The sequence below is a fragment of the Mesorhizobium sp. ESP-6-4 genome, assembly GCF_020164735.1.
In the GTDB taxonomy this organism is placed as follows: Bacteria; Pseudomonadota; Alphaproteobacteria; order Rhizobiales; family Rhizobiaceae; genus Mesorhizobium.
The window spans coordinates 1-55,761 of sequence record NZ_JAIUGS010000018.1 but is presented as its reverse complement, the minus strand read 5'-3'; the positions used below and the strand labels follow the sequence as shown (position 1 = coordinate 55,761).

The window sequence follows — 55,761 nt, the reverse complement described above, 5'->3', positions numbered from 1 at the left end:
GTATTCGACGATTGTGACCTTGGCGTCGTCCTTGCCGAGCTGCTTGTCGGGCAGCGCGCCGGGCTTCAGCAGCTCCGCCATGTCGACGGTGCCCTGCGCCTCGGGCACCTGGGCCGCCGCCGGCGTCGCGGCCGGCTTGGCAGGCGTCGACGGGTTGGCCGGCTTCAAATCGGCGGCCTTGGCCTCCTCGCCGGAGTCGCTGCATGCTGCAAGCAGCGCCACCGCAGGAACAGCAGCCAGCGTGGTCAGAAGGTTTCTGCGAGACAGACTTTTGCCAAACGGGGCACGGTTCATGCGAATCACCTGATATCGGTTGGATTTTGCAATGCAAGGGCTAGAAAAGGCGAGAGTTGGCGCGAATTAAGGCATCGCGATCCCCAATCCAATCGGGAAACTTGATCACAAGCATCACGAATGCGCGAGATCGGTAACGCATTCATGACGCTTCTTACGACCCTTTGGGCTTCCTTTCACCCATAATTGTAGCGCCGAGCCGCTCCAGCGAACCGCGCAGGCCGTCGTCCTCGATCTTGCCGACCATGCGCGAAAGCTTCGATTTCTCGGCCTCGCTCAAAGGCCGCGGCGCCGGCTTTGGGCGCGCCTTTTGCGAAAGCACCGGTTTTTGCAGAATCTTGATGCGGCCGACCGCGTTGAAACCCAGGAAGGCGTTGACGCGGTTGATCACCTCGCCGGCCTCGTGCTGCAGATGCAGCGCGGCCATGCCCTCGCAGGCGATGATCAACGTCGCCGGCTCGAACGGATCGTCTTCGTGCAGGCGGCGCGGCCACTGGATCTTCTCCGGCCGCGAATGGCTGGCGAGCCGAGGCCCGGCGATTTCTTCCCAGGACTGCACCAGCCCGATCGAGATGCCGGCGCGCTTCTTCAGCACCGGATCGAGGATCTCGGTCGCGAGATCGCTGACCGGAACGGGATTGCCGAAGGGCCTTTTCCCTGCCATGTGCGTTCTCCAGTCCCCAGTTCATCCGATCAATGGCACCACTAAACCAGACCCGCAAGGCATCACAGCAGGCCGCATCCGGCGACGCGGGATCCAGAGATGCCAGCAAAGCTGGATCCCGGGATATCGGGGCCTGCCTGCTTGCCTGGTATGATGCGCATCATCGCGACTTGCCCTGGCGCGTGACGCCCGGCGCGTTTGCGCGCGGCGAAAGGCCCGACCCCTATCGCGTTTGGTTGTCCGAGGTGATGCTGCAACAGACCACGGTCGAGGCGGTAAAAGCCTATTTCCGCAAGTTCGTCGAGAAATGGCCGACGGTCCAGGCGCTGGCGGCGGCGCCCGCCGAGGACGTGATGAAGGCCTGGGCCGGGCTCGGCTATTACTCAAGAGCGCGCAACCTGAAGGCCTGCGCCGACCTCGTGGCGCTGCGAGGCGGCCGCTTTCCCGACACCGAGGCGGGCCTGCGCGAATTGCCCGGCATTGGTGCCTACACAGCGGCGGCGATCGCGGCGATCGCCTTCGACCGGCCGGCGGCAGTCGTTGACGGCAATGTCGAGCGGGTCGTGGCCCGGCTCTATTCGATCGAGACGCCGCTTAGCGAAGCCAAACCGCAAATCCGCGCCCTGGTGGAAAAGCTGGTCCCGCAAACGCGGCCCGGCGATTTCGCCCAGGCGATGATGGATCTCGGCGCGACGATCTGCACGCCGAAGCGGCCGCGCTGCATGCTGTGCCCGGTGCGCGAGGATTGCAGCGCCATTCTCAGCGGCGATCCGGAACGCTTTCCGGTCCGCCTGCCGAAAGACGACAAGCCGCTGCGCAAGGGTGCCGCCTTCGTCGCCGAGCGCGACGACGGCGCCATCCTCTTACGCAAGCGGCCCGACAAGGGCCTGCTCGGCGGCATGACGGAGGTGCCGACCACCGCCTGGACCGCCAGGGTGGATGGCGCGACGACGGCGGATGCCGCGCCTTTTCCCGCCGATTGGCGGCGCGCCGGGCAGATCGGCCACGTCTTCACACATTTCGCGCTCGAGCTCGACATCTTTCATGCCCATGTCAAGCGCGATGCGCCCGACGGGTATTTCTGGTCGCTGGCCCATGAAATTTCCGGGGAAGCGCTGCCCACCGTCATGAAAAAGGTAATCGAGACGGCCATACCGGGCGCGACCAAAAAGCAGCACCCGCATTGAAAGGACCGCAATGACCGAAATCCGCCATATCGTCTTCGACATCGGCAAGGTGCTTATCCATTACGATCGGGACATTCCATTCAGCCGCCTGATCCCCGATGCCGAGGAGCGGCGGTGGTTCTTCGACAATGTCTGCACAAGCGCCTGGAACATCGAGCAGGACCGTGGCCGGACCTGGGAAGAGGCCGAGTCGTTGCTGATCGCCGAGCATCCCGCCCATGCCGAGAACATCCGCAACTTCCGCCGCCACTGGCACGATATGGTGCCGCATGCCTATGACGACAGCGTCGCGCTGCTCGAGGGCCTGATCGATGACGGCCGCGACGTGACCCTGCTCACCAACTGGGCGTCGGACACATTCCGCGAGGCTCGCGCCCGTTTTCCGTTCCTTGAAAAGCCGCGCGGCATCACGGTCTCCGGCGACATCGGCCTGATCAAGCCGGACCGCGCCATCTACGACCATCACGTCGCTTCGTTCGGGCTCGATCCGGCGGCTTCGCTATTCATCGACGACAGCCAGAAGAATGTCGACGGCGCCAAGGCCGCCGGCTGGCAGGCGGTGCTGTTCACCGACGCCGAGACGCTTAAAGCAGACCTTGAGCGGCTGGGGATTGCTGCCTGATCTGAATCGCTTGCGGCGATCCGTTGATGTTTTGGTTCAGCTTCAGGCGAATCAGCCCCCTGCCCGCTCCATGCCGAGGCGGGCGATGCGGCGCAGCTCGTCGATCGGGGTCAAGCCGCCGCTGCGCTCATAGTGCCAGAAGGTCCAGCCATTGCAGGCATCCAGCCCCTGCACCTCGGCGCCGATCTTGTGGATGGAGCCGGCGCTGTCGCCGATGGCCAGCGTGCCGTCGGCGCGCACTTTGGCCGCCCAGCGCTTCTTGGCGTCGTAGAGCGTGGCGCCCGGGGCCACCAGGCCATTGTCGAGCAGGCTGATGAAGGCGACGCGCGGTTCGGCGCGCTTGCCGGACAGCACGGTGAGATCGGCGCTTTCCAGGGGCCGTACCGCGGCGATGCGCTCATTGGCGGCATCGATATAGGCTTGCTCGCGCTCGATGCCGACAAAGTGGCGGCCCAGGCGCTTGGCGACGGCGCCGGTGGTGCCGGAACCGAAGAAGGGATCGAGCACGACGTCGCCCGGCTTGGTCGAGGCCATCATGATGCGGGCAAGCAAAGCCTCCGGCTTCTGCGTCGGATGCAGCTTGTTGCCATTCTCGTCCTTGAGCCGCTCGCCGCCGGTGCAGATCGGGAACAGCCAGTCGGAGCGCATCTGCAGGTCGTCGTTCGAGGCCTTCAGCGCTTCGTAGTTGAAAGTATAGCCCTTGGCCTTCTGGTCTCGCGAGGCCCAGATCATCGTCTCATGCGCGTTCTGGAAGCGCCGGCCACGGAAATTCGGCATCGGGTTGGTCTTGCGCCAGACGATGTCGTTCAGGATCCAGAAGCCGAGATCCTGCATGCGGGCGCCGACGCGGAAGATGTTGTGATAGGAGCCGATGACCCAGATGGTGCCGCTGGGCTTCAGCACGCGCCGCGCCGCGAGCAGCCAGGCACGGGTAAAGGCGTCATAAGCCTCGAAACTCTCGAATTGATCCCAGTCGTCGTCGACGGCGTCGACCTTGGACTGGTCGGGCCGGTGCAGGTCGCCGTCGAGCTGCAGATTATAGGGCGGGTCGGCGAAGATGATGTCGATCGACTTTTCCGGCAGGCGGTCAAGCGCGGCGACGCAATCGCCTTTCAGGATGGTATCCAGCCATTCGGACCGCTGGGGAGCGTGGGAAAGCTCGTCGAGAAGACGCATGGCAGACATCAAAACACCCAAAGCACGCGTTACGGTTTACTGACCGTTATGGTTACCGATCAGCGTAAACATTCAGTGAAGGCTGCAGACGCTTGCTCGGTTTGCGAAGAGCGGCCCGTTGGTGTATGCCGCACCGCTTGGGCCAGCCATGCCACGCTCCCCTTCTCAACTTCCGGATTGCCATGCCCCAGCCAGACCTTGTCATCTTCGATTGCGACGGCGTGCTCGTCGATTCCGAAATCATCGCCGCGCGCGTCGATGCCGAGCTTCTGACGTCGGCCGGATTCGAGATTTCGGCCGAGGAGCTTGCCGAGACCTATGCCGGCCTGACCTTCAAGGACATCATGCTGCGGGTCGAGGAGAAGTCGCGGATCCCATTCCAGGCCTCGCTGATCGACCGCGAGGAGGAACTCGTCGACCGCAAGCTGCGCGCAGACGTTCGCATCATCGACGGCGCTCGCGAGGCGGTGGCGGCCGTAACCGCGCCGCGCGCCGTCTGCTCCAATTCACGCACTGAGCGGGTCGAATTCATGCTGGAGAAGGTGCGGCTGCTGCCGTTCTTCGCCGGCCGCATCTTTTCGGGCCTCGATATTCCCAGCAAGAAGACCAAGCCGGCGCCGGACGTGTTTCTCTACGCCGCCGAAAAGCTCGGCGCCAACCCGAAGAACACTTTCGTGATCGAGGATTCCGTGCACGGCATCGCCGGCGCCAGGGCCGCCGGCATGCGCGTCATCGGCTTCACCGGCGCCGGGCACAGCTATCCGGGCCATGCCGATGCGCTGACCGAGGCCGGCGCCGAAACGGTCATCCGGCGCTGGGCGGAGCTCAACAGCACGATCGCGGCGCTGTCGGAGTGGTCGGAAGACGCTTGAGGATCGTTCGAATCCTGGCCCTTGCTCAGTTCGTCGCCGGAGCGCGCTTCTTCCTCTTGCCTTTCGGCTTGTCCGCCGAGGCGACCGGCGTGTTCTCGTCATAGCCGGCATAGGCCTGGTAGTCGCGCGCGGTCGGCTCCGGCACCACGACGTTGTTGTCGACGAAGACGAATTGGGTAGCGGCCGATGGGTCGGTAACCTGCACCTGGTACGGATGCAGCTGCGAATAAAGCACCTCCTCGCCATGCTGAACCGCGATGCGGATCGGCATGGTGACGGTGCCGGGCGCGAACATCGGCCCCGGCACGATCTTGCCGGCGACGGCTATCTTCATTGACATCTGGCCGTTGGCATGGGTGCAATCGCGCGTCACGTCGGTGATCGACGCCTGGTAGATAATCTTCGACGGATCGTGAGCGGGATCGATCGGCTGGCCGTTGGGTCCGGTCTGCGCGGCCGCGGCGGCTGCCTCGGCCTCGGCGTCGGCCGCGGCGTCAACCTTCTTTTTCTTGGGCTTCGCCGTCGTGCCCTTGGCATAGGTGTTGAAATAGGCAGTGCCGTCGCGCAGCGTCACCTTCGGACAATAGGCTCGCAACTGGCTGGCGAGGATCTTGGGATCCTGCGGCGGCGGCGGCGCGACGGGATCCTTCTTGGTTAGACCAAAGTTAAGAATACCATTGTCGCTCGATTGGCAGCCGGCGGCGGCAAGCATAAAGCCGGTGAGCGCCAGACCCGCGACAAAACGACGGTTGACCGAATAAAACGCCATGAAACTGCACTTCCCTCTCACAAAGCCGGTGACGTATAGCAACCGCGCGGCAAAAATGCGACTGAGCGGGCTCGGAAAATTAACCAATTGCCGTGGATGACGCGACCGGCAGCAATAGGCCTTTGACGATGCAATATGTGAGTACCCGCGGGGATGCGCCCGCGCTTGGATTTTCCGACGCTGTGCTGGCCGGCCTGGCGCGCGACGGCGGGCTCTACGTGCCGCGCGAGTGGCCACAGTTTTCGGCCGCCGACATCCGCGCCATGCGCGGCCTTGCCTATCCGGACCTTGCCATCCGCGTGCTGACGCCGTTCCTCGGCGGCGAGATCGCGGCGCCCGTCTTCAAGCGGCTGGTGCGCGAGGCCTATGCTACTTTCCGGCACGAGGCCGTCTGCCCGCTGGTGCAGACCGGGAAAAACACCTTCATCCTCGAGCTGTTCCACGGCCCGACGCTGGCCTTCAAGGACGTGGCGATGCAGTTGCTGGCGCGACTGATGGATCATGTGCTTTCGGAACGGGGCAAACGCGCCACCATCGTCGGCGCGACCTCGGGCGACACAGGGGGTGCCGCGATCGATGCGTTCGCCGGCCGCGACCGCACCGACATCTTCATCCTGTTCCCGAACGGCAAGGTATCGCCGGTGCAGCAGCGCCAGATGACGACGTCGAGCGCGGCAAACGTCCATGCGCTGTCGGTCGAAGGCAATTTCGACGACTGCCAGGGCCTGGTTAAGGACATGTTCAACGACCACGCCTTTCGCGACAGGGTGTCGCTGTCGGGTGTGAATTCGATCAACTGGGCCCGCATCATGGCCCAGATCGTCTATTATTTCTCGTCGGCCCTGTCGCTCGGCGCGCCCGACAGGCCAGTCTCCTTCACCGTGCCGACGGGCAATTTCGGCGATATTTTCGCCGGCTACGCCGCCAAGCGCATGGGCCTGCCGATCGAGCGGCTGATTATCGCCACCAACGACAACGACATCCTGGCACGCACACTGGCGAGCGGCGAATACCGCACCAAGGGCGTGTTCGCCACGACCTCGCCGTCGATGGACATCCAGGTGTCGTCTAATTTCGAGCGGCTGCTGTTCGAGGCCGCAGGCCGCAATGCCGAGACCGTGCGGCGCTATATGAACGGCCTGAAGCAGTCGGGCGCCTTCACCATCGAGGAGGGCGAGCTCAAGCGCATCCGCGCCGAATTCGACGCCGGCCGCGCTAGCGTCGACGAGATCGCCGCCACCATCCGCGCGACACTCGAGGCGAGCAACTACCTGCTCGATCCGCATACGGCCGCAGCCGTCCGTGTCGCCGCCACCCAGGACTCCGGCGCGGTGCCCATGGTGGTGCTCGGCACCGCGCATCCGGCGAAATTCCCGGCGGCGGTCGAGGCCGCGAGCGGCATCACCCCTGCCCTGCCCGCATGGCTAGGCGGCTTGATGACAGCCGACGAAAAATACACGATACTTCCATCCGACTTGAAAATGGTGGAAGATTACGTGGACCGCCACTCGCGGGCGGCGCGTTAGGGAGTACTTGCCATATGGGTGTTGAGGTAAGCCGTCTGTCGAACGGCCTGACAGTCGCCACCGAAACCCTTCCAAGCATCGAATCGGTTGCCCTTGGTGTCTGGGTCAAGTCAGGCGCCCGCAACGAGCGCGACGAAGAGCATGGCATGGCCCATCTGCTCGAGCACATGGCGTTCAAGGGCACGAAGCGCCGCAGCGCCTTCGAGATCGCCTCGGAAATCGAGAATGTCGGCGGCGAGATCAACGCCGCCACCAGCGTCGAGACGACCTCCTACTACGCCAGGGTGCTTTCCGACGACGTGCCGCTGGCGGTCGATATCCTGGCCGACATCCTGCAGGAGTCCGAATTCGATCCGGACGAGCTGGAGCGCGAGCAGCATGTGATCCTGCAGGAGATCGGCGCCGCGCACGACACGCCCGACGACATCGTCTTCGACCGCTTCACCGAAACGGCTTTCCGTCATCAGACCATCGGCCGCTCGATCCTCGGCACGCCGGAGACGGTCAAATCCTTCACCTCCAAACAGCTGCACAGCTTCATCGAGCGCCAATATGACGCGGAGCGGATGGTCGTCGTGGCCGCCGGCGACGTCAAGCACGACAATTTCGTGCACGAGGTCGAGAAGCGGCTTGGCGGCTTCCGCGCCAAGGCGGCGGGCAATATCCCGCAATATGCGCAATATGTCGGCGGCGACTTCCGCGAGGACCGCGACCTGATGGATGCGCAGATCGTGCTCGGCTTCGAGGGCCGCGCCTACCATGTGCGCGATTTCTACGCCTCGCAGGTGCTGTCGATGATCCTGGGCGGCGGCATGTCGTCGCGGCTGTTCCAGGAGGTGCGCGAGAAGCGTGGCCTCTGCTACTCGGTCTATGCCTTCCACTGGGGTTTTTCCGACACCGGCATCTTCGGCGTGCATGCCGCCACCGGGCAGAGCGACATCGCCAAGCTGGTGCCGGTGATCATCGGCGAATTGCAGAAGGCCGGCGAGAGCATCCAGCAGGACGAGCTCGACCGGGCGCGGGCGCAATATCGCGCCGGCCTGATCATGTCGGCCGAAAGCCCAGCGAGCCGCGCCTCGCAGATTGCCCGGCAACTGCTGTTGTTCGGGCGGCCGATTGCCAAAGAGGAATTGATGGAGCGGCTTTCGGCGCTGACCGTCGAGCGGCTGACCGATCTCTCCTCGCGGCTGTTCTCGACCAAGCCGACGGTTACCGCGGTCGGTCCCGTGGGCACGCTTGCGCCCTACGAGGCGATCCTCGAATCGCTTGCGGGCCCGCAGACGACGGCCCGCCGGCTCGCCGTCTGATCTTCGACCAAAACCGTGTTCGCGCTCCCTTTCTTTCGCCGCGACCTGCCGGCACTGAAGGGCGACAAGGTCACGCTGCGCGTGCCCTTGACCAACGACTATCGCGAATGGTCGGCGGTGCGCGGCGAAAGCCGCGCCTTCCTCGAACCCTGGGAGCCGCGCTGGCAGCCGGACGAGCTCGACCGCAATGCCTGGCGCCTGCGCATCAGCCGCTATCGCGAGGATTATGCCCAGGGCACGGCTATCGCCTTCTTCATCTTCGAAAAATCGAGCGGCAAGCTCGCCGGCGGCATCACGCTCGGCAACATCCGCCACGGCGTCGCGCAGAGCGGCCATATCGGCTACTGGATCGGTGAACGCTTCGGCGGCCGCGGCATGATGACCGAGGCGGTCAAGCTGGTGTCGCGCTTCGCCTTCGATACGCTGCGGTTGCACCGGATCGAAGCTGCCTGTATTCCCGAAAATGCCCGGTCGATCCGTGTGCTTGAAAAAGCCGGATTCCGGCGCGAAGGACTTCTGCGATCCTATCTCAGGATCAACGGCATCTGGCAGGATCACTACCTCTACGCCCGGATCGCGGACGATCCGCCGGGCGATGGAACGAAGGGCTGATTGTGACGAATTTTCCGCGATTAGCGTCGCTATTCGCCCTCATCATGACGGTCGTCGTCACGCTTTTTTCGGCCATGCCGGCTTTTGCCGTCGAGCCGATCAAGATCGCGCGCGACGACAAGGCGCTGGACCTATCGCGCGCCGTGGAAATCTACCGGAACCAGGGTGAGAATTTCCAGGTCTCGACGGCGCCCGGCCCCGACGGCATCGTGCGGCGCATCGAAGTGGAAGCCAATGATGCTCGCTCGAGCGGCGACTGGGCCGTCTTCGCGCTCGCCAACACCACCGACCAGCAGCTCGACCGGCTGATCGTCGCGCCGCATTTCCGGCTGGTGAATTCCGGCATCTTCTGGCCGGATCTCGGCTCCACGCGCATCGCCGCCATCACGCCCAGCGAGGGCTTCGCGCTCGACCGCCAGACAAGCCCCGACGCCGACGTGTTCCGGGTGACGCTGAACCCCGGAACGGTGGTGACCTTCATCGCCGAGCTCGCCTCGCCGAAACTGCCGCAGGTCTATCTCTGGGAGCCGGATTCCTACAAGGACTCGGTCAACTCCTACACGCTGTTTCGCGGCATCGTCATCGGCATTTCGGGGCTTCTTGCGCTGTTCCTGACGATCCTGTTCGTGGTCAAGGGAACCTCGATGTTCCCGGCGACCGCGGCGCTCGCCTGGGCGGTACTGGCCTATATCTGCGTCGACTTCGGCTTCCTCAACAAGATCATCGAGATATCGCCCGGCAACGAGCAGATCTGGCGGGCCGGCACGGAGGTGGCCTTGGCCGGAACCTTCGTGGTGTTCCTGTTCGCCTATCTCAACCTCAACCGGTGGCATGGTCATTTCAGCTACGGCGCGCTGGTTTGGATCCTCGGGCTGCTGTTGATCGCGGGGGTCGCCATCGTCGATCCGGCGGTCGCCGCCGGCGTTGCCCGCATCTCGTTCGCCGCCACCGCGCTCACGGGTCTCGGCCTGATCATCTTCCTCGGCATCCGCGGCTATGACCGCGCGATCATGCTGGTGCCGAGCTGGGTGATGGTGTTGCTATGGCTATGCGGATCGTGGATGGCGATCACCGGCATGCTGGACAACGACATCGCCCAGCCGGCGCTGGGCGGCGGGCTGATCCTGATCATCCTCTTGATCGGCTTCACGGTCATGCAGCACGCCTTTGCCGGCGGCGCGCTGCATCAGGGCCTGTTCTCCGACCTGGAGCGGCAGGCGCTCGCCGTCGCCGGCTCGGGCGACATCGTCTGGGATTGGGACGTGCTGCGCGACCGCGTGGTGACCAAGCCCGACATCAGCCTGCAGCTCGGCCTTGCGCCCAACAGCCTTGGGGGTGCGGCCCGCAACTGGCTGCCGGTGCTGCATGCCGACGACCGCGACACGTTCCGCACCACGCTCGACGTGGTGCTGGAGCATAGGCGCGGCAAGGTAGCGCAGAACTTCCGCCTGCGCGGCGCCGACGGCCATTACCACTGGTTCTCGCTGCGCGCCCGCCCGGTGATCGGCTCCGACGGCGAGGTGATCCGCTGCGTCGGCACCATGATCGACGTCACCGAGCAGAAGAAATCCGAGGAAAGGCTGCTGCACGACGCCGTGCATGACAATTTGACCGGCCTGCCGAACCGCGAATTGTTCATGAACCGACTGGAAGCGATCATCTCGATCGCCCGCACCGAGGAGAAGGTGCGCCCGACGGTCTTCATCATCGACATCGATCGCTTCAAGCAGGTCAATGACGGCCTTGGCATCTCCGCCGGCGACACCATTCTGCTCACCGTCGCGCGCCGGCTGCACCGGCTGCTCAAGCCGAAGGATTCGCTGTCGCGCTTTGCCGGCGACCAGTTCGCGCTGATGCTGCTTTCGGAACAGGACCCGGCCCGCATCGCTGCCATGGCGGACGCCATCAAGCACGCGATCAACAATCCGATCACCTTCGCCAAGCGAGAAATCGTGCTCACCGCATCGATCGGCCTGATCACCTGGACGACGGCGCAGACTTCGGCCGAGGACATGGTCAAGGACGCCGAGCTTGCCATGCACCAGGCCAAGCGTTTTGGCGGCGACAGAATCGAGCCCTTCCGTCCCGCCTTCCGCACCGTCGGCACCGACCGGCTGCAGTTCGAATCCGACCTTCGCCGCGCCATCGAGCGGCGCGAGTTCACGCTTGCCTATCAGCCGATCGTGCGGCTGGAGGATGGCAGCGTCGCCGGCTTCGAGGCGCTGCTGCGCTGGGACCATCCGCGCCGCGGCATGATCCCGCCGGGGGACTTCATTCCGGTCGCCGAGAATTGCGGGCTGATCGTGCAGCTCGGCCTGTTCGCCATGCAGCAGGCGGCCGAGGACCTCGCGACCTGGCAGAAGCAGATCGGCGACGCGCCGCTGTCGGTGTCGGTCAACCTGTCCAGCCGCCAGCTCATCCGCCGCGACCTGGTCAGCGACGTCCGCTCGGTCATAGCGCGCGCCAATCTGAAACCGCGCTGCTTCCGGCTGGAGCTCACCGAGTCCCTGGTGATGGACAATCCCGAGCAGACCGCGCATGTGCTGACCAAGCTGAAGCAGCTCGGCATCGGATTGTCGCTCGACGATTTCGGCACCGGCTATTCCTCGCTCTCCTACCTGACGCGCTTCCCCTTCGACACCATCAAGATCGACAAGAGCTTCGTCGACGACGCCACGCCGAAGCGTGCCGTGCTGCTCAAATCGATGGTCAACATGGCGCATGAGCTGGGGCTTTCGGTCGTGGCGGAAGGCATTTCGGATGAAAGCGACGCGCTGGAGCTGCGCCAGATGGGCTGCGAATATGTGCAGAGCTTCATGTTCGGCGCGCCGATGCCCGGCGACCAGGTGCTGAAGACGCTGAGGGAGCAGTATCCGCTGACCCAGGCTTAGGTTGGGGGGCCTGATGCGGCCGGTCGTTCTAATGGAGTAGCGAGACACTCTGCGATTGGCCGTTACGTCCATCACATCGTCATTCTCGGGCTTGACCGAGAATCCATTCCGTGACGTTAACGCATTGAAAAGCGTTGCAGAGTTCTGCACCGCTGCAACCTATGCTCGATGTAACGGCATGGATCCTAGGGTCTGCGCGCGTCGTTCGCTCCTTGCTCCGCCCTAGGATGACGAACGTGCTAAGCGTGTCCGGCGGCGGCGCTCAGATGGGCGAGGTCGATGCCGATCGAGGCAAGGATACGGTCGTATTTGCGCTCGATATCGGTGTCGAAGAGAAGCTCGGGCGTTGCCGGACAGGTGAGCCAGCCATTCTCGGAGATCTCCGTTTCGAGCTGGCCGGCGCCCCAGCCGGAATAGCCGAGCGCCATGAGGGCATGGCGCGGGCCGCGGCCGGTCGAGATGGCCCGCAGGATATCGACGGTTGCCGTCAGGCAGATATCGTCGGAGACGTTGAGCGAGGATTCCACGCGATAGTCGCCCGAATGCAGCACGAAGCCGCGGCTGCGATCGACGGGCCCGCCGTTGCGCACGACGAAATCGCGCGTATGCGCCGGCAGGCGGATCGCTTCCTGCTCGTTCATGATGCCGAGTTGCACAAGCAGGTCCGGAAACAGCATCTGCTGCGTCTGATTGATGATCAGGCCCATCGCGCCCTCGTCGCTATGGGCGCAGATGTAGATGACGGAGCGCGCGAAACGGTCGTCCTTCATGCCAGGCATGGCAATCAGGAACTGATCGTCGAGGAAACCGCGTCCGGCGGCCGACTTCTTGTGGCGCAGCAAGTCCATGGCCTCAGCGTAACGCGTTTCGGCAGCGCCGAAAAGATGGTGCCAGTCCCCGATGTCACGCAAATATGATACCGGGAGAGCGATGAAGTCATTGCGCGGCCAAGAACGGACGGTCAAATCACCGCATGCGATACATGAAATTACTGGTTCTCGGCGTCGTTTTCGGGTGGGCTACAAGCCTACCGGCTGAGGCCTCCTCCTCTAACTGGTACAACAGTGAAGGCGGCAAGGTTCGGCTGGTGACCACCGGCAAGCCCGACCAGGCCGGCAAGATCCACGGCGTGCTCGACATCGCGTTGAAGCCCGGCTGGAAAACCTATTGGCGCGATCCAGGCGACGCCGGCGTGCCGCCGCAACTCGACATATCGGGCAGCACCAATGTCGTCGACGCGCAATTGTCGTTCCCGCCGCCGCAGCGGCATGACGACGGCTACGGCAAATGGGCCGGCTACGATCGTCCGGTGTCGCTGCCGGTGACGTTCACGCTGTCTTCGCCCGACCAGCCGGCGACCATCGATGCCAACATCTTCCTCGGCATCTGCGAGACGATCTGCATTCCAGTGCAGACCCGGCTCAGCGTCGATCCCGGGTCCGACCCCGATAACGCGACCGACGCGGCCCTGGTGAAAACCGCACTTGCGACGCTGCCCTCCCCGGCCCGGTCCGATTTTGGCATCAGCGTGCTGTCCAGCGACCATGAGACCCTTGTCGTCCAGGCGCAGTCGCCCGGCGATCCGCAATCCGTCGATCTCTTCATCGCCGGCGAGCGCGACTACATGTTCGGCGCGCCGATGCGCAGTCAGAAGGATGGCAAGCTCGTCTTCACCGTGCCGATCCTCGACCGGCCGTCGGCGGCGCCGACCGATGGCGGGCTGTATTACACGCTGACCAGTGCCGAGGGTTCGGTGGACGGGCTGCTGCCTTTCCCTTGATCCAGGGTCTTTCTGAGCCGCAATTCCGGACGGAAAACCGCTGCACACTTTCCCTGGAATTGCTCTGAAGAGTTGCCGGAGCCCGCGCAGTCCGATATCGAAGGCATCGATCCTTCCCATCCCCCAAGCGAGGCACCCCATGACCATTGCGGTTGGCGAAAAACTGCCCGAAGCGACCTTCAAGACGATGACCGCGGACGGCGCAAAGTCGATCACCGGCGATGAGATCTTCGCCGGCAAGAAAGTCGTGCTGTTCGGCGTTCCCGGCGCCTTCACGCCGACCTGCAGCAACAACCACCTGCCTGGCTATCTGGAGAATCATGACGCCATCCTGGCCCGCGGCGTCGACACGATCGCCGTCGTCTCGGTCAACGACGTGCATGTCATGGGCGCCTGGGCGCGGTTCACCGGCGGCGAAGGCAAGATCCTCTATCTCGCCGACGGCAGCGGCGATTTCGCCAGGTCGGTGGGACTAGACAACGATCTGTCCGGGGCCGGCATGGGCCTGCGCTCGAAGCGCTTCTCAATGATCGTCGACGACGGCAAGGTCGTGGCGCTCAATGTCGAGACCAAGCCGGGCGTCGACGAGAGCGGCGCGGCAAAAATCCTCGAGCAGCTCTAGATCAGGTCAGGTTTCGTTGACCCCATGATCTTGTCCGAAAACCAGTTCCACTTTTTGCGTTCGCTGACCTTCGGTTCAGGATCATGTTCTGATGTTTGACACCGTCTGGCGCGCAGTGGCGATCGGCATCGGCGCCACAGTATTCATGGATGTCTGGGCGATCGTCCTCAACAAGGCGTTCGGCCTGCCATTGCCCAGCTGGGGCATGGTCGGACGCTGGGTGCGGCATCTGCCGAAGAGGGTTTTTCACGACGATATCGGCAAGGCGGCACCTTATGCGCATGAAAAGGCGCTCGGCTGGGCATTCCACTACCTCGTCGGCATTCTCTACGGCGTGATCCTTGTCGTGCTCGCCGGCGCGGGCTGGCTGGCGGCACCGACATTCCTGCCGGCCTTCATCCTCGGCATCGTCACGGTTGGGGCCGGCTGGTTCCTCCTGGCGCCGGGCATGGGCGCCGGCTGGGCGGCGTCCAAGCTTCCCAATCCGATGAAGGTGCGCGCGCTCAACCTCCTGGCGCACACTGTGTTCGCGCTCGGCATGTTCTCGACGGCGCTGCTGATCCGCTGACGATCAAATGCCGCTATGCGGCGCCAGTTCGTCGATGGGGCGCCAGCCGTGCAGGATGCGGCGAGCCTCAATGTCATAGGCGAAGTAATTGCCGCCGCCCGCCGGCTGATCCGCGATACGGCTGATCTCGCGGCCATCGAGCGAAAGCAGCAGAAGTGTTCCCACGCCTCCGTGGCCAATGAAAGCCACGTTGCCGGTGAGGCCGGTACCAAGCACGGCGTCGACTTCGCCCATGATGCGCTGCTGCGCGTCTATCGCCCTTTCCCATCCGCGGATGCTGTCATGCGGCCTGGCGAAGAACTCGTCGGCAACCGCTTCGAACTCCGGCGGCGGCAGGAAGCCCGTCGCCGACCGGTCGTTCTCGTGCATCCGCTCCCGCACCTCGACCTCAAGATGGAGGTGCTTCGCCAGGATTTCCGCAGTTTCGACCGCCTTGCGTTCAGCGGACGACACGATGCGCCCAATCGAGCCGATCCAGGGCTGATCGAGCATCGCAACAGCCCTTGCCCGGCCGATGTCAGACAGCCCCCATTCCGGCACCGGAATGTTGGCGTCGATCCGAACCTGCGGATGGGTAATGTAATAGGCGATCGGCAAGGCAAACTTTCTCCGATCAGATGCGGGCTCGATGGCCGATCAGTAGCTCTGGGTCGAGCGTCGCGCCTTCGCAACCGCCGGCCGCTTCGGCTGCGCTGCGGGCTGCGCCGCCAAAACAGGCTTCACCGGGCCCTTCTTGAACGGTGCCATGCCCTGCCGGGCCAGTTCGTCAGCGCGCTCGTTCTCCGGGTGGCCGGCATGGCCCTTAACCCAGTGCCAGACGACCTTGTGACGCCGGTTGGCCTCATCGAGCGCCTGCCAGAGCTCGCCATTCTTGACCGGCTTCCTGTCGCCGGTCTTCCAGCCGTTCTTCTTCCAGCCGTGGATCCATTTGGAGATGCCGTCCATGACGTATTTGCTGTCGGTGTAGAGGTCGACCGCGCAAGGCTCCTTCAGCGCGTTGAGCGCGGTGATGGCGGCCAGCAGCTCCATGCGGTTGTTGGTGGTCTCGGCCTCGCCGCCGGACAGCTCCTTGGTGACGCCGTTGTAGCGAAGCACTGCGCCCCAGCCGCCCGGCCCGGGATTGCCCGAGCAGGCGCCGTCGGTGAAGATCTCGATCTGCTTGTTCATGTCAGCCCGTATTCGGATGGCGACTTGATGGCGCGGTGGAAGCGCATGCGGCGGATATATTCGGTCGGATCGCGCTTCATCACCAGCCCGCCATCCGGAATGGTCAGCCAGTCATAGAGGCGGGTCAGCATGAAGCGCAGCGCCGAGCCGCGCGCCAGCATCGGCAGCGCCGCCTTCTCGTCGTCCTGAAGCGGCCGCACCGACTGGTAGCCGGCCAGCAGCGCCGTCCCCTTGGTCAGGTTGAAGGAAAAATCCTTCTCGAAGCACCAGGCGTTGAGGCAGGTGGCGACATCATAGGCGTAGAGGTCGTCGCAGGCGAAATAGAAGTCGATCAGCCCGGACAGTTTCTCGCCGAGGAAGAAGACATTGTCCGGGAACAGATCGGCATGGATGATGCCCTTCGGCAGGCCGGTGGGCCAGTTGCGCTCGAAATCGGCGAAATCGGCATCGACCTCTGCCGCCAAGCCGGGCTCGACCTCGTCGGCGCGCTCGCGCGAGGCCGCCCAGAGCTTGCGCCAGCCGTCGATCGCCAGAGCGTTCGGCCGCCTCATCTGAAAATCCTGGCCGGCAAGATGCAGGCCGGCGAGCGCCTTGCCGACCTCGCCACAATGCGCGGCCGTCGGCCGCCTGAGCGACAGGCCTTCGAGGAAGGTGATGATGACGGCGGGCCGGCCGGCCAGCGTGCCGATGACGGTGCCGTCATGCGCGGTGACCGGCAGCGGGCAGGAAATGCCTTTCCTGGCGAGATGGCCCATCAGGCCGAGAAAGAACGGCAGATCGGCCTTGTCGACCCGCTTCTCGTAGAGCGTCAGGATGTAGGAGCCGGTCGAGGCGTGGACCAGGAAATTGGAATTCTCGGTGCCTTCGGCGATGCCCTTATAGGAGAGCAGCTCACCCACCGGATAGGCCTTGAGGAATGCGGTCAGCTCGCCTTCGTTGACGTCGGTGTAGACGGCCATCCGGTTTCACGCCGCTCCGTTGACGAAGGCCATGTCGGCCGCCGTCAGTTCGACATCGCGCAACACCCGCATCACCGGAAAATCCTCCGTTTCCGTGGCCGTGACGGCCAGATCGATGGTGACGTCGAAGCGTTGCCGGAACGCGTCGATGATCTCGTCGACGATGATTTCCGGCGCCGAGGCGCCGGCCGACAGGCCGAGCGTCCTGATCCCAGCGATCTCATCCCACGGAATTTCGGCGGCGCGCTGCACGAGAAGCGACATTGTCGCGCCGGCGCGCTCCGCCACTTCGACAAGGCGACGCGAATTGGACGAATTGGGAGCGCCGACGATAAGGAAAAGATCGGCGCCGGCCGCTGTCTCCTTCACCGCTTCCTGGCGGTTGGTGGTGGCGTAGCAGATCGATTCGGCCGCGGCCGCATGCAGTTCGGGAAACCGCTCCTGGAGCGCCCGGATGATGCCGGCGGTGTCCTCGACCGACAAGGTCGTCTGGGTGACGAAGCCCAGCGCCGAAGCGTCGACGGGGACGAAACGCGCGGCGTCAGCCTCGGTCTCGATCAGTGTCACCGCGCCTTCCGGCAATTGTCCCATCGTGCCGATCACCTCCGGGTGACCGGCATGGCCGATCAGGAGTACGTGGCGACCGAGACGCTGGTGGCGCATCGCCTGCTTGTGCACCTTGGAGACGAGCGGGCACGTGGCGTCGAGGTAAAAGAGATTGCGCGCCTGCGCGTCCGCCGGCACCGATTTCGGCACGCCATGCGCGGAAAAGACCACGGGCGACTGGCGATGCTCCGGCGGAATCTCGGACAGTTCCTCGATGAAGACGGCGCCCAGGCTCTGCAGCCCTTCGACGACGTAGCGGTTGTGCACGATCTCGTGGCGGACATAGACCGGCGCACCGTATTTCTTCAGCGCCAGCACGACGATCTGGATGGCGCGGTCGACACCGGCGCAGAAGCCGCGCGGCTGGCAGAGCCTGATCGTCAGCGGTGGCTTTTTCTGGGTCATGAATGCAAGGCCGATTCAGTCGGAACCAAGAACATGATGCCGAAAGGTGTGAAGCGGTTTTCGGACGACATCATGCTCTATCTGTTTGATTAGGCGAAATGATGTGCGCACCCCTGCCCTGTCAAGAGCGAGGACGCTCACTGCTCCTTCGCCGGGCGGCGCAACCTCAGGATCAGCACGGCTGCAAGGGCGGCGGCCAGCCCGTACCACGTGACGGCATATTGCAAATGGTTGTTCGGCAGGTCGATGATGGTGACGCCACCGACCGGCAGGCCGCCAGGATTCGGCGTCTTGTCGGCATCGACGAAGAACGGCACCAGCACGAACCCGGCAGGCAGACCGGCGGTCGCCGCCATGACGTCGCGGTCCTTCCAATAGAAGATGTTCTTGGCGACGTCATTGTCGGGAAGCATCATCGACGGCTTTGCAGGCAGCGGATTGCGGGCGAGTCCGGTCACCGTCACCTTGCCGGCGACTTCGCCCTGCCGGCGCTTGGAGGGATCCTTGAGGTCATATGGAACGAAGCCGCGGTTGACGAGCACGAAGCGGCCGTCCTCGAGCTGCAGGGGCGTGTAGACGTTGAAGCCGCTGTCGCCTTGCCAAGTGGAAAAGAAGTGCCGCTCGCCCTGATGCAGGAAAGTGCCTGTTACCGTCACGGGCGTGTAGTCGACATCGTGGGAGGCGGCGAATTCCTTCTCGACGTCCGCCAGAGCCAGCGGTGCGGAATGGGTGCGCTTGTCAATGGTCGCGAGCAGGCCTTCCTTCCAGTGCAGGCGCTGGACCTGCCAGGTGCCGAGCCCGATCAAGACGGCGAACAGAACAAGGCCGAGGCCAAGCAGCAACGCTGTGCGCGGCCGCGAAGGGCCGCCAACCAAATCGGTCGTCTCGCTCATTCGTTGGAATCCAGCCTGCCTTCAGCAGCCTTCTTGGAGTACTGCAAGGTGATCAGCACGCCCTTGATGAGGCGCAGCGCCGTCAGGCACAGCACCAGGGCGAGCGGTATCCACAACATAAAGTGCAGCCAGAGCGGCGGACTGAACGTCACCTCCATCCACAATGCGAGGCCAACGACGACGAAGCCGATGATCAGGATGACGAACACGGCCGGCCCATCGCCCGCATCGGCGAAGGAATAGTCGAGTCCGCAATTATAGCAGCGCTTGCCGACGGTGAGGAAACCCGAGAACAGCTTGCCTTCGCCGCAGCGCGGACAACGGCCATGCAGGCCGGCAGAAATCGGATCGATCGGTGGCCAGATCGCCTTGTCTTCGCTCATGTTCTCACCGTAGACCTTTTTGCCCCAAAGAATAAGGCGGCCACGTCGCCGCAGCCGCCCCTTGGGATTCCGAAACCCGTCGGTTTAATGGCCTTCGATCAGTGCGCCGTTCGAGGCCCAGACATAGATGGCGCTGAACAGGAACAGCCAGACCACGTCAACGAAGTGCCAGTACCAGGCGGCCGCCTCGAAGCCGAAATGCTGCTTCGGGGTGAAGTCGCCGCGCCACGCGCGGATCAGGCAGACCAGCAGGAAGATGGTGCCGATGATGACGTGGAAGCCGTGGAAGCCGGTCGCCATGAAGAAGGTGGCGCCGTAGATCGAATCTCTGAAGCCGAACGGAGCGTGCATATACTCGTAGGCCTGCACCATGGTGAACAGCATGCCGAGGCCGACGGTCAGCACCAGGCCGTTGATCAGGCCCTTGCGGTCGCCATGCAGAAGCGCGTGGTGCGCCCAGGTCACCGTCGTGCCCGACAGAAGCAGGATGATGGTGTTGTAGAGCGGCAAGTGGAAGGGATCGAGGACTTCAAGCCCCTTCGGCGGCCACACGCCGCCGGTGAAGGCGGTGCGGGCATACTGGTTCGCCTCGCCGGGGAAGAGACTTGCGTCGAAGAAGGCCCAGAACCAGGCGACGAAGAACATCACCTCCGAGGCGATGAACATGATCATGCCGTAGCGCAGGTGCAGCGAAACGACGCGCGTGTGGTGGCCCTCATGCGCTTCCTTGATGGTGTCCGACCACCAGGCGAACATCGTGTAGAGCACGATGATCATGCCGATGAAGAACAGCCACGGATTGGCGATGTTGTGGCCGAAGACCGGGAAGTTGCCGCCCTTCAGATACTGCATCAGGCAGACACCGCCGATGGCGGTGACCAGCGCGCCGACGGAACCCAGGAAGGGCCACGGGCTCGGGTTGACGAGATGGTAGTCGTGTTGTGGTTTTGCGTGCGCGTCTGCCATATCAACCCCCGAGGCTTGCGTCGGAATCTGGAACTTTGTTGCTGCTGCCAGCGGCCGGCGCCGAGGAGGCGACCGGCTGTTTGTTTTCGACCGGGAACATCGTGTAGGACAGGGTGATGGTCTTCAAGTCCTTGAGTTCCGGCACGTTGACGATGTCTGGATCGACATAGAACACGACCGGCATCTCCAGCGTCTCGCCGGGTTTCAGCGTCGTGTCGGTGAAGCAGAAGCACTCCACCTTGTTGAAATAGGCACCGGCCATTTCCGGCTGCACGTTGAACGAGGCGCGGCCGGTAATGGTGCGGTCGAACTTGTTGGTGGCGCTGTAATGCGCCTGCGCCGTCGCGCCGATCTTGATCGTCACCGAGCGGGCGACAGACTCGAACTGCCATGGAATGCCGTTGGTGTTGGCATCGAAGCGGATGGTGATATCACGGTCGAGCACGCGGCCGGCATATTGCTTCTCGGCGCGCTGCGTGGTCCCGCCATAGCCGGTGACCTGGCAGAACATCTTGTAGAGCGGCACCGCCGCATAGGCCATGCCGACCATGCCGGTGAAGAAGGCGAGGCAGACGGCGGCGACGATGCCGTTGTTCACCTTGCGGGGCTTGCTGCTGGCCTCGCCGCCCATCAGCCGCCTCCCAGCAGGCCGGAGCCGGTGATGCTGGCTCCGCTGTGACCGAAGCGCACGATGGTGGCGGCATAGAAGACGACGACCAGCGCTGCCAACGCAAGACCGATGGCGATGGAGCGGTTGCGGCGGGCCTTCTGCTGGCGTTCGGTCAGCGTGACCAGTTCGAGTTTCTTGTCAGCCACGATCATGCTCCCCCCATCATGAGGGCGCGCCCAATCACGCAATCGACGAGATAGGCGGCAAAGATAGCGAAGAGATAGAGCAGCGAGTAGCCGAACAGGGCCTTGGCCGGCTTCATCGCGCGATCGTCGTCGGCCATGGCAAGCACTTTCCAGGCATACCAGACGAAGCCCGCGCCGAGGGCCGCCGAGACGACGCCGTAGCCGGCCGTGGTGTAGCCGAGCGCCCAGGGCAGCACCCCGACCGGCGCCAGGATCAGCGCATAAGCAAAGATCTGCCTACGGGTCGAGGCATGGCCGGCGACATTCGGCATCATCGGGATGCCGGCGCGGGCGTAGTCGTCGGATTTGAAGAGAGCCAGCGCCCAGAAATGCGGCGGCGTCCACAGGAAGATGATCAGGAACAGGATCACGCTTTCGAGGCTGACCGAGCCGGTCACGGCGGCCCAGCCGATTACCGGCGGGATGGCGCCGGCGGCGCCGCCGATGACAATGTTCTGCGGCGTCCAGCGCTTCAGCCACATGGTGTAGATGACGGCGTAGAAGAAGATGGTGAAGGCGAGAAGCGATGCCGACAGCCAGTTGACCAGCACGCCGAGCGTCATCACCGACAGCACCGACAGCACAAGGCCAAAGCTCAACGCCTCGCCTGGGGTGACGCGACCGGACGGCACCGGGCGGCCGGCGGTCCTCGTCATCACGGCGTCGATGTCGGCGTCGTACCACATGTTGAGCGCGCCGGAAGCACCGGCGCCAATGGCGATTGCGAGGATGGCGATCACCGCCATGAGCGGATTGATGGCGACGGGCGCCGCGATCATGCCGACAAAGGCCGTGAAGACGACCAGCGACATGACACGCGGCTTCAGGAGGGCGAAGAAATCGCCTGCGGTCGCTTCCGACATGCGAAAACCCGCTTCCTCCATCAATCTGTCTTCGGCAAGGGCCATGCGTACTTAAAGTCCATCATTCCGTTGGCCAAGACCGCCGGGCAAGCCGGCGGTCTCGTATGCGTCGGGACGCTGCCTATCTGATCTTCGGCAGCTGTTCCCATTGGTGGAATGGCGGCGGCGAAGGCAGCTGCCATTCGAGCGTGGTGGCGCCCTCGCCCCACGGGTTGGCGCCGGCGACGCGCTTCTTCTGGAAGGCCTCGAACACGCCGTAGAGGAAGATCGCGACACCGACGGCCGCGATGTAGGAGCCGTAGGACGACACCATGTTCCAGCCGGCGAACGCGTCCGGATAGTCGACGGTACGGCGCGGCATGCCGGCGAGGCCGAGGAAGTGCTGCGGGAAGAAGATCAGGTTGACGCCGACGAAGGTCACCCAGAAGTGGGTGTTGGCGATAACGGGCGAGTACATGTAGCCGGTCATCTTCGGGAACCAGTAGTACCAGCCGGCGAAGATGGCGAACACCGCGCCCAGCGACAGCACGTAGTGGAAGTGGGCGATCACGAAATAGGTGTCGTGCAGCGAGCGGTCGAGACCGGCATTGGCCAGCTGAACGCCGGTGACGCCACCGATGGTAAACAGGAAGATGAAGCCCAGCGCCCACAGCATCGGCGGCTTGAAGGAGATCGAGCCGCCCCACATGGTGGCGATCCAGGAGAAGATCTTCACGCCGGTCGGCACCGCGATGACCATGGTGGCAAACACGAAGTAACGCTGCGTGTCGAGCGACAGGCCGGTCGTGTACATGTGGTGCGCCCAGACGATGAAGCCGACGGCGCCGATCGCGACCATGGCGTAGGCCATACCGAGATAGCCGAACACCGGCTTCTTCGAGAAGGTCGAGACGATATGGCTGATGATGCCGAAGCCCGGCAGGATCAGGATGTACACCTCGGGATGGCCGAAGAACCAGAACAGATGCTGGAAGAGGATCGGGTCACCGCCCTGATCCGGCACGAAGAAAGCGGTGCCGAAATTGCGATCGGTGAGCAGCATGGTGATGGCGCCCGCCAGAACCGGCAGCGACAGCAGCAACAGGAAAGCGGTGATCAGCACCGCCCAGGCAAACAGCGGCATCTTGTGCAGCGTCATGCCGGGAGCGCGCATGTTGAAGATGGTGGTGATGAAGTTGATGGCGCCGAGGATCGACGACGCGCCGGCGATATGGATCGAGAGGATCGCCAGGTCCATCGCCGGGCCCGGCTGGCCGGACGTCGAGAGCGGCGGATAAATGGTCCAGCCGCCGCCGACGCCGAAGGCGCCCGGCGCGCTCGGCACGAACATCGAGGAGAGCAGCAGGATGAAAGCCGGCGGCAGCAGCCAGAACGAGATGTTGTTCATGCGCGGGAAGGCCATGTCCGGCGCGCCGATCATGATCGGCACCATCCAGTTGGCGAAGCCGCCGATGAGCGCCGGCATGACCATGAAGAAGATCATGATCAGGCCGTGCGCGGCGCCAAAGGCGTTGTACATGCTCTTGCCGCCGTCGATGGCGGCGTCGCCCTGCATGCCGTAGACCATCTGCGCCAGGCCGCTGAAGATCTGGATGCCCGGCTCCTGCAGCTCCATGCGGATGGCGACCGAGAGCGCGGCGCCGATGATGCCGGCCATGATCGCGAAGATCAGGTAGAGCGTGCCGATGTCCTTGTGGTTGGTCGAGTAGACCCAGCGGACCCAGCCATGCGGCCTGTGGTCGCCGTGATCGTGAGCTGCAGCCTCTGCCATGTTCCGCTCCGTTCCCTAAATCTTGCTAACCCGCGGCATCAGTTGCCGGCGGCCGCTACCTTGTTGGTACCATCGATCTCGGCCATCAGCGCCTTGTTGGCGGCGGGCACGTCGGTCTTGGCCGTATCCAGCCAGGTCTTGAACTGCGCATCGGACACCACGCGCACGGCGATCGGCATGAAGGCATGGTCCTTGCCGCAGAGCTGCGAGCACTGGCCGTAGTAGAGGCCTTCCTTCTCCGCCTTGAACCAGGTCTCGTTGGTGCGGCCGGGGACGGCATCCATCTTGATGCCGAAGGACGGCACGGCGAAGGAGTGGATGACATCGGTGGCGGTGATCAGCACGCGGGTCATGGTGTTGACCGGCACGACCAGCTCGTTGTCGACCGCCAGCAGACGCGGATAGCGGGCGCGATCTTCCTTGCCGGCCTTGGCGCGGTCGGCATCCTGAAGAACCGCCGAGTTGAAGGAGAAGGTCTTGTCGACCTGGTACTCGTAATCCCAGTTCCACTGGTTGCCGGTCGCCTTGACGGTGAGCTTAGCTTCTTCCGGCGGCGTGTACTGCGCCGTGAGCAGCTGGAAGGAGGGAATGGCGATGAGCAGGAGCACGATCACCGGCCCGACCGTCCAGATCACCTCGATCAGCGTGTTGTGGCTGGTCCTGGACGGCACTGGATTGGCACTGGCGCGGAACCTAACGATGCAGACCAGCAGAAGCACCAGCACAAGGATGGTGATCGGGACGATGAACCACATGGTGTAGTTCCCAAACCGCTCGATCTGCCGCATCATGTCGGTCGCGGGCGCCTGGAAGGTCATCTCCCATTCCCGCGGCTGGTCGGCACGAGCCGCCGCACTGGAGAAGAGCACGGCCGAAGCTGCCGTACCTGCCAAGAATTCAGCGCTTGCCAGGAATTTCCTCATCGCCCTCTCGTCTCCCACTTCCCGCGATCTGGTCGCACCAATAACGGACGACACCGGAATTGGGAATCCCGGGCTGTCCCGAGGCTGGTTCAAACCATACTCTATTTCCCTCCGCAAGAAAGGAGCGGAGGAAACCGTGCGGCATTTTTGCGCGCAGGCCGAAGGCCGCGTTCGGCGCCCGCCATGCTATATGCGCGACGGTCGCAATTCGGGCGAATTTGCTTTGGAAAAGCATGCAATTGCCGGTATCGGGGCGGACCGGCGGAGGTCTCGTCCTTTACTTGGCCCCGGCGCGGCTTAAAGTGCCGTGATTCGCAATGGAGCCGTTATGACTTCCTGGCTTTCGAGAACCCTGGCGAAGGTCGTCCTTGCCGTCGCCTTGCTCGGTGTCGGCGTAGCCGTCGGCGCCCCCGCCTCGCCTAACGACGCCAAGCCGCCGAGCGGCACGGTGAAGTCGACGCATGGCGGGTGGTCGATCATCTGCGATACGCCTGCAGGTGCTACCTCAGAGCAATGCGTGATGATGCAGAACGTCGTCGCCGAGGACCGCCCTGAAATGGGGCTTTCGGTCGTGGTGCTGCGCACAGCCGACAACAAGGCCGAGATCCTGCGCGTGCTGGCGCCGCTCGGCGTGCTCCTGCCCAACGGGCTTGGCCTCAATGTCGACGGCAAGGATATCGGCCGCGCCTATTTCGTGCGCTGCTTCCAGGACGGCTGCTACGCCGAGGTGATCCTTGAAAAACCGCTGCTCGACACGCTGAAGAGCGGCACGTCGGCCACCTTCATCGTCTTCCAGACGCCCGAGGAAGGCATCGGCATTCCCGTCGACCTCAAGGGCTTTGCGGACGGCTTCGCCGCCCTACCTTGATCTTCTTGCCCATGCACCGCGGCCATTTCCGACGCTGAGGTCGGATGGCGAATGCGGATTTGGCGGCAGGACGCTCCATGCGCACGTCATTGTCCGCTTTCATCGCTGGGCTGGCGCTGGCCGGTGCGGTTTCGGCCGCCCGGGCCGAGGACGCCGAAATCCTCCAGAGGCCCGATCCGGCGGCGATCCTCGATATCGCCAAGGGCTTCGGTTCCGCCAGGATGGGAAAGGACGACAACGGCGATCCGATGATTTCGGGGCGGATCGACGGCGTTAAATACCTGATCTATTTCTACGGCTGCGAAGACCACGAGAACTGCAAGTCGCTGCAATTCGCGACCGGCTACGCCGACCCGCTTACCGCTGACCAAGCCAACGCCTGGAACGCAAAATACCGCTGGGTGAAGGCCTATTCGGGCGACGGCTCGAATTTCAGGATGGATGTCAGCTTTGCCGGCGGCATCACCAGGGCCGATCTCGAGGAGCAGTTTTCCAATTGGAACGCGATGGCCGGCAACATTAAGGACTTCGTCAGCGGCAACTGATGGCGGCGCAATCGTCGGCTTGACCCAGTTGGCGATTGTGCGAAGGCGGCTTCGCGCCTACATGCCGAGGAACGATTTGTTTCCACGAATGGATTTGCCATGAACAGCCTGATCGGCCAATTCGACATTTCCGACGATCGCGTCAAGGAGATCGTCACCGAGACCATCAAGGGCGCCGACGACGGCGAGTTGTTCCTCGAATACAGCGAGAACGAAGCGCTGATGTTCGACAATGGCCGGCTGAAGACGGCCAATTTCAACACCGACCAGGGGTTCGGCCTGCGTGCCGTGGCCGGCGAGGCCAGCGGTTATGCGCATTCGAGCGATCTCTCCGAAGCCTCGCTGTTGCGCGCGGCAGACGCAGTCTCGGCTGTCAAAGGCGGCTATTCCGGCACATTGGCCGGAGCGCCCGCCCGCACCAACCGCCATCTCTATGGCGACGAGAACCCTATCCCCTCGCCTTCTTTCGAGGCCAAGGCCAAGCTGTTGCAGGAGATCGACGGCTGGCTGCGCGCCAAGGATCCGCGTGTGCGCCAGGTGACGGCGTCGCTTGCCGCCTCGTGGCAGCATGTCGAGATCGTGCGCGGCGACGGCCAGATTGTGCGCGACATCCGCCCGCTGGTGCGGATCAACGTTTCCGTGGTGGTCGGCGATGGCGACCGGCAGGAGAGCGGCTCCTACGGGATGGGCGGCCGCAAGAGCTTTGGCGAGTTCGTCGGCGAGGAAAGCTGGAAGCATGCCGCCAGCGAGGCGCTGCGGCAGGCGCTGGTTAATCTCGAGGCCGTCCCTGCGCCGGCGGGCACGTTCGACATCGTGCTGTCCAGCGGCTGGCCGGGCGTGATGCTGCACGAGGCGGTCGGACACGGGCTCGAAGGCGACTTCAACCGCAAGAAGACATCGGCCTTCGCCGGCCTGATGGGCCAACAGGTGGCGGCGAAGGGTGTCACCGTGGTCGATGATGGCACCATCCCCGAGCGGCGCGGCTCGCTCACTGTCGACGACGAAGGCACGCCTTCGGCGCGCAACGTGCTGATCGATGACGGCATACTGGTCGGCTATATGCAGGATCGCCAGAACGCCCGGTTGATGGGCATGAAGGCGACCGGCAACGGCCGCCGCGAAGGCTACGCGCACCAGCCGATGCCGCGCATGACCAACACCTACATGACCTCGGGCGACATGGAGCCGGAAGAGATCATCGCCTCGGTCAAGAACGGCATCTACGCCGTTTCCTTCGGCGGCGGCCAGGTCGACATCACCTCCGGCAAATTCGTGTTCGGCTGCACCGAAGCCTATATGATCGAGAACGGCAAGGTGACGCAGCCGATCAAGGGCGCGATGCTGATCGGCAACGGGCCGGACGCCATGCACCGCGTCAGCATGATCGGCAACGACATGAAGCTCGACACCGGCATCGGCATGTGCGGCAAGGCCGGACAGGGCGTGCCCGTCGGCGTCGGCCAGCCGCATCTGCGGATGAACCAGATGACGGTGGGCGGCACCAGGGTTTGAGGGTCTGTCGTCCACTGCCTGACGAACGACCATCCCGAGCCGTCTCCGCGCGCCAGGCGGTTGATTCCGGCGTGAATGCATCCTCCACCTTGAAGTGAACACAATCGTGTTAGGACATTATTAATTGTTTAATTGGCGGGGCGGGCGTTTGCGCATTAGCTTCTCCCCAGTCTTCTCGTTGCGGTGGTGTCGGCAATGCAGCGTTCCCCTGGCGTCCTGACCTCTTCTTTCCTCATTGGCCTCGTTTCCCTGGTTGGCGCATCATCGCTGCAAATCGGCCCTGCAGCGGCGCAATCGTCGCTGTTCAAGCTAACGGCTGCGAGCTCCGCCGCAGTCGGCGGCAGCACCAGCGTCCCATATGGCTGGCTCGATTTCTGTCATCGCCGGCCGAAGGAATGCAAAGTGCCTGCCCTGCCTGCCACAAGCGTCAGGCTGACAGCGCAGAACATGGGCATCCTCAAGCGGGTAAATCAGAAGGCGAACCGCTCCATCAAGCCCGTCAGCAATTACGACCACTGGGGCACTATGATGGACCACTGGGACTATCCGACGGACGGCAAGGGCGACTGCAAGATCTACGCGCTCTACAAGCGCAAGCTCCTCCTGGAAGCGGGCTTCCCCCGGCAGGCGCTGCTGATGACGGTGGTGCGCGACCTCCACAATGAGGGCCACACCATTCTGACGGTGAAGACCGACAAGGGCGATCTCGTGCTGGACAATCTGGTCGACGAAATCCGCCCCTGGAACGCCACCGGCTATTATTTCCTGAAACGCCAGTCGCAGCAGAACCCGAACACCTGGGTGTCGATCAACCAGCGCGGCGGCACGGCGAAACGACTGTCTCCGAGCTCATAAGGGCCAGAGCGTTTCACGGAAACGGCGAGCCGCTCTCTCGCCCTGGGATGCAATTCTGCACGGAAGGCTATGGCGAAGTCGCCGAGCCCGAACCTTCACCTTTTCCCGCAATCGCTCCCGGCGTGACCAGAGCGGTCTTGTCTGCTTTGACGGACTGATCCGTCACATTCTCTACCTCGCAAATTCATAGGCCGGAAAATCCGGCCCATGAACGAGCGTTGCCGCCCGCGGCCAAGCCTTGCTGGCCTACTGCTGGCAGGGCGGCCCGCCAGGACGCCCGCAGGTCGGCTTTTTGTTTCCCTGCGGCGGCTGCTCCTTGAGCTGCTGCGGCAGGCGCCGTTCCTGTATCTGAGGCTGAGGCCGCTGCTGCAAGCGTCTTTCTTGCATCTGAGGCTCAGGCCTCAACTGCTGCAGGTGTCTCTCTTGCATCTGAGCCTTGGCTGCGCCTGGAACTCTGGCCTTTGCGGCCTGAGCACCTGCACGTTCGGCCTTTCCTGCTTGAAGCTGCGCTGGACGTTGATGCCTGCGCCGGCGGAACCCTCTTCGCCGTTCGGCAGCCTGCGAAACTTCCTGTTTGCGTTGGCCGAACCCTGATTCTGGTCGGAGAACACACTCGGATTGTTTCTCCTGAGCCGCTCCTGCACGCTCGCCCGGTTGTCGGCTGGCGCACCATTGACGGTCGGCAGCTTGCGGAACTTCTTACCGCTGTCGCCTCCGTTGACCGAGCCTTGATCGCTCGGGCTGAGGGCTGTCTGGCCTCCCGACAGATCCTTGCGTGTCAGCTTCCTCGGTCTGCCTTCGTTCTGGCCGGACAACGCATTCGGATTGTTCTTCCCGAACCTCTGCTGAGCGTTCTGCCCGTTCTCGCCTGGCGCGCCATTGACGGTCGGCAGCTTGCGGAGCTTCTTACCTCTATCGCCTCCGTTGACCGTGCCTTGATCGCTCGGTCCGACAGCTGTCTGGCCTGCCGGCAGATCCTTGCGGGTCAGCTTCCTCGGTCTGCCTTCGTTCTGGCCGGACAACGCATTCGGATTGTTCTTCCCAAACCTCTGCTGGGCGTTCTGCCCGTTCTCGCCCGACGCGCCATTGACGGTCGGCAACTTGCGGAACTTGCCCTTCTTGCCCTGATCGTCGACAACTCCGTTCTGCTGGCCGTTGCCCGTGACGGGGGCGCCGGCATTCCCGGTAGCCTGCTGGTTGCCGCTCACAGGGCCTTGCTTGCCCAGCACCCTCCTGTTGGGCGCGTTCTGGCCGTTGAGCACCGGCTTGCCGTTGACGAGCGGCAGCGCTCTGCCGTCAGCTCCCGGCAAGGCGTGATCAGTCGAGAGCTTGCCCATCGTCCTCGCCTGCGGCGTCACACCCGGCTGCTGGCCCTGCGTGACAGCCTGGCCCGGTTTCAGCGATTGCGGCGTCTCACCAGGCTGCTGGCCCTGCGTGGCAGCCTGGGCCGGCTTCAGCGGCTGGCCGCCCTGATTTTGCTTGAATAGCGCCGCCCTTTTCTGCAGCAACGGCGGCAACGCCACCTTGGCCGCCAGCGAGGCCGCGCCCGCACCAACCGCCATCTTCTGCCCGGTGGTGAGGCCGCTGGGTGCATTTGCGTTTGGCTGTCGGGCCTGATTGGCCGGCTCGTTGTTGATCGTCGTGTTGTTGATGTTGTTGATGACGGTCGTGTTGTGAATGTTGTTGAAGATGATGTCGTTCGGCGGCGGCGCAATGTCACGCGGCGGCCTGACCCAGACCGGCACGGGGACGAAGACCGGCGTCGGCAGGACGTAAACATCGACCGGCGGCGGGGGCGGCGGCAGCACGACGAAATCGGGCGGCGGCGGCGGCAGGAATATCACGTCGATCGGCGGCGGCGGCTCGAAGTCGAAATCGGGATCGTCGAAATAGAGCACCGGCCTGTCGACATAGATGATTTCCTCCGGCGGCGGCGGCGGCACGTCGTAGACGATGACGGTGAAGCTCGTCGGTGGCTCGAGCTCGGCGTCGAAATGCTCCAGCCGGCGGCGCGCGTCCCAGGCATGCAGCCCGTGCGGATAGCGCTCGAGGTAGGACCAATAAGCCTCCGGCGTATCCCGCAGCCATGTTTCGCGCCAGGTGATCGCCTCGCGCCGCGCAGCGATGATGGCGCGCACACGCTTGGCCATCGGATCGTGCGGATAGGCGACGAGGAATTCCTCGTAGCCGCGCATCGTATCGCGGTCGAGTGCCGCGACATAGGCGTCATGCGCATTGAAGTCGCGGATCGGCCTGGTCCGGTTGGCCCGTTCTTCGGCCTCCGAAACCTTCGGCGGCGGCGCGTCCGGAGCGCGTTCGAAGAAGACGAAAGGCGCGCTGATCTTCGAGGCGTCCCACGGGATTTCGGCGCCTTGCGTCACCTCGTTGACGCGTAGCCGCGTGCGGTCGAAAACATCGTCAAGCGACAAGCCGCCTTCGCGCATCATCTCGGCGAGCGCCTGAGCATAGGCCCCGTATGGGCCCTTGCCTTCCGGCGCAACCGTTCCGGGCGCCGCGTTGAACGCAATCAGCATGTTGGGGTCGGGGTCGACCAGCGCGAGACCGCCGGCCAGCGGCTGGCTCATTTTCGGAAGAGCATTGGGCCGTGCCGCGTCGAGGACGACGATATTGACCTTCGCCGGCAATCCCGCCAGGGACCTGGTGATATCGGAGAGCCGCATCGCCTGCAGCGGCACGTCGGCCGGATTGGCGATCTGGGCGTCGACCGGCAAGAAATAGTTCTCGCCTTCGAACTGCACGCCGCGGCCGGCGAGGTATACGAAAACGGTCGCGTCCGGACCGGCGGCGGAAACCTTTCCAAGGAAATCGCGCAGCGCGCCGCGCAACGATTCCTGGTCGACATCGCGCGCGCCGACCACATCGAACCCTGCTGCCTGCAGGGTCTGCGCGATCAGACCGGCGTCATTCGCGGAGGTGACCAGCGCATCCGACGGATAGGCGGCGTTGCCGATGACGAATGCGAGACGTTTCTGCTGTTGGGCGAGCGCGCCCGTCGTGGACGCGACGGCGAACGCGATGAGAACGACGACAAGGCCGATGACTTTCCGAAGCGAGCGCATTGCAATCCGCCATCCTTGTCCGCCATTTCGTCCAACGCGATAACGCCGGAGAGGCAGGAATGTTTCCCTAACCACAGAATTAAGACCCTGCAAAAAGGCGGCTTTAGGGCGCAATTTCGTCGAAAGAACAGAGGCTTCACAGTTTTCACGCGAGCCTCCGGCCGCGAGCTACCGCCGCCGCTTCGGCTTCTCCAAAAGCGCGACGGCCTCGACATGCGGCGACCACAGGAACTGGTCGATCGGCGTGACGCTCTTCAGCCTGTAGCCGCCATCGATCAGGATGCGCAGATCGCGCGCCAGCGTCACCGGATTGCAGGACACCGCGGCGACCAGCGGCACGTCGGAACGGGCGATCTGCTTCGACTGGTCCTCGGCGCCGGCGCGCGGCGGATCGAAGACCAGCCCGTCGAAGGCGTTCAACTCCTTGAAGGTCAGCGGCCGGCGGAACAGGTCGCGGCGTTCGCTGGTCACGCGCTTCAGGCCGCTGGCAAAGCGGAAGGCGCGATCGAGCGCGGCAAGCGCTGGCGCATCGCCCTCCACAGCGTGAACCTCTGATTTCGCCGCGAGCCTGAGCGCGAAGCTGCCGCAGCCGGCAAACAGGTCCGCGACCTTCTTGGCGCGCGACAGATGCCGGCCGACAAGGTCCGCCATCGCCCGCTCGGCAGCCTCCGTCGCCTGCAGGAAGGCACCGGGCGGCACGGCGACCGCGACGGATCCGAACTGCACGACCGGCTTCTTCGGCTCGACGACGATCTCGCCGTCGACGGAAAGCCGCGCCAGGCCTTCGGCCATGACGAAATTCGACGCGATACGGCGCTGGTGGTCGCCGAGCTTGCCGGCATCGTGCACAGCCACGTCGAGGCCTGAAGCGGTGACGGTCACCGTCATATGAAACGCCTTCGGGGTGGCGCAGACCAACCCGGCCAGGGCACACAATTTGTCGAGCGCCGAGACGATGGCCGGAAGCGAGATCGGGCATTCCTCGATCGGGATGATCTCGGAAGACAGCGCACGCACGAAGCCGAGCAGCATGCCGGCATCCGTGCGCCTGGCACTGAACGTGACCCGGCGGCGAGTGTGCGGCGCGCAAGGCACCAGCGGGGCGATCTCGCAAGCAATACCCTTGGCCTTCAGCGCCTGCACAACCTTCTCGCGCTTCCATTGCTGGTAGGCTTCAGCCTCGTAATGCTGCAGCGCGCAGCCGCCGCATTCGGTGAAATGGCGGCAGGCCGGATCGATCCTGAGCGGCGAGGCTTCCAATACCGACATCAGCCCGGCGCGGTCCTTCTGGCGCGCGGCCGTGACCGTCTCGCCCGGCAGCGTGAACGGGATGAAGACCTCCCCGCCTTCGGCATTGGCGATACCGTCGCCCTGCGAACCGAGCCTCGCGATGGTGAAGCGTGTGCTCATCGCCCGTCCTTCGTGGCGGCGAGCAGGAACTCGCGGTTGCCGTCGCCGCCCTCGATCGGCGACGGCTCGAGTCCCAGCACGCGCCAGCCGGGAACGCCGGCCAGCCAGTCGCGCAAATTTGCGGCAATCCGGTCGGCATCGCCCAGATCCTTGAGCAGGCCGCCCTTGCCGATGGCCGCGCGGCCCGCCTCGAATTGCGGCTTGACCAGCAGAACTGCCTTGGCGCCCTCACCCGCCAATCCCAGCGCCGGCGGCAGCGCCAACTTCAGCGAGATGAAGCTGACGTCGCAGACAAGGAAACCGGGAACGCGGCTGCCGAGATCGGCTGCCGTCAGATCGCGGGCGTTCAGTCCTTCGATCACCGTCACACGCGGGTCGCCGGCAATGTCTTGATGCATCTGGCCGTGACCGACATCGATCGCCATGACATGGGCCGCGCCGCGCTCGAGCAGCACCTGGGTGAAGCCGCCGGTCGAGGCGCCGATGTCGAGCGCCTCGCTGCCGGAAGGATCGAGGCCGAAATGGTCGAGGCCGGCGATCAGCTTCAACGCGGCGCGCGATACATAGGCCCGCGCCGGATCGTCGATGGCGACCAGGCAGTCCGGCGCGACAGGCTGGCCGGGCTTGCGGGCGACGGCGCCGTCAACCGTCACCGTGCCGCGCTCGATCGCGTCGCGAGCGCGCGAGCGGCTGGCAAACAGACCGCGCCCGACGAGCAATTCGTCGAGCCGCTGGCGCCGGCTGGCTGGCAAAGGGGAATTCATCGGTCTTCATTGGCGAAAGCCGGGCGCGAACGCAATGGTTGAATATGGCGCAAGAGGCTGCAGAATGCCGAGAGGAACAGGCGGTTCGTCAGCCGGTGGAGGTGGCTATGCTGAGGGGTACCTGTCATTGCGGCGCAGTTCATTGGACGCTGGAAGGCGATCCCGGCGCAATCACCGCATGCAATTGCACGCTTTGCCGCCGCTACGGAGCGCTCTGGGCCTATGACTATGTCGATGAGCGCATCCGCGTCGCCGGACCGCTGAAATCGTACACACGCGCCGAGGTGGCGGAGCCCGCGCTGGAAATCCTGTTCTGTCCGACCTGCGCCTGCGTGGTCGCCTGGCGTGGCCTGCGCTCCGGCGAAAGCGGCCGCACGCGTATCGCTGTCAATGTCAGGCTTGCGCCGCCCGAGGAGGTCGCCGACCTGCCGATCGACCATTTCGACGGCCTCGACACTTTTGACGACCTGCCGCGCGACGGCCGCTGCGTGCGCGATATGTGGTTCTAAAAAATAGTTCGCGAAACCTGGCGCTCGACGGCGGGCATCAGGCCGTCATTGCCGGAGGCTTCCTTGCGCGGCGGCTCAACCGGAGTGGGCGCGACGGGACCTGCATCCGGCAGCACGACGAGTTGAGGAACCTGCTTATAGGAGAAGCCGCCGCGAATATTGCCCATCTTGCCGGCAACGATATCCAGCACCGCCTTTTCGAGATTGCGGTCGTAACGTGTTTCGGCTGCCGCCGGGGCTGTCACGGCCGCCAAAAGGGTCACTCCGCACAGAAGCGTTTTCATTTTTGATTGTCTCCCTGCCTGGCCCGAGCTTCTAGCAGGGCGCCGTTGAAAATCGGCCAAGAGACAGGGTAAGCGAACCGCCAAATGGGAGCGTTAACAAAAGCTTAGTTCAGGAAGCCGGCAAATCGATTCAGCGTCTTGACGTTCTGATTCAGGCGCGCTGCGCCTGCACGCCGCGACCGAGCGCGGCGAAGACCGTGCGTACGATGCCTGCCGAATCCAGCCCGGCATCGGCGTACATCTTCTCCGGCTTGGCATGGTCGGTGAACGCGTCCGGCAGCACCAGCGGGCGCACTTTGAGGCCGCTTTCCAGCAGGCCTTCATGGGCGAGGAAGTGCAGCACCTGGCTGGCGAAGCCGCCGATGGCACCCTCTTCGACAGTCACCAGCACCTCATGCGAACGGGCGAGCCGGCGGATCAGATCCTCGTCGAGCGGCTTGGCGAAGCGGGCGTCGGCAACCGTGGTGGACAGGCCTGCAGCACCTAGTTCCTCGGCCGCCAACAAGCAATCCTGGAGCCGCGTGCCGAAGGAAAGCAGCGCGACCTTGGTCCCTTCCTTGAGGATGCGGCCCCTGCCGATCTCCAGCAGCGAGCCGCGCTCTGGCATGTCGACGCCGACACCATTGCCGCGTGGATAGCGGAAGGCGATCGGGCCGTCATCATAGGCAGCCGCGGTGCGCACCATATGGCGCAGCTCCGCCTCGTCGGCGGCGGCCATGACGACGAAGCCCGGCAGCGTGGCCAGGAAGGTCGTATCGAAAGCGCCGCAGTGGGTGGCGCCGTCGGCACCGACGAAACCGGCGCGGTCGATGGGAAAACGCACCGGCAGTCTCTGGATCGCCACGTCATGGACGACCTGGTCGTAGGCGCGTTGCAGGAAGGTCGAATAGATGGCGGCGAATGGCTTGTAGCCTTCGGTGGCGAGCCCCGCGGCGAAGGTCACCGCATGCTGCTCGGCGATGCCGACGTCGAAAGTTCGCTTCGGAAACACCTCGCCGAAAAAGTCGAGGCCGGTGCCGCTCGGCATGGCGGCGGTGATCGCGACGATGCGGTCGTCCTCACGCGCTTCCTGGATCAGGGTTTCGGCGAAGACCTTGGTATAGGCGGGCGCGTTGGCCGGCGCCTTGGCCTGCGCGCCGGTGATGACGTCGAACTTGTTGACGCCGTGATATTTGTCGGCCGCGGCCTCCGCCGGCGCGTAGCCCTTGCCCTTCTGGGTCACGACATGGATCAGCACCGGGCCCTTGCCATTGTCGCGGACGTTCTTCAGCACCGGGATCAGATGTTCGAGATTGTGCCCGTCGATCGGACCGATGTGATAGAAGCCGAGCTCCTCGAACAAGGTGCCACCGGTGACGTAACCACGCGCATGCTCGACCGCACGGGTGATGGCGCGGTCGGCGCGCTTGCCCAGGTAGGATGTCAGCTTCTTGCCGAAATCGCGTAACCCCAGATAGGCCTTGCCGGAAGCGAGCCTCGCCAGATAGGCGCTCATGGCGCCGGTCGGCGGCGCGATCGACATGTCGTTGTCGTTGAGGATGACAATCAGCCGGGCGTCGAGCGCGCCGGCATTGTTCAGCGCCTCGAAGGCCATGCCGGCCGACATCGAGCCGTCGCCGATGACCGAAATGACATTGTTGCGGCCGCCCGACAGGTCGCGCGCCATGGCCATGCCGAGACCGGCCGAAATCGAGGTCGAGGAATGCGCGGCGCCGAACGGGTCGTATTCGCTCTCCGCGCGCCGGGTGAAACCGGAAAGGCCGCCTTCCTGGCGCAGCGTGCGGATGCGGTCGCGGCGGCCAGTCAGGATCTTGTGCGGATAGGCCTGGTGGCCGACGTCCCAGATCAGCCGATCCTGCGGCGTGTTGAAGACATAATGCAGCGCGACGGTCAGTTCGACGACGCCGAGGCCGGCGCCGAGATGACCGCCGGTCTGCGACACGGCATCAATCAGCTCGGCGCGGAGTTCCGCGGCAAGCTGCGGCAGCGCGCTCTCATCAAGCGTCCGCAAATCCGCCGGAATGCGGACCTTGTCGAGCAGCGGCGTGTCTGGCTTCACTCGGGCGCGTCCTGCCTTATCGATCGAACACGGCGCTATCAGCAGATTGCGCCATAATCATGCGCGGGAATAGTCCGCCGGCGGGCGAATGTAAATGTGCGTCAGTGACGCGTGCTACGCTGCAAGGTGTATTGAGATTCAGGTCAGGCCGAGCCGAAAATGATGGATTCCGAGAACCGGAGCGGAGCGTACTCAAAGTACGTGAGCACCGGAAGCGCAGGAAACCGGCATTTGCAGGCCGGCCTCACCTGAATATCAACACACCTTAGTTCTCGGGCAGCGGAATGAACTCCTCCTCATCGCCGGGAACGATATCGAAGCGACCTGTCTTCCATTCCTGCTTGGCCTGCTCGATGCGTTCCTTCGAGGACGAGACGAAATTCCACCAGATATAGCGTTTGGAGCCGAGCGAAGCGCCGCCGAACAGCATGAAATGCGCACCGCGCTCGGAAGAGACCACGATCTCCTCGCCCGGCTTGAACACCAGGAGCCGCTCGGCCGGGAAAACATCGCCGGCGATCGAGACATCGCCCTCCAGCGTGTAGATGGCGCGCTCCTCGGCATCGGCCGGAATCTTCACGCTGGCACCGGCGGCCAGCCTGAGGTCGGCGTAGAGCGTGTCGGAAGCGGTCGCCACGGGCGAGCGCAGGCCTGAGAACGCGCCAATGACGACGCGGCCGCTGACACCCTCGGCATCGATCTGCGGCAAGCGGGCCACCGACGTGTTCGCGAACACCGGGGCAATCTCCTCCTTGCCGTCGGGCAGCGCCAGCCAGGTCTGCAGGCCGGAGACCGACATCGGCGCGCCGCGCAATTCCTGTGGCGTGCGCTCTGAATGAACGATGCCGCGTCCCGCGGTCATCAGATTCACGTCGCCCGGCGCGATCACCATTTCGGTGCCGAGCGAATCCCGATGCCTGATCCTGCCGTCGAACAGGTAGGTGACGGTGGAAAGCCCGATATGCGGATGCGGACGCACGTCGAGCGCATGGCCGGCGCGCAGGATCGCAGGGCCCATGCGGTCGAAGAAGATAAACGGCCCGACCAGCCGGCGCTTCGCCGTTGGCAAGGCGCGGCGCACCTCGAAGCCGCCAATGTCCTTGGCGTTCGGAACGACCATCAGCTCGATCTGGTCGCAGGCGAAGGCATCGCCGGGTTCGGGATCGTTTCCCGGAAAGAAGCTCATGTCGGATCCTCAGGCGAAACGCAGCGCCGACCTGGCCTTCGCCTTGGCAGCTTCTTCCTCGCGGTTGCGCGGTTCCTGATTGGTTTCGAGCGAATCGATCAATTCGCGCGCGACAGCGGCGATCGCCTCGACGGCATGGTAGAAGGCATGCTCGTTGCGCTTGGACGGCTTGGTCGAGCCGCTCAGCTTGCGCACGAATTGCAGCGCTGCGTCATGCACTTCGTCATTGGTCGCCGGCGGCTCGAAATTGGCCAAGGTCTTGATGTTGCGGCACATGGCTTGAACTCCTTACCTGCTTTCTCTGCCCTTACCCGGTCTGAGATCATCCGCTGAGGTGTTGAGATTCAGGTCAGGCCGAGCCGAAAATGGTGGTTTCCGAGAACCGGAGCGGAGCGTACTTGAAGTACGTGAGCACCGGAAGCGCAGGAAGTTGCCATTTGCAGGCCGGCCTCACCTGAATATCAACACCTCAGTCGGCGTCCAGCGGTTCAGTTCCCACCGGCTTGCCGTCGCGCGACAGCCTGATCTTCTCGACCTTGTCCTCGGCCGCTTTCAGCAGCCGGTCGCAATGCGCCTTCAGCGCCTCGCCGCGCTCATAGATCTTGATCGATTGGTCGAGCGGGACGTCGCCGCGCTCAAGATCATCGACGATCTTCTCCAACGCGTCGAGCGCCTGTTCGAAGCTCATCGCCTTGACGTCCTCATTGCCTTCCAATGCCATACTCTATCCCTTCATCAGCCGCCCGACATGGGCGGCGACTGAAAATGCCAGTCCCTGCAGATCGTAGCCGCCTTCCAACAGGCTGACGAGCCTGTTGGAGCTATGGCGCCCGGCGCGCTCCATCAACTGGCCGGTCGCCCAATCGAAATCGTCCTCGGTCAGGTTGATCTCGGCCAGCGGATCGCGGTGGTGCGCGTCGAAACCGGCGGAAATGATGATCAGGTCCGGCGCGAACGCGTCGATCGAGGGCAGCACGCGCGACAGGAAGGCGTCGCGGAAGAGATCGCTGCCGGTCTGCGGCGCCAGCGGCGCGTTGACGATGTTGCCGGCGCCGGTCTCGTTCTTCGCGCCGGTGCCCGGGTAAAGCGGCATCTGGTGCGTCGAGCAATAGAGCACCGATGGGTCGTCCCAGAAGATGTCCTGCGTGCCATTGCCGTGATGAACGTCCCAGTCGACGATGGCGACACGCTCGGCCTGGTGCTTCTTCTGCGCGTAACGGGCGGCGATCGCCGCCGTGTTGAACAGGCAAAAGCCCATTGCCGTGGTCTTTTCGGCATGATGTCCAGGCGGACGCGCGGCGACGAAGACGTTTGCCGCACGGCCCTCGAAGACGTCGTCCACCGCCGCGTTGGCACCGCCGATCGCCGTCACCACGGCCTGCCAGCTTTTCGGGCTGGCGCTGGTATCGGCGTCGATCGACACGATCCCGCTCTCAGGGATCGCCCCGCGCACGCGCTCGATGAAATCCTCCGGGTGCGCATAGAGGATGGTTTTCTCGTCGCCTTCCGGCGCCTTGACGCGGTCGAGCGCCGCAAAAGCCTCGTCATCCAGCACGCGCTCGATGGCGCGCAGGCGGTCGGGCCGCTCGGGATGGCCGGGCGGCGTGAGGTGTTCGAGGAAGATCGGGTGCGTATAGAGACGGGTGGCCATGGCGCCTAATCTAGGGACCTGGCGGCCGAATGACCATGTTTGGCAGGCCGAATGGCTGGGGAAATCGCGTCTTGCCGTGTCGCTAACGCCATTGGCGCGGCCCAAGCTTCGCTGTAAGGTCGGGTCGCTGCCAGGTGCCCGCGACGCGGGAGAATCGGGAACACGGTTGAACTCCGTGGCGTGCCCAACACTGTAAGGGGGACCGCGCCGGCAAACGCCACTGTCGAAGACGGGAAGGCGCCGGATGCGGGACGATCCCGAGCCAGAAGACCGGCCCGGCAGACATGGTTTTCCGCTTGGTCAGGCGGGGGACTGCTTGTCGCAAGGGGAAAAGCGATGACGGCAGCAGCGATCGCCGCGAGCGGCGACGACTTTGACCAATTGGCGCGCGACGCGGTCTACCGGGCCATGTTCACCAGGCGCGACGTGCGCAGCCATTTCGTCCCCGACGATCTCGATGACAATGTGCTGGCGCGGCTCATCACTGCCGCGCACCATGCGCCGTCGGTCGGCTATATGCAGCCGTGGAATTTCATCGTCATCCGCGACGCCGAGCGGCGCAGACAAGTGCGCGACCTGTTCCTCGCCGCGCGCGAGCAGGAGTTGCCGGCAATCGAGGCGGAACGGCAGGCGCTCTACCGCAAGCTGAAGCTCGAAGGCATCTGCGAAAGCGCACTCAACCTGTGCATCACCTGCGACCGGCAGCGCTCGAAGGACTCGCCTCTCGGACGCTGGCACAATCCGGAGATGGATCTCTACAGCACAGTCTGCGCGGTGCAGAATTTCTGGCTGGCGGCGCGGGCGGAGGGTGTAGGCGTCGGTTGGGTGAGCATCATCGAGACCGAAGCGCTGAAGCGGCTTCTCGCGATCCCGGAGCATGTCACGCCGATCGCCTATCTGTGCGTCGGCCGCGTCTCGGCCTTCGCGCCGAAGCCGGACCTCGAGGCGCATGGCTGGGGCAAGCGCCTGCCGCTGCCCGAACTGGTCATGAGCGAGACGTTTCGCGGCGCCGGCGAGGCGCCGCTTAAATCGGCAATCGCAAAGCTCGGCGGCGCATCAAAGCCATGATCAGGCGGCCCTCGGCGTATCCCAGCGCGAGCCGCCGCCGAAAGAGCCCAGCGCCTTGTCGCGCAGTTCCCTGAATTTGGACGAGGTCTCGGCGAGCCGGCGGTCCCATTCGGGATTGGGCGCCTGGCCTTCGATGGCTTCGAAATAGACCTGCATCAGCGAGGCGATGGCGAAGGGCTCGATGAAGGCTGCCTTGAAGGCCCAGGCAAAGACGATGGCCAGCACGAAAGCCCAGCCGGCAAGCTGGCCCGGCATGACCCACAGAATGGCGGCCGCAGGCGCCAGCATCAACAGGAAGATGACGAAGGACACGCCCCACATGATCGCCGCCAGCCAGATGGCGTTCTTGACCATGTGCTTGCCGTTCTGCGCGTAGAGCACGACGCCTTGCCTCGCCGTCTCGAATGGCGAGTTCGAACTGATGCGGATGTTGTAGCCGAGGATGATCTCGTCGACATAGGTCAGCGACAGGCGGATCACCGTGTTGATGAAGCTGACGATACCGCTCAGGCCCGGAATGGGCAGGAAGGCGGCGATGCCGCCGATCAGGCCGGTGATGGCTCGGATGGCGCCCTTGACCAGCTGGTCGACGACGAAAAGGATGTTGGCCTCGGCAAAGCGCTGGGTGACCACTTCCTTCGCATAGGCGATCTGGCCCTGGCCGTCGGGGACGTCATGACCGTCGATCAGATGCACCATGACGGCGATATGGCCCGCTTTCAACACATAGAGGATATATTCGCGGATCCAGTAGACGGCGATCGAGACGACCCCGAAGCCGACCACGCCACCCCACAGCGCAAACGACATCGGACCGTCGGGATCGGTCGAGATGTGCCCGACGCCGTAACCGACGCTGGCGCCGGTACCGGTCGCCATGATGTAGGCGACCGTGATGCCGAAATAGACGATCATGCGAAAGATGATGAACGGCCATGTCCGCATCACGATCGACACGGACCGGCCAATGCTGAAGTCCCACATGGCCCCGACTCCCCATATCCTAAGAGTTGGCGGAGGAGGATGCGCTTGCCCCGGCGATTGTCAATCGCGGCAGGGTTGCGCCGGCCCGAAACCGGTGCACAAGCCGGGTGGCTCGGTTACCCGAGCGTGCCATCAAGGCTTCTTGCGCAAGCCTTCGAGCAACTGCTTGAAGGCCGTGATCGCTTTTTTCGAGGTCGCCTCGGGGTCCGTCGAATTGGCGATGCGCTGCGCGGCCTGGCTGCTGGCGCCATTGATCAGCCGTGAGGTCGTCTCGGGATCAAGCTCCGGAACGACCACGCCCTCTTCCTGCAGCTTGGTCAGATGGTTGATCATCGAGGCGGTGCAGGCATTGGCGTTCGGCCACTGCGCCGGATCGCCGAGCACCGCCGGGCCGTCGCGGAACATGATGCGCTGGATTTCCGGCTCCAGCGCCATCTCGATATAGGTGGTGCATTCGTCGACGAAATGCTGCCAGCGGGTCGGCGCTTTCGAAGCCACCTCGTTCACCCGCACAGCCATTTCGCCGTCGATCTCGGCGATCACCGCCTGCAGCAGTCCCTTCTTGTCGCCGAAATGATGGTAGAGCGCGCCGCGCGTGAGGCCGGCCGACGCGGTGAAATCGTCCATCGAGGCCTCGGCATAGCCGATCGTGCCGAAAGCATGGCGAGCGGCCGCGATCAGCTTGGCGCGCGTCTCGGCGATCATCTCCTTGCGCGGTCTGTGCATGGTGCTGGCCCTATTCACATACGCCTCGTATGCCAATTGACATACGTGGCGTATGAACTATCTCACAGTCATACGCAGCGTATGTAATTTTACTATGCACCGTTGTCGAGGAGCAGGATCATGCGAAATCCTTATTCGGACATCTTTCGGGCTCCCGGCACGAAAGGCTTTGCCGCGGCGGCTTTCATCGCGCGCTTGCCGATCGCCATGGCGCCGATCGGCATCGTGGCGATGCTGTCGCAGACGCATGGCGAATACTGGCTCGCCGGCGCCGTCTCGGCCACATACGCGCTGGTCAACGCTTTCCTGTCGCCGCAAGTGTCGAGGCTGGTAGACCGACATGGCCAGACCGCGATCGCCGCGCCGATGACACTCGTTTCCGCGCTTGCCTTCGCGACATTGATCGTCGCGGCCAACCAGCACTGGCCGGCCTGGACCTTGTTCAGCTCGGCACTACTTGCCGCCGCAATGCCCAGCATCCCGGCACTGGTCAGGGCGCGCTGGACTGAGATCTTCCGCGACCGGCCGGAGCTCAACACGGCGTTTGCTTTCGAATCGGCCGCCGACGAACTGGTCTATGTCGCCGGCGCCTCGCTGTCGGTGGGCTTGAGCGCGGCGCTCTTCCCGGAAGCCGGCATGGTGGTCAGCACGTTGCTGCTTGCGCTCGGCTCGGCGGCATTCCTGCTGCAGCGCTCGTCCGAGCCGCCCGTCCGCCCGGCGGAATATGGCGCGGCCGGGTCGGCGATCCGCCTGCCGCCGGTGCAGATCATCACTTTTGCGCTGATCTTCGTCGGCGCGACCTTCGCCACCACGGAAGTGACGACGGTGGCGATCACCAAAGAGCTCGGCCAACCTGAGGCGGCGAGCCTCGTCATCGGCGTCTATGTGCTGGGATCCTTCGTGCTCGGCATCATCGTCGGCGCGCTCAGCCTCAAGGCGCCGCTGCAGCGGCAACTGGCGGTCGCGGTCACCGTGATCGCGCTCACCACCTTGCCACTGCTCTTTGCCGACACTGTTCCGACTCTGGCGCTCGCGGTGTTCGTCAGCGGCGTCGCGATCTCGCCGACCTTCATCACCGCCTTCGGCCTGATCGAGCGCCACGTGCCGGGGGCGATGCTGACCGAAGGCGTCACGTGGGTGACGACCGGCATCGGCATCGGCATGGCGTTGGGCTCCTTTGCCGCCGGCTGGATGGTCGACAATTTCGGTCCGCAGAACGGGTTCTGGGTTTCGGTCGCGGCAGGCGCCATCGCGCTGGCCACCGTGCTCGCCGGCCAATGCCGGCTGGCAATTGATGATTGCGATGTGGACAGAGGCGAAGCGGTAATGCCCGTGGAATGAACGAACACGCTGGCGAAGGGCCGGGCGTCAGCCCCGTTGACGCTCCGAATAGCTGGCTGCCGAGACGACGAAGAGTCCCGTTGGCGCGCCATGCAGCATCACGTCCCTGTCAAAGGTGAAGCCGCATTTCTCCAACACGCGGCGCGAGGCCGGATTTGCCGGCCGCGCCAAGGCGATCACCCGCTGGGCTTCCAACGTCAGGAATGCCGCACACAACGCTTCCATGACCAGTTCGCTGGCATAGCCGCGACCCCAACTGTCGGGATGGAGGTGGTAGGAGAGGTTCAGTCCTTCGAAATCGTTGGAAACGGTGACGCCGCCGAAGCCGACCAGCCTGCCTTTCGCCTCGGCCGCCCAGCGACCGAAACCGTATTTGTCCCAATGGTCGATGTCGCGGGCAAGCTTTGCCGAGCTCTGCTGCGGCGTGTCGGGTGTCGGGTCGGGGCGATGCGCGACCAGCTCGGGCCGCGAGAAGAGATCGACCAGGAAATCGAGATCGGCAGTCGTCGGCCGGCGCAGCGACAGCCTTTTGCTGTTCTGATTGGACGGAAGAGACTTGCTCATCACCCTGGCCGGCGATCCGGGACTTTAGAGGATCTCCGTTTTGGCGATATGGATGCCAAACCCCTCAAGGCCGACATAGTGGCGCTCGCGCGAGGCGATCAGGTTGATGGAGGAGATGCCCAGGTCCTTGAGGATCTGGGCGCCGAGACCGATCTCTCGCCATTCGTTCTCGCGGCGGCGGGCTTCCTCATGGTCCTCGCGGTCGCCGCTCGCGGGCCGCTTGCGCTCCTGATGGGCGACGCCGACCGAGCCTTCACGCAGATAGACGATGACGCCGCGCCTGCGCTCGCCCATCGCCTTCATGATGCCGTCGAGGCGATGGCTGGTGCCGAAGACATCGGTGACGACATCTTCCGAATGCAGCCGTACCGGCACCTCCTCGCCATCGCGGATGTCGCCGAAGACGACCGCGAGATGGTGCATGGAATCCCAAGGCAGCGTGTAGGTGAAGGCCTGCGCCTTGCCGCCGGGCGTGTCGATGTCGGAGCAGGCGACGCGTTCGACCAGCGTCTCCTTGCGCTGGCGATAGGCGATGAGGTCGGCGACCGAGACCTGCTTCAGCCCATGTTCATCGGCGAAGGCCTGCACTTGCGGCCCGCGCTTGACCGTGCCGTCGTCATTGACCAGTTCGGAAATGACGCCGACCGGCGGCAGGCCGGCGAGCTTGCAGAGATCGACTGCGGCCTCCGTATGGCCGGAGCGCATCAAGACGCCGCCTTCGCGCGCGATCAGCGGGAAGATGTGGCCGGGGCGCACGAAATCCGACGGGCCGACATTGCCGTTGGCAAGGTTGCGCACGGTGAGCGTGCGGTCGTCGGCGGAAATGCCTGTTGTCGTGCCGTGCTTGAAATCGACGCTGACCGTGAAGGCGGTGGTGTGGGCGGAATCATTGTCCGCCACCATCGGCGCGAGGTTCAGCCGCCTCGCGTCCTCGCGCAGCATCGGCGTGCAGACGATGCCGGAGGTGTGGCGAACGATGAAGGCCATCTTCTCCGGCGTGCAATGGACGGCGGCGACGATCAGGTCGCCCTCGTTCTCGCGCCCGTCATCGTCCATGACAACGACGATCTCACCGCGCTCGAAAGCACGGATCGCTTCGACGATCTTCTTCTGGTCGTAGGGCATCGGTGCTCGCTTCGCTCGCAGGAATTAGGCAGTAGGCAGTAGAAGAAAGAAAATGGCTGTGTCGGGCGGTCTACTGCCTAATCCCTACTGCCTACTCCCTTCCCTGTCTGTCCTCTGTGCCGCAGATAATGATCGGCGATCGCGCAGGCAACCATGGCCTCGCCGATCGGCACGGCGCGGATGCCGACGCACGGGTCGTGGCGGCCCTTGGTCATCACCTCGACATCCTTGCCATCCTTGTCGATCGACTGGCGCGGGGTCAGGATCGACGAGGTCGGCTTGACGGCGAAGCGGGCGACGATCGCCTGGCCGGTCGAGATGCCGCCCAGTATGCCGCCGGCATTGTTGGACAGGAACACCGGCTTGCCGTCATTGCCCATGCGCATCTCATCGGCGTTCTGTTCGCCGGTGATGCGGGCCGCCTCGAAACCATTGCCGATCTCGACGCCCTTGACGGCGTTGATCGACATCAGGCCGGAGGCGATATCCTGGTCGAGCTTGGCATAGATCGGCGCGCCGAGGCCGGGCGGCACGCCGTCGGCGACGATCTCGATCACCGCGCCGACCGAAGAGCCGGCCTTGCGGATGCCGTCGAGATAGGCGGTAAAGACCGGGACCGAGGCCGGATCCGGGGTGAAGAACGGGTTCTCGGCGTCGCCGACGAAATTCCAGTTCCAGTTGGCGCGGTCGATCGACTTTTCGCCCATCGACACCAGCGCGCCGCGCACCACCATGCCGGGCACTATCCTGCGCGCCAGGGCGCCCGCCGCCACCCGCGCTGCCGTCTCACGCGCCGAGGAGCGGCCGCCGCCGCGGTGATCGCGCAGGCCGTATTTGACGTCGTAGGTGTAGTCGGCATGGCCCGGCCGATACTGGCGGGCGATCTCGCCATAGTCCTTGGAGCGCTGGTCGACATTCTCGATCAGCATCGACACCGGCGTGCCGGTGGTGATCATCGTCTCGCCGTCCTCGTCTAGGATGAAGCCGGACAGGATCTTCACCTCGTCCGGCTCGCGGCGCTGGGTGACGAAGCGCGACTGGCCGGGGCGGCGGCGGTCGAGCTCGGCCTGGATGTCCTCGCGCTTGAAGCGGATGCCGGGCGGGCAGCCGTCGACAACGCAGCCGAGCGCGGCGCCATGGCTTTCACCCCAGGTGGTGACTCGAAAGAGGTGGCCGAATGTGTTGTGCGACATGAGGATACGCCCTGCCCCGGCGAGGGAACCCGGTTAAGGCTGCCTTCTATTGGCGTTTTCCACAGTGGTCAAACGCTGATCGGGTGTGCATCAAACTGTGATGTGGCGGATTTAGTTTTGACACATTCGGTTGGTTTCTGCTCTCTTCCCATCCGCCGTTGAGGACCCGCCGCTGACAAGCCGGCGCAATGACCTAAAGAGGACGACGATGCGTACCCTGATTGGCGCGGCCTGCGCCATGTTGCTGATTTCCACCGCCGCCGCGTTCGCCGGCCAGACCGAAGGCCTGATCAAGAAGGTCGACAAGGACACGCTGACGCTGACGCTCGACGACGGCAAGGCCTACAAGCTCAACGCCGAGACCGACATCGACTCGCTGAAGCCCGGCATGGACATCGTCATCGCCTATGACGTGACCAATGGCGAGAATGTCGTGACGGACATGCAGCTGCCCGACAGCGACCAGAACTAATCTTTCGAGTTAGAGGCTGGAGCGTCCGTGTTTCGTCATTCTAGGGCGAAGCAAGGAGCGTAGCGACGCGCGCAGACCCTAGAATCCATTCCGTTACGTCGACGCTTTGCAGCGGTGCAGAACGAGTTCTCTTCTGCACCGTTTTTACCATTTGATCCAGGTCACGGCATGGATTCTAGGGTCTCCGCGACGGAGCTTCGCTCCTGCTTCGCCCTAGAATGACGAGGCTAACCTTCAAAGCCACTCCAAGCTCCGACCCTCCAGCCGCAGCAGACGGTCCTGGGGGATTTCGAGGCTGGCGGCTTCCTGTTTGGAAATGCCGGTGACGAAGCGGAAGAAGCAGCGCATGACGCCGCCATGAGTGACGCAGACAGTGGGCCGGTCGAGTGCATCGAACCATGGCTTCACCCGTTCCAGCAGCATCTCGTAGCTTTCCGCGCCCTCGCCCGGCGGCTGGAAATCCCACTTCGCTGCGCGGCGACTTTTGGTCGAACCCGGGACACGCTTTTCGAGTTCGGCAAAGGTGAAACCCTGCCAGTCGCCGAAGCTTAGCTCCACGAGGCGTGGATCGGTGCGGTAGGCGGAAGGATCGAGCCCCATCGCGGCGCGCATCAGCTCCATCGTCTCGCGCGTGCGCCGCATCGGGCTGGCGACAAAATCGAAATCCGCAGGATTTCCGATGAGTTCCGCCAACCGTCGGCCGTTTTGCGTCGCCTGCTCGCGGCCAAGTTCGTTGATATCGGTATCGGCCTGGCCCTGCAGGCGGCGCTCGGCATTCCACTCAGTCTGGCCGTGGCGCGCGATGTAGACGAGCGGATACATCAGGTCTTCCAAGGTCGGGCCAGGGCCTGCGACGAAGGATGGGCGGAGGTAAGGATCAGTCCTTGACAGTCGAGATATCCGGCGCGTCGACCGCCTTCATGCCAACGACATGGTAGCCGGAATCGACATGATGGACCTCGCCGGTCACGCCGCGCGACAGGTCCGACAGGAAATAGACGCCGGAATCGCCGACCTCTTCCTGGGTGACCGTCTGCTTCAGCGGCGAATTGTACTCGTTCCACTTCAGGATATAGCGGAAATCACCGATGCCGGAGGCGGCCAGCGTCTTGATCGGACCGGCGGAGATCGCGTTGACGCGGATCTTCTTGGCGCCGAGATCGACCGCGAGGTAGCGCACGCTTGCTTCCAGCGCCGCCTTGGCGACGCCCATGACGTTGTAATGCGGCATCACCTTCTCGGCGCCGTAATAGGTCAGCGTCAAAAGCGAGCCGCCATCGGTCATCAGCGGCTCGGCGCGCTTGGCGATGGTGGTGAAGGAATAGACCGAAATGTCCATGGTCCGCAGGAAATTGTCGCGCGTCGTCTCGACATAACGGCCGGTGAGCTCGTCCTTGTCGGAAAAGGCGATGGCGTGGACGAGGAAGTCGAGCTTGCCCCAGTGCTTGGCGATGTCGGCGAAGACCGCGTCGAGGCTTTCCGGGTCGGTGACGTCGCAATGGCCTGCGACATGCGCGTTGAGTTCGGCCGCGAGCGGCTCGACGCGCTTCCTGAAGGCCTCGCCCTGATAGGTCAGAGCGATTTCGGCGCCGTGATCGACGCAAGCCTTGGCGATGCCGAAAGCGATCGACCGATTGTTGGCGACGCCCAGGATCAGGCCCCGCTTACCGGCCATCAGGCCCTGTCCACCCGCCATGTGCAAGCTCTCCGCAAGAATATCTGCTTTGTGGAGAGCCTATCGCACAGGCACAAAGCCCCTTCAAGCGCTCAAAAGACACTGCAACAGGAACAAAATTCCCTCAATCACCCTTTCCTGCGGCGCATCAGGGCCTCGAGTTCGGCATCACCGCCCTCCGGCAGCATCAGCCGCACATGGGCATAGAGATCGCCATGGCCGCCTGCCTTTTCCGGCAGGCCCCTGCCCTTGAGGCGCAGCACCTTGTCCGAGCTCGACCATGCGGGCACGTTGACCGCGAGCTTGCCGGTCGGCGTCTCGACCGCCACTTTGGCGCCGAGCACCGCATCGGCCAGATCGACGGGAAGATCGACATGCAGGTCGCGGCCTTCGATACGGTAGCGCGAATGGCGGCGGATGTGGATCTTGACTAGCGCGTCGCCAGGCTGGCCTGGACCCTGCTCGCCCTGGCCCTTCAAGCGGATCGTCTGGCCATCCTCGACATAGGCCGGCAGCTTGACCGCCACCTTGCGGCCGTCGGGGAACATCGCCGTCACCTTGTCGGCGGTGGCTGCCTCCTCGACGCTGATATCCATGGTGACGTTGAGGTCCGCGGCCTGGACCGGCTGACGCCGGTCGGCCCGGCCGGCGCCGCGAGCACCGGAGAAGGCATCGCCAAAAATCTGGCTGAAGATGTCGCTGTTGCCGTCGAACGGATCGCCGCCCGGGCGCCCGCTGCGAAATTCGAAATGCGCGCCGCCGGGGCCTTGCTGACGGCGGAATCCGGCAAACGGATCGCCGCCGGCTGCGCCTTCAAAGCCCTGGAATTTAGGCTTGCCGTCGGCGTCGATCTCGCCGCGATCGTAGGCGGCGCGCGTCTTCTCATCGCCCACGATCTCGTAAGCCTGGTTGGCGGCGGCAAAACGGTCCTTCGCCTTCGGATCATTCGGATTCTGGTCCGGATGATACTTCTTGGCGAGCTTGCGGTAAGCCGATTTTATGTCCTTGGCCGATGCGTTCTTGGCAACGCCCAGCACCTCATAGGGGTCGCGCATGCTTCCTGCCTGCATGAGAGAATGGATTTATGAGTCGCCTCCTATATGCGCTCGCATAGGAAGAAATTCCAGTGGCGCAAGGGCAATTGGCGCCCGAAAATCGGAGTGCCGGACAATCAGAGCGCCTTGAATTCCTGCATGCGCCAGCCGCCGGCCTCGGCTAGGCACAGCTCGCCCTTGTAGAGGGCGACACCGTCGAAGCTCTCGCGCGTGGCGCTGAAGCGGCGGCAGGTCAGGCCGCCGTCCTTCAGTTCCACCAGTTCGGTGATCGCGCCGCGGGACCCGGTCCCGGCATTGGCCCATGGCACCGCTTGGCCGGCAAGCTCCTTCACGTCGGCGGAGGAAACGGCGTTGCCGATGGTGGTCTGGTCGGAGTCCTTATCAGCCGCCGGGGCAGCCGGCGACGACGGCGCGCTGGAGGTGATGATCGAGCGGTCGACGTCGGCCTTTTCGAGGGTGAAGCCGCCGGCACCGCAAGCGGCAAGCGGAAGCGCCAACGTCACGACCACAGCCTTGACGCTGGCAGAAGCGATAACGCCCCATTGCCTGCTGTCAAAAGCTTGCGCGATACGCGACAATCGGCCAACTCCTCCCGCAACGGTAAAAATTCGGAAAACTATGAACGAAACTGAGTTAACAAGCAGTGACTTCACCGAGGCCGCGGAGCCGTTCAGGCTCTTTGCCGCATGGCTGGAGGACGCCACCAAAAGCGAGCCCAACGATCCCAACGGCGTAGCGCTGGCAACCGTCGACGCCGACGGCATGCCGGATGTGAGAATGGTGCTGCTCAAGGGGTTCGACGAAAAGGGATTTGTCTTCTACACGAATTTCGAGAGCGCCAAGGGCCGCGAGATTCTTGGCAGCATGAAGGCGGCGATGTGCTTCCACTGGAAATCGCTGCGCCGCCAGGTGCGTATACGCGGGCCGGTGGAGATCGTCAGCGACGCCGAGGCCGACGCCTATTACGCGACACGCCCGCGCGGCAGCCGCATCGGCGCCTGGGCCTCGAAACAGTCGCGGCCGCTGGAGAGCCGCTTCGCGCTGGAAAAGGCGGTAGCCGAATACACGGCGCGCTACGCCATCGGCGAGATCCCGCGACCGAAACATTGGTCGGGTTTCCGCATCCTGCCGCAGACAATCGAGTTCTGGCAGGACAGGCCGTTCCGCCTGCACGACCGCATCCTTTTCTCGCGCAACGCCGCCGGCTGGGACAAGACGCGGCTTTATCCTTGAACGGTGCCGCAGGCGAAGGGCTCAGCCCTTCTTGCGCGTCATGAACGCAGTCAGCGCCGCGCGTGCTTCGTCCGATTTGAGCCGCTCGCGGAAATGCTCGCTTTCGACCTCGATGCGGGCGATCAATTCCTCGCGCGGCGCGCGCATCAGGTCGCGCGCGATCTTCAGCGCCCCAGGCGGCTTGGCCGCGATGTCGGCGGCGGCCGCCAACACGGCGCTTTCGAGGGAGTCTTCCGCGACGACATCGTAGATCATACCCGCGGCCTTGGCGCGCTCGGCCGAAAAGCCTTCGCCGAGGCCGAGCAGCGCGAAGGCACCCTGCCGGCCAAGCAGCCGCGGCGCGATCAGGCTGGAGCCGGCTTCAGGCACCAGGCCGAGATCGACGAAGGGCGTGCGAAAGAGCGTGCGCGGGGTGGCAAAGGTCAGGTCGCAATGCAAATTGAGCGTGGTGCCGATGCCCACCGCAATGCCGTCGACGCCCGACACCATCGGCTTTTCGGCCTTGGCCAGCACCATCAGGAAATCCCAGACCTCGTTGCCGCCCTCGCCGCCTGTGGTAATGACCAGGAAATCGGCTAAGTCGTTGCCGGCGGAAAAGGCGCCTGGAACGCCGAGGAAGACATGGACGCGGACCGCCGGATCGGCATCGCCTTCAGCAAGGGCGGCCGACATTCTCGCATACATGGCGCGCGTCAGCGCGTTCTTCTTGTCCGGGCGGTTGATGCGGATGATCTGCACGGCGCCCTGGCGCTCGACGAGGATATGGTCTGTCACGATTTTTTCCTTGTGAACGTCAAGCGGAAATCAGTTGCTTGCCGGCGGCGGCGAGGCTCTCGGCGCCGTCGACGACACGCTCCTTGAGCGCGCGCGTCTCACCGAGCAGGTTTTCTGCAAAGAAGCGGCAAAGCGCGACGCGGCTGCGGTCGGCCAGCCCGCCTTGCGCCAGATAGGCGCCGCCGGCAGCGAGCGAGATCAGGCGCAGATAGGGCGTGGCGCCGGCCATCGCGGCGTCGGTCTTGCCGTCGGCCATGAGCTTCTGCAGGAAACGCGTCGCCTCTTCGAGATCGGCCAGCGCACGGTCGAGATTGTCGGCGGTGCGGCCGAAACCGTCGAAGTTGGAGATGCGCACCGCATCGGCCACCGCTTTCAATTCGCCGATATAGGAATGCACATGCTCGCCGCCGCCGAGCGGCAGCTTTCGCGCCACAAGATCGATCGCCTGGATGCCGTTAGTGCCTTCATAGATCGGCGCGATGCGCGCATCGCGATAAAGTGCTGCGGCACCCGTTTCCTCGATGAAGCCCATGCCGCCATGGACCTGGACGCCTAACGAGGCGACTTCGACGCCGACATCGGTCGAGAAGGCTTTGGCGAGCGGCGTCAGCAGGTTGGCGCGGTCGCGCCAATTGGCGGCGGCCTCGCCCTGGCCGACGCGCGCGCGGTCGATGGCATGCGCGCAGGAATAGGCGATCGAGCGGGCGATCTGGGTCAGCGCCTTCATGGTCAAGAGATTGCGCTGCACGTCCGGGTGATGGACGATCGGCGCCATGCCAGCGCCCGTATAAGCGAAAGCCTTGCCTTGGCGGCGCTCGTTGGCATAGGCGATCGCCTTCTGCGTGGCGGCCTCAGCCACGGCCACGCCCTGCATGCCGACGGCAAGGCGGGCATTGTTCATCATGGTGAACATGCAGGCCAGCCCCTTGTTCTCCCCGCCGATCAGCCAGCCGATGGCGCCGGGTGTGGAGCCTCGAAAACCGTCGCCGTAGATCATGGTGCAGGTCGGCGAGGCATGGATGCCGAGCTTGTGCTCGAGGCCGGAACAGAAGACGTCGTTGCGGGCGCCGAGCGAGCCGTCGTCGTTGACGAAAAACTTCGGCACCAAAAACAGCGAGATGCCGCGCGTGCCGGCCGGCGCGTCGGGCAGCCTGGCCAGCACCAGATGCACGATGTTGTCGGTGAAATCGTGCTCGCCATAGGTGATGAATATCTTCTGCCCGAAGATGCGGTAAGTGCCGTCGCCGACCGGCTCGGCGCGCGTACGCAAGGCGGCGAGGTCCGAGCCCGCCTGCGGCTCGGTCAGGTTCATCGTCCCCATCCACTCGCCGGAGACGAGTTTTGCCAGGTATTTGGCCTTGAGTTCCTCCGATGCGTGTTTGTCGAGCGCCTCGACCGCGCCCATGGTTAGCGTCGGACCGATACCGAAGGCCATGGCGGCGGAGTTCCACATTTCGAGCGCGGCGACGCCGAGCATGGTCGGCAGGCCTTGGCCGCCGAATTCTTCCGGACCGGACAGCGCGTTCCAGCCACCCTCGATCCATCGCCGGTAGAGCTCCTTCCAGCCGGGCGGCGTGGTGACGGCGGCGTCCTTCAGCACAGCGCCTTGCTCGTCGCCGATCTTGTAGAGGGGGGCCACTTCCTCGCTGGCGAAGCGGCCTGCCTCGGCCAGGATCGCGTCGACAAGGTCCTCGCCGAGATCGCCAAAAATGCCGGCGTCAAGCGCCGGCTTCAGCCCCGCCACCTGCTTCAGCGTGAAGGCGATGTCCTCGACCGGCGCGCGATACATGTCTGCTCCTCCCATTCCGGCCGAGCGTAGGCGCATGGCCGAAGCGAAGCCATCCACCTTTGGGCCGGCCTCACGCCTTCTTTTTACGTAAACGTCAACTTTTGTCACGCGGATTTTGCTTGGACTTCGTCATCCACGGGCGGAGCGGGAGCACCGCGAACGCGTAGAGCCGAGGATGGGCCTGACAACCGGAAAACCGCGTCCACTTTTCCTGGATTACCAGCCGGATGTAATTCGGCGTAGAATTTTGAATGGCAATTGCAACCTTGAGATTGGCCGTGGCCTTCGCGATTTCGTCATTCTATGGCGGAGCAAGGAGCGAAGCGACGCGCGCAGACCCTGGAATCATTCCGTTACTTTGAGGCGCTTCTACGGTGCAGAATTCTACTCCGCTGCATCCCACGGCCAAGGTCACGGAATGGATCCTCGGGTCTACGCGTCCGCTGCGCTCCCGCTCCGCCCGTGGATGACGAAGCTCGGACGCTGCGCTGATCTCCGGAGTCTGCGATTGCTTCGTTGGGGCAAGCGAACCTTCGCGCTTGGTCCAAGCGTCCGGAATCGCGCAGAAACAAAACGGTCTCTCAACGTATGCTGCGTCCCACCGCCTGCAGCGACAGGAAGGCTTCGTAACGTTTGTCGTGCCAAGCCCGCATTTCACCGGTCGCCGGGGTGAAAACATCGCCAAGCCGGGACATGGCAGGCATGGCGCTTGAAAGGTCCGCATACCGGCCGGCCGCGACAGCTCCGAGCATCGCAGCGCCCAGCAGCACCGGTTCGGGCGATTGCGACGCGGCGACCGCCAAGCCGGCGGCGTCGGCAAGCAATTGCCGCACCAGCGGCGACTGCCCGGCGCCGCCGCTGATGACGATGGTGTCGACGGCAAGACCGGATGACGCCATCGCCGCCACGATCTGGCGCACGCCGTAGCCGAGGCCGCAAAGCCCGGCCACGTAGAGGCCGACGAGATTTTCGACGGAACGGTCGGTGCCGAGTCCGGCAATCAGGCCGCGCGCGTCCGGATCGGCCAATGGCGAGCGATTGCCGAGGAATTCGGGAACGACATGGATGCTTCCCGCGAGCGTGGCGGCGGCCGACAGGTCGGGCGAGCCCGCCGTGGCGGCCGCGGCCAGCCAATCGACCAGCGATTTGCCTTCGGCAGCTGCACGCGCGGAGGCTTCGGCCTCGGCCGGGTGGAAATGCACCAGGAGATCGATGGCCGCTCCGGCCGCCGACTGGCCGCCTTCGCTCAGCCAGAGCCCGGGCACCATGGCGGAATAATAGGGTCCCCAGACCCCCGGAACGAAGGCCGGCCCTTCGCTGCTTGCCATGGTGCAGGCAGAGGTGCCGAGCACATAGGCCATGCGCGAGGCGATGGTGCCGGCGTCGCCCGCGGCCCCCACGGTGCCGACGCCGCCGGCGTGAGCGTCGATCAGCCCGGCAGCGACAACCGTGCCTGCGACCAGTCCCAATTCAGCGGCCGCCGCTTCCGTCAGGCCGGCGCCCAGCGCCGTGCCGGGATCGACCACGTCGGTGCCGATGCGGGCAAAATCCTCGTCGGCAAGCTCACCAAGCCCCACGGCATGGAAATAGCTTTCGTCCCAGCGCCGTTCGTGGCCGAGATAGGTCCATTTGCAGGCGAGCGTGCAGACCGAGCGGGCAAGGCTGCCGGTGGCGCGCCAGGTCAGGTAATCGGCCAGGTCGAAGAAATGCCGCGCTTGGGCAAAGGTCGCCGGCAGGTTCTCCTTCAGCCACAAGAGCTTCGGCGTCTCCATCTCGGGCGAAATGACGCCGCCGACATAGTCGAGGACCGGGTGCCGGAGGGCGTTGATGCGCCTAGTCTGGTCGAGGGCGCGGTGGTCCATCCAGACGATGATGTTCATGTCGCTATCTCCCGAGCGACCGACCGGCAAAGCCTCGCCATCATCGCCGACCACCACGAGGGAACAGGTAGCGTCGAAGCCGATGCCGCCGATTTCCCCGGGACCGACGCCCGATTTCCCGACCGCGTCGCGCACGCTGGCGCACACCGCCTGCCAGATGTCCCGGCTCGACTGCTCGGCGATCTCGCCGGGCTCGACGAAGAGCGCGATGTCGCGCTTGGCGGAAGCGAGCAGCTCGCCGCGCTCGTCAAAGACGCCGGCGCGCGCGCTGCCGGTGCCGACATCGATGCCGAGAAAGTGGGAAGGCATGGGGGACCTCAGGAGTTAGGCAGTAGGGGAGTAGGGGAGTAGGGGAGTAGGAAGTAGAAAGTAGGAAGGCAGTAGGCAGTAGGCAGTAGGCAGTAGAACGATTGTTTAGTCGTGAGCGGTCGGTCGCAAGAGCAGAGACCTCTTCCCCTACTCCCCTACTCCCCTACTC

General features: G+C 64.1%; 57 protein-coding genes and 1 riboswitch (1 of these 58 only partly in view). Of the genes, 19 read left to right on the top strand and 38 right to left on the bottom strand.

Translation table 11 applies throughout. The features are described from left to right. Both LB523_RS24100 and LB523_RS24095 read right to left on the bottom strand, forming a co-directional pair. Positions 1–294 carry the beginning of a DsbA family protein gene (locus LB523_RS24100; protein ID WP_224607619.1) on the bottom strand. It extends 453 nt beyond the left edge of the window, so only the first 294 of its 747 coding nucleotides appear in the window; its start codon is at positions 292–294; its stop codon lies off the left edge, out of view. Between the two features lie 154 nt (positions 295–448). Further along, positions 449–958, bottom strand: coding sequence for a DUF721 domain-containing protein (locus LB523_RS24095; protein WP_224607617.1), 510 nt, complete (start codon positions 956–958; stop codon positions 449–451). 32 nt (positions 959–990) lie between these two features. Between LB523_RS24095 and mutY the strand changes: the two genes are divergently transcribed. Both mutY and LB523_RS24085 read left to right on the top strand, forming a co-directional pair. Beyond that, the gene (gene mutY, locus LB523_RS24090; RefSeq protein ID WP_224607614.1) at positions 991–2,145 is read left to right on the top strand and encodes an A/G-specific adenine glycosylase; all 1,155 of its coding nucleotides are present in this window, start codon (positions 991–993) and stop codon (positions 2,143–2,145) included. Positions 2,146–2,155: 10 nt separating this feature from the next. Then, positions 2,156–2,767: an HAD family hydrolase gene (locus LB523_RS24085; protein WP_224607611.1), complete on the top strand. Its 612-nt coding sequence runs from the start codon at positions 2,156–2,158 to the stop codon at positions 2,765–2,767. Between the two features lie 51 nt (positions 2,768–2,818). On the opposite strand, the gene LB523_RS24080 is transcribed toward LB523_RS24085, so the two are convergent. Continuing rightward, positions 2,819–3,952, bottom strand: coding sequence for a site-specific DNA-methyltransferase (locus tag LB523_RS24080; protein WP_224605052.1), 1,134 nt, complete (start codon positions 3,950–3,952; stop codon positions 2,819–2,821). Positions 3,953–4,125: 173 nt separating this feature from the next. Here LB523_RS24080 and LB523_RS24075 point away from each other — a divergent pair, with 173 nt between their 5' ends. Then, positions 4,126–4,815, top strand: a complete 690-nt coding sequence (locus LB523_RS24075) for an HAD family hydrolase (RefSeq protein WP_224526341.1) — start codon at positions 4,126–4,128, stop codon at positions 4,813–4,815. A gap of 25 nt (positions 4,816–4,840) precedes the next feature. Here the strand turns inward: LB523_RS24075 and LB523_RS24070 are convergent, their stop codons facing one another. Further along, positions 4,841–5,584 (bottom strand): hypothetical protein, encoded by a 744-nt coding sequence (locus LB523_RS24070; RefSeq protein ID WP_224607607.1) that lies wholly within the window; start codon positions 5,582–5,584, stop codon positions 4,841–4,843. 128 nt (positions 5,585–5,712) lie between these two features. On the opposite strand from LB523_RS24070, the gene thrC reads away from it, so the two are divergent. From thrC to LB523_RS24050, 4 genes are read left to right on the top strand one after another with little or no spacing between them, the layout of a single operon-like run. Continuing rightward, positions 5,713–7,110, top strand: coding sequence for a threonine synthase (gene thrC, locus LB523_RS24065; protein WP_224607604.1), 1,398 nt, complete (start codon positions 5,713–5,715; stop codon positions 7,108–7,110). Positions 7,111–7,124: 14 nt separating this feature from the next. Beyond that, complete coding sequence (locus tag LB523_RS24060) at positions 7,125–8,417, top strand: M16 family metallopeptidase (protein ID WP_224607601.1); 1,293 nt, start codon at positions 7,125–7,127, stop codon at positions 8,415–8,417. A gap of 15 nt (positions 8,418–8,432) precedes the next feature. Continuing rightward, positions 8,433–9,029 (top strand): GNAT family N-acetyltransferase, encoded by a 597-nt coding sequence (locus LB523_RS24055; RefSeq protein ID WP_140541542.1) that lies wholly within the window; start codon positions 8,433–8,435, stop codon positions 9,027–9,029. Between the two features lie 2 nt (positions 9,030–9,031). Next, positions 9,032–11,920, top strand: coding sequence for an EAL domain-containing protein (locus LB523_RS24050; protein WP_176476983.1), 2,889 nt, complete (start codon positions 9,032–9,034; stop codon positions 11,918–11,920). Between the two features lie 239 nt (positions 11,921–12,159). Here LB523_RS24050 and LB523_RS24045 read toward each other — a convergent pair whose 3' ends face one another. Next, positions 12,160–12,768, bottom strand: a complete 609-nt coding sequence (locus tag LB523_RS24045) for a YqgE/AlgH family protein (RefSeq protein ID WP_095767156.1) — start codon at positions 12,766–12,768, stop codon at positions 12,160–12,162. A gap of 125 nt (positions 12,769–12,893) precedes the next feature. Between LB523_RS24045 and LB523_RS24040 the strand changes: the two genes are divergently transcribed. The 3 genes from LB523_RS24040 to LB523_RS24030 all read left to right on the top strand — a co-directional run bounded on the left by LB523_RS24040 (position 12,894) and on the right by LB523_RS24030 (position 14,890). Next, complete coding sequence (locus LB523_RS24040; protein ID WP_318011993.1) at positions 12,894–13,700, top strand: protein-disulfide reductase DsbD domain-containing protein; 807 nt, start codon at positions 12,894–12,896, stop codon at positions 13,698–13,700. A gap of 139 nt (positions 13,701–13,839) precedes the next feature. Beyond that, positions 13,840–14,322: a peroxiredoxin gene (locus LB523_RS24035; RefSeq protein WP_140847305.1), complete on the top strand. Its 483-nt coding sequence runs from the start codon at positions 13,840–13,842 to the stop codon at positions 14,320–14,322. Positions 14,323–14,413: 91 nt separating this feature from the next. Further along, positions 14,414–14,890, top strand: a complete 477-nt coding sequence (locus LB523_RS24030; protein ID WP_224607595.1) for a DUF2938 domain-containing protein — start codon at positions 14,414–14,416, stop codon at positions 14,888–14,890. A 3-nt stretch (positions 14,891–14,893) separates the two neighbouring features. On the opposite strand, the gene LB523_RS24025 is transcribed toward LB523_RS24030, so the two are convergent. The 12 genes from LB523_RS24025 to coxB all read right to left on the bottom strand — a co-directional run bounded on the left by LB523_RS24025 (position 14,894) and on the right by coxB (position 24,798). After that, the gene (locus tag LB523_RS24025; protein WP_224607592.1) at positions 14,894–15,487 is read right to left on the bottom strand and encodes a histidine phosphatase family protein; all 594 of its coding nucleotides are present in this window, start codon (positions 15,485–15,487) and stop codon (positions 14,894–14,896) included. A 39-nt stretch (positions 15,488–15,526) separates the two neighbouring features. Next, on the bottom strand, positions 15,527–16,057 hold the full coding sequence (rnhA, locus tag LB523_RS24020; RefSeq protein WP_095766771.1) for a ribonuclease HI: 531 nt from the start codon (positions 16,055–16,057) through the stop codon (positions 15,527–15,529). Next, complete coding sequence (locus LB523_RS24015; RefSeq protein ID WP_224607589.1) at positions 16,054–17,016, bottom strand: homoserine kinase; 963 nt, start codon at positions 17,014–17,016, stop codon at positions 16,054–16,056. Before LB523_RS24015 ends, rnhA begins: the two co-directional genes overlap by 4 nt. A 6-nt stretch (positions 17,017–17,022) precedes the next feature. After that, on the bottom strand, positions 17,023–18,027 hold the full coding sequence (ispH, locus tag LB523_RS24010) for a 4-hydroxy-3-methylbut-2-enyl diphosphate reductase (RefSeq protein WP_140541535.1): 1,005 nt from the start codon (positions 18,025–18,027) through the stop codon (positions 17,023–17,025). Positions 18,028–18,164: 137 nt separating this feature from the next. Continuing rightward, positions 18,165–18,920, bottom strand: a complete 756-nt coding sequence (locus tag LB523_RS24005) for an SURF1 family protein (protein WP_176476982.1) — start codon at positions 18,918–18,920, stop codon at positions 18,165–18,167. Next, positions 18,917–19,303, bottom strand: a complete 387-nt coding sequence (locus LB523_RS24000) for a DUF983 domain-containing protein (RefSeq protein WP_224607586.1) — start codon at positions 19,301–19,303, stop codon at positions 18,917–18,919. The genes LB523_RS24005 and LB523_RS24000 overlap by 4 nt, the downstream gene beginning before the upstream one ends. Before the next feature lie 84 nt (positions 19,304–19,387). After that, a complete protein-coding gene (locus LB523_RS23995; RefSeq protein WP_140847288.1) occupies positions 19,388–20,269 on the bottom strand; it encodes a cytochrome c oxidase subunit 3 in 882 nt (293 codons plus the stop codon). 1 nt (position 20,270) lies between these two features. Further along, entirely contained in the window at positions 20,271–20,900 is a 630-nt protein-coding gene (locus LB523_RS23990) for a cytochrome c oxidase assembly protein (protein ID WP_224607583.1), read from the bottom strand. Continuing rightward, positions 20,900–21,091 carry a hypothetical protein gene (locus LB523_RS23985; RefSeq protein ID WP_140541531.1) on the bottom strand — a complete coding sequence of 64 codons (192 nt, stop codon included), beginning with the start codon at positions 21,089–21,091 and terminating at the stop codon, positions 20,900–20,902. The genes LB523_RS23990 and LB523_RS23985 overlap by 1 nt, the downstream gene beginning before the upstream one ends. Next, a complete protein-coding gene (locus tag LB523_RS23980) occupies positions 21,088–22,032 on the bottom strand; it encodes a heme o synthase (RefSeq protein ID WP_224607580.1) in 945 nt (314 codons plus the stop codon). Before LB523_RS23980 ends, LB523_RS23985 begins: the two co-directional genes overlap by 4 nt. Positions 22,033–22,108: 76 nt before the next feature. Further along, positions 22,109–23,758 (bottom strand): cytochrome c oxidase subunit I, encoded by a 1,650-nt coding sequence (gene ctaD, locus LB523_RS23975; protein WP_095766763.1) that lies wholly within the window; start codon positions 23,756–23,758, stop codon positions 22,109–22,111. Between the two features lie 38 nt (positions 23,759–23,796). After that, positions 23,797–24,798: a cytochrome c oxidase subunit II gene (coxB, locus tag LB523_RS23970; RefSeq protein ID WP_411962584.1), complete on the bottom strand. Its 1,002-nt coding sequence runs from the start codon at positions 24,796–24,798 to the stop codon at positions 23,797–23,799. A gap of 211 nt (positions 24,799–25,009) precedes the next feature. Here coxB and LB523_RS23965 point away from each other — a divergent pair, with 211 nt between their 5' ends. The 4 genes from LB523_RS23965 to LB523_RS23950 all read left to right on the top strand — a co-directional run bounded on the left by LB523_RS23965 (position 25,010) and on the right by LB523_RS23950 (position 28,461). After that, positions 25,010–25,549: an invasion associated locus B family protein gene (locus LB523_RS23965; protein WP_224607577.1), complete on the top strand. Its 540-nt coding sequence runs from the start codon at positions 25,010–25,012 to the stop codon at positions 25,547–25,549. Between the two features lie 77 nt (positions 25,550–25,626). After that, positions 25,627–26,094, top strand: a complete 468-nt coding sequence (locus LB523_RS23960) for a YbjN domain-containing protein (RefSeq protein WP_224607573.1) — start codon at positions 25,627–25,629, stop codon at positions 26,092–26,094. Between the two features lie 99 nt (positions 26,095–26,193). Next, complete coding sequence (gene tldD / locus LB523_RS23955) at positions 26,194–27,606, top strand: metalloprotease TldD (protein ID WP_224607569.1); 1,413 nt, start codon at positions 26,194–26,196, stop codon at positions 27,604–27,606. Between the two features lie 195 nt (positions 27,607–27,801). Continuing rightward, on the top strand, positions 27,802–28,461 hold the full coding sequence (locus LB523_RS23950) for a transglutaminase-like cysteine peptidase (RefSeq protein ID WP_224607566.1): 660 nt from the start codon (positions 27,802–27,804) through the stop codon (positions 28,459–28,461). Positions 28,462–28,862: 401 nt separating this feature from the next. On the opposite strand, the gene LB523_RS23945 is transcribed toward LB523_RS23950, so the two are convergent. The 3 genes from LB523_RS23945 to LB523_RS23935 all read right to left on the bottom strand — a co-directional run bounded on the left by LB523_RS23945 (position 28,863) and on the right by LB523_RS23935 (position 33,715). Continuing rightward, positions 28,863–31,541 (bottom strand): caspase family protein, encoded by a 2,679-nt coding sequence (locus tag LB523_RS23945; protein ID WP_224607563.1) that lies wholly within the window; start codon positions 31,539–31,541, stop codon positions 28,863–28,865. Positions 31,542–31,709: 168 nt separating this feature from the next. Further along, positions 31,710–32,951 carry a class I SAM-dependent RNA methyltransferase gene (locus tag LB523_RS23940; protein ID WP_224607560.1) on the bottom strand — a complete coding sequence of 414 codons (1,242 nt, stop codon included), beginning with the start codon at positions 32,949–32,951 and terminating at the stop codon, positions 31,710–31,712. Next, positions 32,948–33,715: a TlyA family RNA methyltransferase gene (locus LB523_RS23935; RefSeq protein WP_224607557.1), complete on the bottom strand. Its 768-nt coding sequence runs from the start codon at positions 33,713–33,715 to the stop codon at positions 32,948–32,950. The genes LB523_RS23940 and LB523_RS23935 overlap by 4 nt, the downstream gene beginning before the upstream one ends. A 107-nt stretch (positions 33,716–33,822) precedes the next feature. Between LB523_RS23935 and LB523_RS23930 the strand changes: the two genes are divergently transcribed. Then, the gene (locus LB523_RS23930) at positions 33,823–34,224 is read left to right on the top strand and encodes a GFA family protein (protein WP_224545879.1); all 402 of its coding nucleotides are present in this window, start codon (positions 33,823–33,825) and stop codon (positions 34,222–34,224) included. On the opposite strand, the gene LB523_RS23925 is transcribed toward LB523_RS23930, so the two are convergent. From LB523_RS23925 to LB523_RS23900, 6 genes are all read right to left on the bottom strand, one after another. Continuing rightward, on the bottom strand, positions 34,221–34,508 hold the full coding sequence (locus tag LB523_RS23925) for a hypothetical protein (protein ID WP_224607554.1): 288 nt from the start codon (positions 34,506–34,508) through the stop codon (positions 34,221–34,223). The two genes, LB523_RS23930 and LB523_RS23925, sit on opposite strands and share 4 nt — an antisense overlap. A 151-nt stretch (positions 34,509–34,659) precedes the next feature. After that, entirely contained in the window at positions 34,660–36,567 is a 1,908-nt protein-coding gene (gene dxs / locus LB523_RS23920) for a 1-deoxy-D-xylulose-5-phosphate synthase (protein ID WP_224607551.1), read from the bottom strand. Positions 36,568–36,832: 265 nt separating this feature from the next. Beyond that, complete coding sequence (locus LB523_RS23915) at positions 36,833–37,753, bottom strand: pirin family protein (RefSeq protein WP_140847990.1); 921 nt, start codon at positions 37,751–37,753, stop codon at positions 36,833–36,835. A 9-nt stretch (positions 37,754–37,762) separates the two neighbouring features. Beyond that, positions 37,763–38,029, bottom strand: coding sequence for a DUF2277 domain-containing protein (locus LB523_RS23910; protein ID WP_095766753.1), 267 nt, complete (start codon positions 38,027–38,029; stop codon positions 37,763–37,765). A gap of 193 nt (positions 38,030–38,222) precedes the next feature. After that, positions 38,223–38,474 (bottom strand): exodeoxyribonuclease VII small subunit, encoded by a 252-nt coding sequence (locus LB523_RS23905; RefSeq protein ID WP_095766752.1) that lies wholly within the window; start codon positions 38,472–38,474, stop codon positions 38,223–38,225. Between the two features lie 3 nt (positions 38,475–38,477). Then, positions 38,478–39,404 (bottom strand): histone deacetylase family protein, encoded by a 927-nt coding sequence (locus LB523_RS23900; RefSeq protein WP_224607548.1) that lies wholly within the window; start codon positions 39,402–39,404, stop codon positions 38,478–38,480. Between the two features lie 115 nt (positions 39,405–39,519). Then, positions 39,520–39,698, top strand: a riboswitch (cobalamin riboswitch). A gap of 42 nt (positions 39,699–39,740) precedes the next feature. On the opposite strand from LB523_RS23900, the gene bluB reads away from it, so the two are divergent. After that, on the top strand, positions 39,741–40,472 hold the full coding sequence (gene bluB, locus LB523_RS23895; RefSeq protein WP_224607545.1) for a 5,6-dimethylbenzimidazole synthase: 732 nt from the start codon (positions 39,741–39,743) through the stop codon (positions 40,470–40,472). Here bluB and LB523_RS23890 read toward each other — a convergent pair whose 3' ends face one another. Beyond that, complete coding sequence (locus LB523_RS23890) at positions 40,473–41,456, bottom strand: hypothetical protein (RefSeq protein WP_224607542.1); 984 nt, start codon at positions 41,454–41,456, stop codon at positions 40,473–40,475. It abuts the gene before it with no gap. A 132-nt stretch (positions 41,457–41,588) separates the two neighbouring features. Beyond that, positions 41,589–42,182, bottom strand: coding sequence for a TetR/AcrR family transcriptional regulator (locus LB523_RS23885; protein WP_224607539.1), 594 nt, complete (start codon positions 42,180–42,182; stop codon positions 41,589–41,591). A gap of 120 nt (positions 42,183–42,302) precedes the next feature. Between LB523_RS23885 and LB523_RS23880 the strand changes: the two genes are divergently transcribed. Continuing rightward, positions 42,303–43,523, top strand: coding sequence for an MFS transporter (locus LB523_RS23880; RefSeq protein ID WP_224607535.1), 1,221 nt, complete (start codon positions 42,303–42,305; stop codon positions 43,521–43,523). Between the two features lie 27 nt (positions 43,524–43,550). Here LB523_RS23880 and LB523_RS23875 read toward each other — a convergent pair whose 3' ends face one another. The 3 genes from LB523_RS23875 to aroC all read right to left on the bottom strand — a co-directional run bounded on the left by LB523_RS23875 (position 43,551) and on the right by aroC (position 46,405). Further along, complete coding sequence (locus tag LB523_RS23875; RefSeq protein WP_224607532.1) at positions 43,551–44,087, bottom strand: GNAT family N-acetyltransferase; 537 nt, start codon at positions 44,085–44,087, stop codon at positions 43,551–43,553. Positions 44,088–44,111: 24 nt separating this feature from the next. Beyond that, positions 44,112–45,212, bottom strand: a complete 1,101-nt coding sequence (gene ribB / locus LB523_RS23870; RefSeq protein WP_224607530.1) for a 3,4-dihydroxy-2-butanone-4-phosphate synthase — start codon at positions 45,210–45,212, stop codon at positions 44,112–44,114. A 77-nt stretch (positions 45,213–45,289) separates the two neighbouring features. Beyond that, positions 45,290–46,405, bottom strand: a complete 1,116-nt coding sequence (aroC, locus tag LB523_RS23865; RefSeq protein ID WP_140845848.1) for a chorismate synthase — start codon at positions 46,403–46,405, stop codon at positions 45,290–45,292. Positions 46,406–46,613: 208 nt separating this feature from the next. Between aroC and LB523_RS23860 the strand changes: the two genes are divergently transcribed. Next, positions 46,614–46,877 carry a DUF1344 domain-containing protein gene (locus tag LB523_RS23860; protein WP_041002438.1) on the top strand — a complete coding sequence of 88 codons (264 nt, stop codon included), beginning with the start codon at positions 46,614–46,616 and terminating at the stop codon, positions 46,875–46,877. Positions 46,878–47,111: 234 nt separating this feature from the next. On the opposite strand, the gene LB523_RS23855 is transcribed toward LB523_RS23860, so the two are convergent. From LB523_RS23855 to LB523_RS23840, 4 genes are all read right to left on the bottom strand, one after another. After that, positions 47,112–47,699, bottom strand: a complete 588-nt coding sequence (locus LB523_RS23855) for a histidine phosphatase family protein (protein ID WP_224607527.1) — start codon at positions 47,697–47,699, stop codon at positions 47,112–47,114. A 55-nt stretch (positions 47,700–47,754) separates the two neighbouring features. Next, on the bottom strand, positions 47,755–48,573 hold the full coding sequence (gene fabI, locus LB523_RS23850) for an enoyl-ACP reductase FabI (protein WP_095766743.1): 819 nt from the start codon (positions 48,571–48,573) through the stop codon (positions 47,755–47,757). Positions 48,574–48,680: 107 nt separating this feature from the next. Next, complete coding sequence (locus tag LB523_RS23845) at positions 48,681–49,607, bottom strand: DnaJ C-terminal domain-containing protein (protein ID WP_095767150.1); 927 nt, start codon at positions 49,605–49,607, stop codon at positions 48,681–48,683. Between the two features lie 116 nt (positions 49,608–49,723). Then, positions 49,724–50,185, bottom strand: a complete 462-nt coding sequence (locus LB523_RS23840; RefSeq protein ID WP_224607524.1) for an RT0821/Lpp0805 family surface protein — start codon at positions 50,183–50,185, stop codon at positions 49,724–49,726. On the opposite strand from LB523_RS23840, the gene pdxH reads away from it, so the two are divergent. Continuing rightward, a complete protein-coding gene (gene pdxH, locus LB523_RS23835; RefSeq protein ID WP_411962463.1) occupies positions 50,121–50,840 on the top strand; it encodes a pyridoxamine 5'-phosphate oxidase in 720 nt (239 codons plus the stop codon). The two genes, LB523_RS23840 and pdxH, sit on opposite strands and share 65 nt — an antisense overlap. 21 nt (positions 50,841–50,861) lie before the next feature. Here the strand turns inward: pdxH and LB523_RS23830 are convergent, their stop codons facing one another. From LB523_RS23830 to LB523_RS23820, 3 genes are all read right to left on the bottom strand, one after another. Beyond that, the gene (locus LB523_RS23830) at positions 50,862–51,614 is read right to left on the bottom strand and encodes a crotonase/enoyl-CoA hydratase family protein (RefSeq protein ID WP_224607521.1); all 753 of its coding nucleotides are present in this window, start codon (positions 51,612–51,614) and stop codon (positions 50,862–50,864) included. A 19-nt stretch (positions 51,615–51,633) separates the two neighbouring features. Further along, a complete protein-coding gene (locus LB523_RS23825) occupies positions 51,634–53,403 on the bottom strand; it encodes an acyl-CoA dehydrogenase family protein (protein ID WP_224607518.1) in 1,770 nt (589 codons plus the stop codon). A 581-nt stretch (positions 53,404–53,984) separates the two neighbouring features. Beyond that, positions 53,985–55,592: an FGGY-family carbohydrate kinase gene (locus tag LB523_RS23820; RefSeq protein ID WP_224545904.1), complete on the bottom strand. Its 1,608-nt coding sequence runs from the start codon at positions 55,590–55,592 to the stop codon at positions 53,985–53,987. Positions 55,593–55,761 lie beyond the last annotated feature (169 nt).

Bases quoted from the DNA above. Each gene is read 5' to 3' on its own strand.
- LB523_RS24095 (WP_224607617.1), bottom strand. From the start codon at position 958: ATGGCAGGGAAAAGGCCCTTCGGCAATCCCGTTCCGGTCAGCGATCTC.
- mutY (WP_224607614.1), top strand. From the start codon at position 991: ATGGCACCACTAAACCAGACCCGCAAGGCATCACAGCAGGCCGCATCC.
- LB523_RS24085 (WP_224607611.1), top strand. From the start codon at position 2,156: ATGACCGAAATCCGCCATATCGTCTTCGACATCGGCAAGGTGCTTATC.
- LB523_RS24080 (WP_224605052.1), bottom strand. From the start codon at position 3,952: ATGTCTGCCATGCGTCTTCTCGACGAGCTTTCCCACGCTCCCCAGCGG.
- LB523_RS24075 (WP_224526341.1), top strand. From the start codon at position 4,126: ATGCCCCAGCCAGACCTTGTCATCTTCGATTGCGACGGCGTGCTCGTC.
- LB523_RS24070 (WP_224607607.1), bottom strand. From the start codon at position 5,584: ATGGCGTTTTATTCGGTCAACCGTCGTTTTGTCGCGGGTCTGGCGCTC.
- thrC (WP_224607604.1), top strand. From the start codon at position 5,713: ATGCAATATGTGAGTACCCGCGGGGATGCGCCCGCGCTTGGATTTTCC.
- LB523_RS24060 (WP_224607601.1), top strand. From the start codon at position 7,125: ATGGGTGTTGAGGTAAGCCGTCTGTCGAACGGCCTGACAGTCGCCACC.
- LB523_RS24045 (WP_095767156.1), bottom strand. From the start codon at position 12,768: ATGGACTTGCTGCGCCACAAGAAGTCGGCCGCCGGACGCGGTTTCCTC.
- LB523_RS24040 (WP_318011993.1), top strand. From the start codon at position 12,894: ATGCGATACATGAAATTACTGGTTCTCGGCGTCGTTTTCGGGTGGGCT.
- LB523_RS24035 (WP_140847305.1), top strand. From the start codon at position 13,840: ATGACCATTGCGGTTGGCGAAAAACTGCCCGAAGCGACCTTCAAGACG.
- LB523_RS24030 (WP_224607595.1), top strand. From the start codon at position 14,414: ATGTTTGACACCGTCTGGCGCGCAGTGGCGATCGGCATCGGCGCCACA.
- rnhA (WP_095766771.1), bottom strand. From the start codon at position 16,057: ATGAACAAGCAGATCGAGATCTTCACCGACGGCGCCTGCTCGGGCAAT.
- LB523_RS24015 (WP_224607589.1), bottom strand. From the start codon at position 17,016: ATGGCCGTCTACACCGACGTCAACGAAGGCGAGCTGACCGCATTCCTC.
- ispH (WP_140541535.1), bottom strand. From the start codon at position 18,027: ATGACCCAGAAAAAGCCACCGCTGACGATCAGGCTCTGCCAGCCGCGC.
- LB523_RS24005 (WP_176476982.1), bottom strand. From the start codon at position 18,920: ATGAGCGAGACGACCGATTTGGTTGGCGGCCCTTCGCGGCCGCGCACA.
- LB523_RS24000 (WP_224607586.1), bottom strand. From the start codon at position 19,303: ATGAGCGAAGACAAGGCGATCTGGCCACCGATCGATCCGATTTCTGCC.
- LB523_RS23995 (WP_140847288.1), bottom strand. From the start codon at position 20,269: ATGGCAGACGCGCACGCAAAACCACAACACGACTACCATCTCGTCAAC.
- LB523_RS23990 (WP_224607583.1), bottom strand. From the start codon at position 20,900: ATGGGCGGCGAGGCCAGCAGCAAGCCCCGCAAGGTGAACAACGGCATC.
- LB523_RS23985 (WP_140541531.1), bottom strand. From the start codon at position 21,091: ATGATCGTGGCTGACAAGAAACTCGAACTGGTCACGCTGACCGAACGC.
- LB523_RS23980 (WP_224607580.1), bottom strand. From the start codon at position 22,032: ATGGCCCTTGCCGAAGACAGATTGATGGAGGAAGCGGGTTTTCGCATG.
- ctaD (WP_095766763.1), bottom strand. From the start codon at position 23,758: ATGGCAGAGGCTGCAGCTCACGATCACGGCGACCACAGGCCGCATGGC.
- LB523_RS23965 (WP_224607577.1), top strand. From the start codon at position 25,010: ATGACTTCCTGGCTTTCGAGAACCCTGGCGAAGGTCGTCCTTGCCGTC.
- LB523_RS23960 (WP_224607573.1), top strand. From the start codon at position 25,627: ATGCGCACGTCATTGTCCGCTTTCATCGCTGGGCTGGCGCTGGCCGGT.
- tldD (WP_224607569.1), top strand. From the start codon at position 26,194: ATGAACAGCCTGATCGGCCAATTCGACATTTCCGACGATCGCGTCAAG.
- LB523_RS23950 (WP_224607566.1), top strand. From the start codon at position 27,802: ATGCAGCGTTCCCCTGGCGTCCTGACCTCTTCTTTCCTCATTGGCCTC.
- LB523_RS23945 (WP_224607563.1), bottom strand. From the start codon at position 31,541: ATGCGCTCGCTTCGGAAAGTCATCGGCCTTGTCGTCGTTCTCATCGCG.
- LB523_RS23940 (WP_224607560.1), bottom strand. From the start codon at position 32,951: ATGAGCACACGCTTCACCATCGCGAGGCTCGGTTCGCAGGGCGACGGT.
- LB523_RS23935 (WP_224607557.1), bottom strand. From the start codon at position 33,715: ATGAATTCCCCTTTGCCAGCCAGCCGGCGCCAGCGGCTCGACGAATTG.
- LB523_RS23930 (WP_224545879.1), top strand. From the start codon at position 33,823: ATGCTGAGGGGTACCTGTCATTGCGGCGCAGTTCATTGGACGCTGGAA.
- LB523_RS23925 (WP_224607554.1), bottom strand. From the start codon at position 34,508: ATGAAAACGCTTCTGTGCGGAGTGACCCTTTTGGCGGCCGTGACAGCC.
- LB523_RS23915 (WP_140847990.1), bottom strand. From the start codon at position 37,753: ATGAGCTTCTTTCCGGGAAACGATCCCGAACCCGGCGATGCCTTCGCC.
- LB523_RS23910 (WP_095766753.1), bottom strand. From the start codon at position 38,029: ATGTGCCGCAACATCAAGACCTTGGCCAATTTCGAGCCGCCGGCGACC.
- LB523_RS23905 (WP_095766752.1), bottom strand. From the start codon at position 38,474: ATGGCATTGGAAGGCAATGAGGACGTCAAGGCGATGAGCTTCGAACAG.
- LB523_RS23900 (WP_224607548.1), bottom strand. From the start codon at position 39,404: ATGGCCACCCGTCTCTATACGCACCCGATCTTCCTCGAACACCTCACG.
- bluB (WP_224607545.1), top strand. From the start codon at position 39,741: ATGACGGCAGCAGCGATCGCCGCGAGCGGCGACGACTTTGACCAATTG.
- LB523_RS23890 (WP_224607542.1), bottom strand. From the start codon at position 41,456: ATGTGGGACTTCAGCATTGGCCGGTCCGTGTCGATCGTGATGCGGACA.
- LB523_RS23885 (WP_224607539.1), bottom strand. From the start codon at position 42,182: ATGCACAGACCGCGCAAGGAGATGATCGCCGAGACGCGCGCCAAGCTG.
- LB523_RS23880 (WP_224607535.1), top strand. From the start codon at position 42,303: ATGCGAAATCCTTATTCGGACATCTTTCGGGCTCCCGGCACGAAAGGC.
- LB523_RS23875 (WP_224607532.1), bottom strand. From the start codon at position 44,087: ATGAGCAAGTCTCTTCCGTCCAATCAGAACAGCAAAAGGCTGTCGCTG.
- ribB (WP_224607530.1), bottom strand. From the start codon at position 45,212: ATGCCCTACGACCAGAAGAAGATCGTCGAAGCGATCCGTGCTTTCGAG.
- aroC (WP_140845848.1), bottom strand. From the start codon at position 46,405: ATGTCGCACAACACATTCGGCCACCTCTTTCGAGTCACCACCTGGGGT.
- LB523_RS23860 (WP_041002438.1), top strand. From the start codon at position 46,614: ATGCGTACCCTGATTGGCGCGGCCTGCGCCATGTTGCTGATTTCCACC.
- LB523_RS23855 (WP_224607527.1), bottom strand. From the start codon at position 47,699: ATGTATCCGCTCGTCTACATCGCGCGCCACGGCCAGACTGAGTGGAAT.
- fabI (WP_095766743.1), bottom strand. From the start codon at position 48,573: ATGGCGGGTGGACAGGGCCTGATGGCCGGTAAGCGGGGCCTGATCCTG.
- LB523_RS23845 (WP_095767150.1), bottom strand. From the start codon at position 49,607: ATGCGCGACCCCTATGAGGTGCTGGGCGTTGCCAAGAACGCATCGGCC.
- LB523_RS23825 (WP_224607518.1), bottom strand. From the start codon at position 53,403: ATGTATCGCGCGCCGGTCGAGGACATCGCCTTCACGCTGAAGCAGGTG.
- LB523_RS23820 (WP_224545904.1), bottom strand. From the start codon at position 55,592: ATGCCTTCCCACTTTCTCGGCATCGATGTCGGCACCGGCAGCGCGCGC.